This is a genomic window from Bacteroidia bacterium (genome assembly GCA_039924845.1).
GTDB lineage: Bacteria > Bacteroidota > Bacteroidia > DATLTG01 > DATLTG01 > DATLTG01.
Window position 1 is genome coordinate 1 of sequence record JBDTAC010000054.1, and the last position, 57,671, is coordinate 57,671.

The window sequence follows — 57,671 nt, forward strand, 5'->3', positions numbered from 1 at the left end:
CCGAATAAGTACCTGGAGCTAAACCAGTAGCCGTTGCTGTTGTTTGTCCTGTCGGTGTCCACAAATAGGTATAGGCTCCTGTTCCGCCTGCTGCATTCACCGTGATGCTACCATTGCTCATCCCAAAGCAACTTACATTTGTTACTGTTGTGATTGTTGATGACGGACCTCCTGAATTTGGAACAATCGCAGTTGCTGTTTGTGTACAGCCGTTTGCATCAGTTACTGTTACCGTATAGGTTGCATTGATAATGTTTGCATTGTTGGCTGTCGTTATTCCATTCGACCAAGAATAATTATAAGCGCCAATCCCTCCTGTGGCACTTGCACTTGCATCGCCGTCTGCTTGTCCACAATGCGCGGTGGTTGTTGTAGTGGTTAATACAATTGTCGTTGGTTGATTAATTGTAAATGTTTTACTAATGCTACATCCATTGGCATCATTCACCGTTACTGCATAAGTTCCTGCTGCCAATGCTGTGGCAGTTCCTGTACTACTTACGTTTGGTGTCCATATATAAGTGTACGCTCCTGTACCACCTGTTACATTGATAGTTGCAGCCCCATTATTGCCTCCGTTACACAATTCGTTTACATAGTTTGTTGTCGTATCTAATTTAGTAGGCTGAGTGATAACTGTGGTTACTGTTGCTGTACATCCGCTAGCATCTGTTACAGTTACTGTATAGTTTCCTGCTGCTAACCCTGTTGCTGTTGCGGTGGATTGTCCTCCTGTCCATGAGTAGGTATATGGATTTGTTCCGCTGGATGCAGTTACTGTGGCGCTGCCATTATTACCTGCAAAACAGGAAGTATTTGTTGCTGTTCCCATCGTCGCATTTACGCCAGGTGTATTGTTGATAACCACCGTCGTAGGATATTTACATCCATTAGCATCTGTTATCGTTACGCTATAGGTACCAGCCGGCTGCCCTGTTATTGTTGAGGTAGTTTGTCCTCCAGCCCAAGAATACGTATAAGCCGGCGCCCCGCCTGTTACTCCCGTTACTGTCGCTGTTCCATTAGTATTACCGCAAGTTGAATTCGTTGAAGTTAGTGCAGCAGAGGTAATGCCTCCTGAATTTGGAACAAGCGCGGTTGCTGTTTGCGTGCAACCATTGCCATCTGTTACTGTGACTGTGTATGTTCCAGATACTATATTGGCATTGCTGGCTATAGTAACCCCATTCGACCACGAATATGTATAAACTCCTGTTCCTCCTGTAGCACTCACACTTGCACCACCATCCGCTTGCCCACAATGAGCTGTCGTTGTTGTAGTAGTTAAGGTGATTGCTGCTGGTTGAGTAATATTAACAGTAGTAGTGGTCGTACAACCATTTGCATCCTTTACAGTAACAGTATAACTTGTAGTAGCTAATCCAGTAGCGGTTTGCGTTGTTTGCCCAGACGGATTCCAAGAATACGTGTAAAGACCAGTACCGCCAGCTGCAGTCACTTTTGCCGTACCATTGCTGCCTCCACTGCATGAAACAGCAGTATTTGTTGTTGTTGCAGAAAGTACAGTGGGTTGAGTGGGCGTAACAGCAACACTTGCCGTGCACCCATTTGCATCTTTTACTGTAACAGTATAGCTTGCTGCTGATAAACCAGTAGCTGTTTGTGTAGTTTGCCCAGATGAATTCCAAGAATACGTATAAGGACCTGTTCCTCCAGCAGGAGTTGCCGTTGCTGTACCGTTATTACCTCCGTTACAAGATATAGGTGTAAATGTAGCAGTAGCCGTAATACCTCCGCTACTTGCTACAATAACAGTACTTGTAGCCGTGTTACACCCACTGGCATCTTTTACCGTAACAGTATAGCTGCCTGCACTTAATCCAGTTGCAGTAGCTGTTGTTTGCCCTCCAGGAGACCACGAATAAGTATAGGGAGCGGTACCACCCGCAGCAGATACAGTGGCAGTTCCATTTGAATTTCCACAAGATGCAGGAGTGGACGACATTGTTAGCGTCAGAGTAGGAGTAGTACAAACTACACAAGTTGTTTGGTAATATAACCCCACTAAAGCCCAAGCATAGCAATCGCCTGGATCTGCGGTAGAAAAAGGAGAGGTAGTTTGCCCCGAAGTAACCGTTGTTGCAGCGTTATCAAAATTAAAAAAATTATTTCCGTAAGTTGCTGTATTCCCGTTTAGAGTAGAAGTATGAGTTCCTCCATTCACATTATCTTGCATATCTGATGTAACAACGAAGGCTGAAGCTGTGGCAGAGGCAGCACAAGCTGTGAAGCCTCCAAGCGTATAGGCATTGTCCGGTCCACCTGAATTTACTAGACATCCATCAGCAATTACCATTGTTCCTTGATATGGAGCGGCTGTATTTTTATAAATAATTATTAATGCAGCACCGTCAATCTCCGAACTCGCATTTGCAAAGCCAGTTATATTAATGCCATAATTACCATTTCCGCTAATTGCAGCAGTAACATCCGCACGATAAGTAGCAGTACCAGTTTCTCCCCAGCATTTACTGGGTCCTGTACCAATGATTGTGGATGCATAAGTAGCGGTAGCAGGAGCAGGATTGGTAAATTTGATCGTAGAAGCTGGTGCAGCCCCTTCTGTGTACGAAGCAATATACCACAAATAAGCTTTGTCAATTACCGTACAACCAGCAGGAATTCCACTAATTGCAATGGTGGCAGGATTTCCAGAGCCAGCAGGAGTTGCATACCTTTGTGTGATTTTCACACTTCCATAAACATAATTTAATCCGCAAGCAGTATTATCGTAAATGTTTCCAAGAGCATTGTTCCCATCTAAGGGAGTTGGAGGATGTGAAATCATCTTCTGCTGACCATAATTACAATAGGCGCAAGTTCCCAAAAGGGATTTATCATTTGAATTTACTGTTTTAGTGACACTTTTATTTTGAGCATCAGTTGCTTTTGGAAAGATAAAAAGGCAAAACAATAGGAAGAAGAAAATGAAGTAGCGCTGTTTCATCTGTAATGGGTTAAAAATCAAAAGCTAAATAAAGTATAAAAAAACCTATAAACAAGTGTTTGTACGTTTTTTTTCAAAAAAGGTTAGGTGTTTTTATGAACAAAAAAGATACGTTTTAAACAAGATGCAAAAAGGACATCTGAAAAATTATTTTTTTGAAGCATTTTTTTCACTGAAATAAATTTACACTCTCACGCCCATTACCAAAATATCGTCGGTCTGTTCAATCTCTTTGCGGTAATTGGAAATGAATTTATTTAATTCATTTCCTTTGTCTTCCAAATTTTTATTTTGAATGGAAAGTATTAATTCTTTGAAGCGTTTTCTGGTTAATTTTTTTTCGCCTTGTCCACCGAATTGATCCGCAAATCCATCACTGAAAACATAAATGGTATCGCCTTTCTCTAAATTAAATTCGTGATTGGTAAACGGCTTGTGTGTTTCACTATTTCCCACCGATTGTTTATCTGCTTTTGTTTCTTGCAATTCTCCGTTTTTCAAAATCCACAGCGGACTATTAGCTCCCGACCATTGCAATTTTGCACCATTTTCTGTTTGTTCCAAAACACAAAGTGAAATATCCATTCCGTCTTTTATTTCATCTTCACTTTTCGAAAAATTTTCGATAATAAGCTGTGCCGTTTTATCTAAAATAGCAGCGGGTTTTGTCAAACCAAATTCGCGCACTGCTCTGTTTAAAGCATTGTGACAAACTACACTTACCATCGCTCCAGGAACTCCGTGTCCGGTGCAATCGCAGGCTGCGAAAAGAATTTTTTTGTCCACATTTTCCATCCAATAAAAATCGCCTGCAACAATATCTTTTGGTTTGTAAACAATAAAAGAATCGCGCAAATAATTTTTCACAATTCGCTGTGGCGGAAGAATGGCAGTTTGTATTCGCAAAGCATAATTAATGCTACTCGTTATTTCTTTGTTTTTTTCTTCTACAACTATTTTTTGTTTTTCGATTACACTGTTTTTTTCTTCGAGTAAGGTATTTGCTTTTCGTTTGTTCGTATAGGCTCGCAGCGAAATCCCAGCTACAATTAACATCAATACAAAACCAATAATACCGCCATACGTATATGTTTTTTGTTGTTTAATTTGTTGCGTGTGTTTTAATTCTTGCTGCATAATTTGTGCTGTATTTTTGATACTATCAGCTGTTGTTTTAATGTCGAAATCAAATTGCATTTGTGATTGAATTATTTTTTTTGTGTTGGCTTCGTTTATTAAACTATCGCGATAAGCAATAAATAATTTATGATTTTTATATGCCTCTTTCCAATTGGCTGTTGCACTGTCTAAAATAGTTAAACTATTGTAACTGTTCTTAATAAACTCATTGTTCCGTATTTCTGTTGAGATTAAAAATGCTTTCTCTATATATTTTTTTGCTTCGGTGTATTTTTTTGATTGAGTATTCAAATCGCCAATACAAACACAGCAATTTGTCATCCCGAATTTATCTCCAATAGTTGTGGATATTTCCAGTGCCGTTAAGTAATTCTTCAATGCTTCGGGAAAATTATGTTGGAAGAAATAACTATTTCCGATATTCAAATGGCAAGTTGCAACTCCTCTTTTATATCCGATTACTTCGTCTATTTTGAGAGCAGCAAAATAATTTTTTAATGCGTTAGAAATATTTCCTTCGTAATAATAAATAGATCCAATGCTACTATAGCAAGACCCGATTCCATGTTTATCTTGGATGGTTTTTGATATTTCCAAGGCATTAAAATAATTTTCTAATGCTTTCGAATAGTTATTTTGAAGAGAATAAATATTTCCGATGCCGATATAACAATTTTCGATTCTATTTTTATTCCCGATGGTTTTAGCCCTTCCCAGCGCAGCAAAGTAATTTTTTAATGCTTCTGGATAATTGCCTTCTAACCAATAAATATTCCCTATGTTTTCGTAACTCTCTGCAAGTCCCCTTTGATAGTTAATTTTTTCAGCAAGAATCTTTTCCTCGTGAACATAATCCAGCGCAGTATCATATTCCGCCGCTAAATAGAATCGTCTAGCGAGAAGATTTAAAGTATTTACTTTATTCGTATCTGCATTTTCCTTTTTTAAAACTGCTTGAAGTGAATCAACAATTTTATTTTGTGTGAATGTTTGTTGAGTAAGGAATATAAAAAATAGGAAAACGAAAAAATATTTTTTCAGGATTAAATTTTTGTTCAATGTATTTTTCGGTTTGAAAAATTATTTTTTTGAAGTGCTTTTTTTTCTTGAAATAAAATTTACACTTTTATGCCAATCACCATGATATCATCCACTTGTTCATGATTTCCGCGCCACTCTTCAATGGTTTTATTGAGCAAATGTTTTTGTTCTTGAATGGGATGCTGATGAATATTAAAAATCAATTGTCGGAAATTATTCACCATAAATTTTTTTCCGTTTACGCCACCAAATTGATCGGCATAACCGTCTGAAAAAATATAAATACAATCTCCTTTTTCTAATTTTATCGTGTGGTTGGTATAATGTTTTTCCACATCGCTTGCATAATAACCAATCGGAAATTTATCGGCTTTTGTTTGTATCAATTCATTGTTTCGAATAATATACAAGGGATTGTAAGCTCCGGCATATTGCAATTCCATTTTTTTATAATTGATGGCGCACAAAGCCAAGTCCATTCCGTCTTTTGCGCTATCACCTTCTATACCTTGATGCAAAGTTTCACGAACACCTTCGCTTAACTTATCTAAGATTTTTCCAGGCTCAACTTCATCCGTACTATTTACTGCGTGTTTTAAAATATTGTACGCTACAATCGACATAAATGCTCCGGGAACTCCGTGTCCAGTGCAATCTACCGCAGAAAATAAAACCCAATCTCCTTTTTGTTGCATCCAATAAAAATCACCGCTTACAATGTCTTTTGGTTTATAAAGCACAAACGAATTCGGCAACATTTCAGCCATTATTTTATCTGGAGGCAAAATAGATTCTTGTATGCGTTTTGCATAGCGAATACTGTCCGTTACATGTTTGTAAAGGATTTCTAATTTTTGACTTTGTAGTTCAATTTCTTCTTTTTGACGTACTACTTCTTCTGTACGCTCTACTACTTTTGCTTCCAAAACACGTTCGTTTTCTCTCAATTCAACACGCATTTTTAAAAGTGCTTGTCCGAGTGTATCTTCTTCGCTCAAAGGTTTGTAATACGATTCGAAATTTCCCGTTCCTACTTCATTCGCAAATTCCGTCGTGCTTTTTAAACCTTCAATCAACCCATTTAAAGCGGTAGACATTTCTCCGATTTCGTCGTTTCTATCTTTGATACGCTCCTTCGGTAAAACACCAATTCCCATGGAAAGCAACATTTTTTTCAGCTGGGTAACTGGGCGAACAATGGTTCGAATGGTAAAAAATGCAATTAAAATTCCGCCCAATAAAAGTGCTATTCCGAGTCCGCGTACTACAAATTGTAAGAAACTAAATGAATCCAGCATTTGATTGGTAACCATCGTGGCGTTGCTGCGTTGTTCTGTAATTAATTTGGAGAGATTATCTAAAATTAATTTTGTTTGCTGATCCACTTCTCCATTTTCTACTTGCGGACGAATCAAAAATAAAATAGAAGGATCTTCGTAACTCGAAAAAGAATTAAGTTGCTTCATAATATCTTTATCGGTAGAAAACAACTTATCTATCAAACTGAAAATAGATTCAATGTCATTTTTTTCCTCTACATTATTCCATTTTGCTTCGTATTGTTGAATCTGCATTTTCAAATCGGGATACTCTTCATTGACAAGTGTTCGGAGTCTCTTTTTATCTGGCGTATCGTCAGTACTTTGGATAAAAACCCAATTTGTAATCAGCATTTTCGAGCGTACTATCAGTAAATTCAATTCTTCTAATTTACTTACCGATGGCGTATAAATATCTGTTACTTCATCTGTTTTCCTACGACTATCATTGAGTGTAAATTGCGTAAGAATAAAAGCTAAAAGGGTTAAGAAAATAAGCACGCCGAAGCCAGTTCCTATTTTTTTTCCTATCGAAAATTTTATTTTCATCGCGTCAAAAAAATTAATTTGTTTTGTTTAATTTTTCGAGCTTTTCTTTGAATTCATTGGATTTCCTCACATCGTGCAAACTAAAATAAATTCCAGAAAGTCCTTCAATGGTTTCTTTTCTGTCAGGTTTTAACTGATAGGCTTTTTCCATAAACGGCAAAGATTGTTTGAAAAGCGCGACCGATTTATCTTGCATTTGATCCATCGCTACCATGTCCACATTAAAATCCATACTCGACATCATATCTACTGCTTCGTTGAAATATGAAATTCCCATGTTATAATTGGCGCTGTAGTTATTGGAATCAATTGCCAACACCGAAAAATAATTTTTTCGAACGAGATCCAAATAGGAAGTATTTCCTTTTTTATTCGACACATATTTTTGCGAATAAACAGATGCCAAAGCCAAATCAAAATTCACATCTTCTTTGCTCGAATTAAAATTAGGATCAATAAAACGACTCGCTGTTTTATATTGGAGGTAATCCGCTATCGCCGTTTGATAATGAATTGTATCTAAGGAAGTAGCGGCATCGTTAAAAAATTTAGATGCTAAAAAATGAATGTTCGATGAATTATTATCTCTGTTTTCTTTGCTCGTGTCTATGCGTAACGATGTTTCAAACGATTGCAGTGCTATCACGCGCGCAGGCGACTGTTTATTTCCAATTTCTTTTTCTTTATAAATTTCCTTGTATACGAAACCATTTACGTAATTGGCTTGCGCATCTTTCCGATTTGCGGAATCTTTCATGAGTCCGTCAATCACGATTTTTGCGCTGTCTATTTTTCCGGTTTGTAAATAATTCACTACATCCGAAAGCGTTTTTCCTGCTTGCGCAGAAACGCTCATCGCCAAAGCAACAAACAGAAATACCGCGAGTGTATTCTTTCTGTTAAAAGGATATGTGAACATTTTTCTCATTCTACTAATATGGCTAAAGTGGCTAAATTAGAGCTAACCACCAATTTGCTTTTTTGTGCGTTATTTCTATTTAGTTCAAATTTTTGTCGATTGTCTTTTACTACGAAATTAATTGCAGCACCCAATTTTGTAGAACCAGGATCATCTGTAATAATGAGTGTACTCGAAACTTTCAACTTCAATACTGCTTTTTTTATTTCCACGCTTTTATTGGATGGAATGTATAATATATTGCATTTCCCAATTTTATCTACCGATATAATATTGTTGATTTGAAATTTCTGACTTCCGGCAGTTTGACTGGCAGCCATTTTTGCCAATTCACTCAAAATGGTTGGAGAGCCACCTAACACATCGATGACAAAATCACCTTGTCGGTAATTTTCGGGCCATTCGATGTAGCGACTAAAATTATAAATATAGCAAGCTTTAACATGCGCCACAGCCATTTCTGGCTGCACACCTTGAGCGGCAGTAAGTGCAATGAAAAAAAGAAATGCGATTAGTTTTTTCATAAACGATTTATCTGCTCACCAACGAGCCAAATAAAAATTCTTAGCCCAAAAGTAAAAAAATAATTCAGAAAGGAGCTTTTTCAGTTATTCAAAATATTTTTTGTTTAGTGTTCAATTTTAGAAGTCAAAAAAACAGGTTCGAAAAATTAATTTTGCGAGGTGTTCTTTTTAGGATACTTTTGATTCTCTTTTAAAACCGCATCGCCCAAAATAAAAAGAACGATTCTTTAAAAAATTCTCACTTGAAACTGTATTCAAAATTCGCCTTATTCAATGCTGCTTCCAAAGTATTAATTATTGCCGCCTTTATTTTATTTGTACCCACACTTATCCACGAGGCAACATTAATTCATACTGATTATAGACTGAAAAACATGAAGGATCAGGTGTTGAAAATTATTCACAAAGTTGGCTTGAAACATTTTATTGAGGAAGAACCTGACAGTAGTTTTGCCAGTTATAATATTTTGAAAGAAGAATACATTTCCATTGTTCCGACCACTAAATTTTTACCGAATATTAAAATTGAAAATTCGCTGCGAAGCATTGACAATGAAGTAGTGGATTACCGCGTGCTGGATTATACGTTTGCAGATAATAATCAAGTCTTTTTGTTAGAAATTGGTCGTAGTTTATCTACCGTGGAAGATTTTGAATCGACCTTGAAAAAAATTGCATTTTATGTTCTTATTTTGGTATTGTCCGTTACCATTGTTGTGGACATCGGATTTAGTAAATATTTACTTCGTCCTTTTAATCGAATTATTCAAGATAAATTAATTACAGCCAAACATCCGGATACATTCAATTATGCATCTATTCCTACAAGTACAACTGATTTCAGGTATTTGGATGATACCATTACGAATATGATGAAAAAAATAAACGATGCCTTTTTAATTGAAAAAGAATTTATCGCGAATGTTTCTCATGAATTATTAACGCCTATTTCCATTTTGCAAAGTCGGCTCGAAAATATGTTGGCAGATCATGAATTATCTGAAGAAAGTGCTTTGAAGATTATTGAATCGCAAAAAACATTGAATCGTTTAAATAAAATAATAAAAACACTTTTATTGATTTCAAAAATTGAAAATGATCAATATTTAAAAAATCATACTGTAACTGTAAAATCATTGGTGGCAGATGTTATAATGGAAATTGAAGAACGTCTTACTGAAAAAAAGATTGAGCTAAGCGTTGCCATCGAAAATGACTTTACAATTGAGAATTGCAATAAGCCCTTACTTTTTATTTTATTGTTTAATATTATCAACAATGCGATCAAATACAATAAAAAGAGGGGATGGATAAAAATTTCGGAAAAAGAAAACAATGAATTTTACACGATTGAAGTGCAAGACAATGGCGTTGGAATAGAACCTGAAAATATTCCATTTATTTTCGATCGGTTTAAAAAATTCAATAAAACAGAAACCGAAAGTTATGGATTAGGACTTCCGATTGTAAAAACGATTGCAAATTTTCATACTATTGCAGTGGAAGTTTCATCTAAAATAGGCGAAGGAAGTATTTTTAAGATTGTTTTCAAGAAAAAATAACTTCTTCATCAAATCTTCATTTTTCTTTTTATACATTTGCACCCGAAATTAATTTATTAATCACAAACCAAAAAACAAAAAACAACATGAAAAAAGTAAGTTTATTATTCGCATCATTAATGTTAGTATCTGCAGTAACTTTCGCTCAAGAAGCTAAAACTGAGAAAAAAGCTGATAAAAAAGCTAAAACTGAGAAAACAACTGAGAAAAAAGCTGATAAAAAAGCTAAAACTGAGAAAAAAGCTAAAACTGAGAAAAAAGCAGCAGCAAAAACAGCTGACAAAAAATAATTCAGTTTTTTTAGATATAAAAAAGCCGCTCATTGGGCGGCTTTTTTATTGGCTAACCTTCATGTTTTCTTCATTTACTACCATTACTTTCGCTTTGATTATATTTAATTACACGTAGAATTACTATGAAAAAAATAATTTTCGGAACCTGTTTTTTACTCTCCGTATTCTTCCTTAGTGCAAAAACATTACAGACCAATGCAACTAAAACGCCTGTAAAAGCAGCGGTTACTCCTTCTACTAAAAAAGCACCTGCGAAAAAATCAACACAAAAAATAAAGAAAGTTCCTTCTAATAAGCACAACAAACGTAAAAAGATCCCTAAAAAAGTGTAGAAAAATATTTTTTCGAAATCTTATTCTAAGAACCGCATTTATTGCGGTTTTTTTATGCAGAAAAATTTATTCCTCGAGGTAATCCAAATCTTTGTGATAAGTTTCTTTCATGTTTCGGAGCGCAATAAATGCAATTGTAAAAACAATTACGCCAATAATAATGGAAGATTTAACGGCGCCTTGATCTGAAAAAAAGGTTTTGAAATAACGAAAACCCATTGTCATTGGAACCACTGCACCACGCACAAAATTAGGAGATGTTGTAGTTACCGTAGCTCTGATATTTGTCCCAAATTGTTCGGCGGCAGATGTAATAAAAGTTGTCCAATAACCCGTAGCAACGCCCAAACCAACCGCAACGGTGTAAAAAGCGAACAATGATGTTTTTGCCCAAACGTAATATAAAATCACAAAAAGCAACGTCAAAATCATAAAAAGAGTAATTGCTTTAATGCGGCTTTTCCAATACTGACTGATCAATCCGCAGAATGTTCCACCAAAAACAATTCCTGCATAACAATATAAAATTCCTTTTCCGGGATCTGGAATTTGAGACATATTTAATTCTTTCCCGATTTCGGAACAAAACGTAATTAAAATTCCCACGACGTACCAAACCGGAACTGCCACCAACACAACACTTAAATACTTTATCATTTTTTTTCGAGAAGAAAACAAATCGAAAAAATTTCCTTTCGTGATGTGTTTTTCCTTCATGTTTGAAAATAATCCTGATTCATACGCACCAACACGTAAAATCAACAACAGAAAACCCATTCCGCCTCCTACGAAATAAGAAATATGCCAATTATTAAAATAATTTGCGATAAAATATCCGGCAATAGCACCCATAATTCCTACCGAAGAAACAATGGTTGTGCCGTATCCGCGATTTTCTTTCGTCATTGTTTCCGTAACCAATGTAATTCCCGCGCCTAATTCTCCCGCAAGTCCAAGCCCAGCCAGAAAACGCATTGCTGCATACATCGGAATTGTTGTAACAAAACCATTCGCAATATTGGCAAATGAATACAATATAATGGAACCAAAAAGTACTGAAAGCCGTCCTTTTTTATCTCCCAAAATTCCCCAAAGAATGCCACCAATAAGCATTCCGCCCATTTGCCAACTAATCAAACTCGCGCCCACATTTAATAAATCAGCATTCGAAACACCTAAAGCTTTTAAACTCGGAATGCGAATAATACTGAACAACAACAAATCGTAGATATCCACGAAATAGCCCAATGCAGCCACAATCACAATTAAATTGAATGGATTTTTAAGCGATTTTTCAGTCATTAAAAAAATATTTTTTCGAACGAGTATTTTAAGTCCTTATAAAGTAGGTAACACTTTTGCTTTCACTTCGCCAAAACCAATTCGCACATTTTCTTTTTCGGCAAAACCTCGCATAATAACGGAATCTCCATCATTTATAAATTTACGTTCCGATCCATCAATCATTTTAATCGGCTTTGTTCCGCGCCAAGTGAGTTCGAGCATGGAGCCGTACGAACTTGGAATGGGTCCGCTGATAGTTCCTGAAGCCATCATATCACCCACATTTACATTGCAACCATTTACTGTGTGATGCGCCAATTGTTGCTCCATATTCCAATACATATATTTAAAATTAGAATGCGAAATACTCGTCGGCTCTTGATTTTCAGGCTGAATCAATACTTCTAATTGAATGTCGATATTTTTATTTCCTTTAAATTGAAGATATGGCAATACTTCCGGATCTTGCGAAGGACAAGCAACTCGGAAAGGTTCGAGCGCATCTAACGTTACTATCCAAGGCGAAATAGTGGACGCAAAATTTTTCGCTAAAAAGGGCCCGAGCGGAACATATTCCCACGTTTGCATATCGCGCGCCGACCAATCATTAAACAAAACCATTCCGAAAATAAAATCGTCTGCATTTTCGGTAGAAATGGATTCACCCATTTTTGTATTTTTCCCAATAATAAAAGCCATTTCGAGCTCAAAATCTAATAATTTAGTCGCACCGAAAACAGGGTTTTCTGCATCTGCTGGTTTTGTTTGTCCTTTCGGACGATGAAAATTTGTTCCCGAAACCGTGATGGAAGAGGCTCTTCCGTGATACGCCACCGGCAAATGTTTCCAATTCGGAAGCAAGGCATTTTTTGGATCACGAAACATCGAGCCCACATTGGTAGCGTGTTCTATACTCGAATAAAAATCAGTATAATCGCCTATTTTTACAGGCATTAAAAGCTGTACGTTTTTTTGCTCGTGAAAATTTTTTTTTCGAGCTTCTGGATTATCACGTAATTCAGCGTTTTCCAACGTAAGCAATTCAGAAATGCGATTACGTAATTCGCGTGTTTTTTGTTTGCCAAGTGCGATAAAATCATTCAAAAAATCAGTTTCAAAAACAGTGTTTGAAAAATTATTTTTCAAGAAGCCCATTTGCTGAAGCATTGCAATGTCCATCACAAAATTTCCAATGGCAACGCCAACTCTTGGCGAAAGTGATGCTGTTTTAAAAATACCAAATGGTAAATTTTGTATCGGAAAATCGCTGTTTTTTTTAACTTCTATCCACGATTTTAATAGTGGATTATTTGCTTTTATCATGGTCGTTTCTTTTTCGCAAAAATACGATTTGAAATGGATTGCAAAAGGTTGTTCGGAATTTTATTTTTACTTTTGTTTTCATTTTTCTTTTCAAAAAAATATTTTTTCATGCCTCGAGTTTTAAGGATTATCAACCGTTTCAATTTGGGTGGCCCCACCTACAACGTTGCCTATCTGAGTAAATATTTAGCGCCCGAATTTGAAACCTTATTAGTAGGTGGAGAAAAAGACGAAACCGAAGACAGCTCCGAATTTATTTTGGATCAATTGGGTTTAAAACCCATTATTATTCCAGAAATGAAACGCGAAATCAACTGGAAAAACGATCGAGCAGCCTATCAAAAAATAAAAAAAATAATTGAAGAATTTAAACCAGATATCGTACACACACATGCGTCAAAAGCTGGCGCTTTGGGCAGATTAGCTGCATACAATTGTAATGTTCCTGTAATTGTACATACTTTTCACGGACATGTTTTTCATTCGTATTTCGGTAAATTGAAAACTTTTTTTTACAAAAGTGTGGAACGATATCTCGCAAAAAAAAGCACGTGTATCATCGCGATTAGCGAAAAACAACAATACGAATTGGCGACTATTCATAAAATCTGCGAAGTAAACAAAATAAAAATTATTCCGCTGGGATTTGATTTGCAACGATTTCAGGAGAATAAAGAAAAAAAACGAGTTGAATTCCGATCGAAATACAATATTGATGAAGATGAAATTGTGATTTCCATTGTGGGACGTTTGGTTCCGATTAAAAATCATCGTTTATTTTTAGATGCTTTGAAAATAGTTTCTGAAAAAACAGAAAAAAAAATTCGAGCATTTATTATTGGTGATGGTGAAGAGCACGCGAATATTGAGGCGTATGCACGACTTCAAAAAATTAATTTTTCGGACGCTACAAAATCAACTGAAAAAAAGTTGCTCACGTTCACTTCCTGGATAAAAAATATTGATGTTGCGATGGCAGGCAGCGATATTATTGCGCTTACGTCCTTTAACGAAGGCACTCCCGTAAGTTTAATTGAAGCACAAGCTGCAGGAAAACCAATAGTTTCCTGTAAAGTAGGCGGGATTGAAAATATTGTGATGGAGCAAAAAACAGCTTTGTTATCCGAAAACAATAATGTAGTTGAATTAGTTAAAAACATGCTTATTTTAATTGAAAATGAAGCGCTTCGGAAAAAATTTTCGGAGGAAGGATGGAATTTTGTTAACCAGAAATTTAGCTATCAGCGCTTAGCCAATGATACTAAATTAGTATACGAAAATTTGCTACAATCGCAAAAACAAGCGAAAAGAGCCATTTGAAACTGCTTGTCATCCCGATATATTTTATAATTTTGTTTTTTTATAGATAAATATACATTTAAGCCTTATGCGTAAAATTTTATTCTACTTATTTGTAGTGATTTCCATGACGGGATGTTCTATGCTAAATCCGAGTATCATGTTGAAGACACCAAAGGATTATCAATATGCCAAGTTAACAGATTCTTTGAGTCCGAAGGAATACAAAATTTCTCCCAATGACATTGTTGATTTCAGAATGTACACCAACGACGGTTTTAAACTCGTTGATTTAGCATCACTAAATACCACGGGAACTTCTGCTACTGCTTATCAAGCAACAACAAATTATATAGTGGAATACGATGGATTCGTGAAATTGCCGATTATAGGTCGTGTAAAAATATCAGGACTCACCATAAGAGAAGCGGAATTAATGTTAGAACAAAAATACACTCCTTTTTATGTCAAACCATTTGTATTGGTAAAAGTAACAAACGAGCGTGTTATTGTTTTTCCAGGAGATCCGGGATTGGCAAAAGTAATTCCGCTAGAAAACAGTAATACAACACTTTTGGAAGCACTTGCGCTTGCTGGTGGAATTTCTGAAAACGGCAAAGCTTGGAAAGTAAAATTGATTCGCGGAAATGCCGATGACTATAAAGTATATTTAATTGACTTGTCTAAAATTGATGGATTAAAGCAAGGAGAAATGATATTACAAGCCAATGATTTAATTTATGTGGAACCAAGACGTAACACAACATTGAAATTACTGACTGAACTCACACCTTACTTGACTTTGATATCAACACTGTTTGTTACCTACGCTCTAATAAAGAGCCTTAAGTAATGATTCTATAAAGCCAAAATGTATCAAGACGATATTAATTCGACAAAAGAAAATTTTGATCTTTACAGAGAGCGTTTAACCAATTTCGGCAGTGAATTTGAAATTGGTTTGTTTCTTTTTATCGCACGTAAGTGCGTGCCTTGGATTCTTGCTTTTTTTATTCTTGGAATTGGTTCTTCTTATATCTATGTGCGCTACTCCCCTTGGGTGTACGAATCAAGTACTATTTTGCAAATAAGAGCAGACAATACAGCTAACAAAGTATTGGATATGCAAAATTTATCTGATAAAACAAACGATGATTTACCAGAAGCCATCGAATTGATGCGTTCAAAAGTATTTTTAAAGGAAGTGCTCTTTCAATTGCCTTTGCAGACAAGTTATTTTACAGAAGGTACTTTTAAGAATAATGAATTATATACGAGTTCTCCGTTTGAGGTAAAAGCGGATATCAAATCATCGGAAATAATTGGACGAAAAATAAATATTCATTTTTACAATTCTGAAAAAGGGACGCTTCAATTCCAATTAAATAAGCAAGTTTACAACTATTCTTTCCAAGTGAATCAATTGCTCCACTTGCCAGATGTTGATCTTAAAATTACTCTCAACAATTATAAAAATATCACCCAAGAACAAAACGGGCTGAAACAAGATGCTTTCTATTTTATTCTAAATGATTCCGATAACCTCGTCAATCAATATTACAATCGTTTAACAGTTAAGATATTGAACGACGATGCGAAATCTGTTTTGATTTCATTTAGAGATAACAATCCTACAAAAGCGGCAGATATTGTGAGAACAGTAGCTGCCGAGTTCATGCAATTTGATGTGGAGAAAAAGAGCCAAAGTGCGAAAAGCGTATTGACTTTTATAGATGAACAATTGGATAATGTATATGAAAAACTAAAAAATTCGGAAGATTCCATCGAAAGTTTTAAAAAAGAAAACAACATTGATCCCAACCCGGAACTTGCTACTGCAAACGTTGCGCGTCTTAATAGTTTAGAAGATCGAATTACGACTGTAGAATTGGAAGAAAATTTATTGAAACAAATAGAAGTAAATATTAAGGCTCAAAAAAATATAGATGCCTCTGATTTATTAACGATGCTTGCTGGCTCGGATTATGCCATTTCTATTACCGATCAGATGAAAGAATTACACGATTTATTGGTGCAAAAAGAAAAAATGCTGTACAATGTTACTCCCGATAACGAAGAAATAAAATCCGTTAATTACGAAATTGAGGCGCAACAAAAAATATTATTGGCTGCCATCTCTTCCATATACAAACAAGAGGAAGACAAAAAGCAAAACCTGATTGGTAAAGCTGCTGAGTTTGAAAATAAAAATTTTCAAGTGCCAGCAAACGATGTCGAATACAGCCGTTTAGAAAGACTTTATGCCATCAACGAAAAATATTACACCTTGCTGCTGGAGCGAAAAACAGAATATTCCATCTCCAAAGCAGGCTATGTTTCGCAGAATGTTATACTCGAGAAACCAGAAATTAGCCGAAAACCTATTTCTCCTGATAAAAATATAGCGATCACCGTAGGCTTGCTGTTGGCGCTATTGAGTAGTTTGTTACTTATTTTATTACGCTATGTTTTTTACAACGAAATTAATTCTTTGCATGAAATTACCAAGCATACCAGTGCTTCTGTAAGTATTTTGGGAATTGTACCTAAATATCAAAATGAAATTCCCGTATCACAATTACTCATTGATAAAAGCCCGAAATCCATTGTAGCAGAGGCATTCCGATCCATACGAACCAATTTGCAATTTATTTCCAACGACCCTGCTTCAAAAATTATTGCCGTTACCTCTACCATTTCTGGAGAAGGAAAAACATTTGTTGCTATTAATTTAGCAGGGATTATCGCCTTCTCAGGGAAAAAAGTAATTATTCTGGATTTAGATATGCGCAAACCAAAAATACATTTGGGCTTTAACGCAGAAAATACAAAAGGAATGAGCACCGCTTTAATTGGTAAAGATAGTTTGGAAGATTGTATCCAAAAAAGCAATCTTCAAAACCTTGATTTTATTACAGCAGGACCCATTCCGCCAAATCCTTCAGAGTTAATTATCAGCCCTAAAATGGATGTAATTCTTGCGGAATTAAAAACAAAATACGATATGATTATTATCGACAATCCTCCTGTAGGACTTGTTACAGACGGAATTGCGATGATTCAAAAAGCAGATTATCCGATTTATATTTTGCGTGCAGAGTATTCTAAACGCAGTTTTATTCAAAATGTCGATCGGCTTTTTAATGAAAATAATATTAAAAAGATTTCGATTATACTAAATGGTGTGGACGTTAAACGAAAATCATACGGCTACAATTATGGCTACGGATATGGTTATGGATATGGTTCTGGATACGGTTATTACGATGAAGAACACAAAAAGAAGAAATCATTCTTTTCAAAAAAATAATTTTTCGAGATGGAATTTAAGAGCACCCCTATTGCGGATTTATGGATTATCCAACCCAAAGTATTTGAAGACGAGAGAGGTTATTTCTTTGAATCGTACAACAAATCTATTTTTTTGAAACACGGTGTGGATACCGAATTTTTGCAAGACAATCAATCGCTTTCTCAAAAAAATGTTTTGCGCGGATTGCATTTTCAAAATCCACCTTATGCACAGGGTAAATTGGTACGCGTTATTAAAGGTGCCGTTTGGGATATTGCGGTAGATATTCGTAAAAACTCGAAAACATACGGACATTCTTTCGGCATCGAATTGAGTGAAAAAAACAAAACAATGTTTTGGATTCCTACTGGATTTGCACACGGATTTTTGACCTTAGAAGACGATACTATTTTTTCCTATAAATGTACCAACGTTTACAATAAAAATGCCGAAGACAGCATTCTTTGGGACGATTCTGATTTGAAAATTGATTGGAAAATTACCGAGCCTCTTTTGTCTGAAAAAGATAAAAACGCACAGCCTCTTAAAAATTTTGTAAGCCTATTTTAAACAAACATTAATGTCCTCTCGTCAATACATTGTACTTATCTATGGCATATTTTTTATATGTGCTACGATTTTTTCATTATTGGTAAACGGCTTGTTTGTGAAATTTTCAAAAACACTTGGTATTCGCCCAGATAACGAACCAGTTATACGTTGGGGAAGTCTTACCAAACCATCCTTCGGAGGAATTTCTTTTTACATGATTTTTTTATTTTCCGTAGCTTCTTATTCTATTTTTTTCGAGCAAAGCGAAATCTTGTTAAACAAACAATTACTCGGCATTATGCTCGCTTGCACTGTTGGATTTTTAGTGGGATTAGCCGACGATGCTTACAATACAAAACCACTATTAAAATTTTTAGCGCAAGTTCTTTGTGGCATTATATTGATTGCAACAGGAACTTTTATTCACGCTTTCGAGGAAAATAATCTCAATTATCTATTTACTATTTTTTGGATTGTAGCCGTTATGAATTCCATTAATATGCTAGATAATATGGATGCTATCACCACCACCGTTTCTATTTTTATTCTTTTTACTGCCGTACTTGTTACCGTTTTTAACGACGATGTCACCAATATGTTCCTCATCATACTTATTGGTGTAATGGCGGCATTGATAGGCTTTTTATTTTACAATTGGAATCCTTCCAAAATATATATGGGCGATACAGGAAGCCAATTTATGGGTGTTTTCTTGGGTGCAATCGGAATTATTTATTTTTGGAACTTCAAAACAGGCAGTGAAAAAATTATTTTTTCAAGAGATTTTTTTGCCGTATTGATGGCATTTATTGTTCCGATTATTGATACAACCGTTGTAGTTATCAATCGCTTATCAAAAGGCAAATCTCCTTTTATCGGCGGCAAAGATCACACCACACACCATTTATCTTATCTCGGATTTAGTGATCGACAAGTAGCGTATACATTTGCCGGAATTTCGTTATTATCCGCCTTTTTTACTTTGTTAATCGTAAAAATAATTGTAGATTGGGGATATATGTATATGGCTATTTTCGGTCTTTATTTCTTAATTTTATTTTCTTTTTTTCTTTCACTAACGATACGAAGAAATAAAAAATTAAAACACGATGGAGCTACGCGATAGATTGAAAAAAATAATTTCCAGAATCCAAAAACCAATGTTCGCTATTGGCGGGTTTTTCTTGCTGTTATTGATTTTTAAATTATGTAGTTTTTACATTAGTGATGGAGATTATCAAGAAACATTTAATTCGAAATACCAAATATTTGCACTTAATTTACCCAAAGACCTCAATTTTGCCGGAGAAAAAGTACCTGAAAATGATTTTACAGTTCGCGAAAGTGTGGACAAAGAATTAATGATAAATACCTATTGGCAATCGCAAACATTGTTGATGCACAAGCGAGCAAACAGATGGTTTCCGATTATTGAACCCATTTTAAAAAGCTACGGAATTCCGGACGATTTTAAATACCTTTCCCTCACCGAAAGCCGTTTGTCGAATGAATCTTCTGCTGCTGGCGCAGTAGGTTTTTGGCAATTGTTGCCAAGTACCGCAAAATCCTATGGTTTGGAAGTGGACGAGAATGTGGACGAACGCTACAACGTACAAAAATCCACGGTAGTTGCTTGTAAATATTTTAAAGATGCTTACAATGCCTTGAAAAACTGGACGCTCGTTGCCGCTTCTTACAACGAAGGAATTGCTGGTGTGGAAAAACAATTGAGCAAACAACAAGTATGCAGTTATTACGATTTGTTACTAAACAATGAAACGGCGCGCTATGTTTTTCGCGTACTTGCCATCAAGGAAATTATTTCTCATCCTAAATTGTATGGTTTTATTTTGCGTAAAAGTGATTTGTATCCGAGCATTCCTACGTATTCACTTCAAGTGGATTCGTCCATCGGAAATTTAGTTTTATTTGCGCAACAACAAAATGTGAATTATAAAATTCTGAAATATTTTAATCCTTGGTTGCGCCAAAATTCTTTGGATAATCCCGACAAAAAAACATATACTTTCGAATTTCCTAAAAAAGGAATTGCTTTAAATGATCTTCCGGACTATGATGGTTCTCTTCCGCTAACAAAGGAAGACAGCTTATTGTATGTCGATAAAAAAAATAATTCTCCCGTGGTCTGTTCGCCAAAAGGAATTATTTATTCCGTAAAACCAAATGAAAGTCTTTTTTCTGTATCACAAAAATATAGCGTTACGGAAACTTTGATAAAAGTGTGGAATAATTTGGATGATACTATTTTAAAAACGGGTCAAGAGCTTGTTTTATTTCCTGACAAAAACGTTTTGAAAAAATAATTTTTCAAAACGAAAAAAGCACTTCAAAAAAATATGCTTTCCATAGAAACCATAAAAATACCCATTCAGAAAGAGATGCAGGAGTTTGAGCCGCGCTTCGCTTCGTCTATGAAAAGTACAGTTCCGCTACTCAATACCATCACGCATTATATTGTAAAAAGAAAAGGGAAGCAAATTCGTCCGATGTTTGTTTTTTTATCTGCAAAACTTTGCGGAACTATTAACGACAGTACATATAGAGCTGCTGCATTGATAGAATTATTACACACTGCTACCTTGGTGCACGATGATGTGGTGGATGATTCTGACAAAAGACGTGGTTTTTTTTCAATCAATGCGCTTTGGAAAAATAAAATTGCAGTATTAGTGGGCGATTATTTGCTTTCGCGAGGATTGCTTTTATCCGTAGAGAACAATGATTTTCACTTGCTCAAAATTGTGTCGGATGCCGTGCGCGAAATGAGCGAGGGCGAATTGCTCCAAATAGAGAAAGCGCGAAAATTAGACATCGAAGAAATGGTTTATTTCGAAATTATTCGTAAAAAAACAGCTTCTTTAATTGCATCGTGTTGCGCTTGTGGAGCAGCTTCGACAACAAATGATACACTTCTCATAGAAAAAATGAAAGCCTTTGGTGAGCTGGTCGGAATTGCTTTTCAACTGAAAGACGACTTGTTTGATTATGGTTCGGAAAACATCGGAAAACCAACAGGGATAGATATCAAAGAAAAAAAAATGACCTTACCTTTGATTTATTCGCTGAGCAAAGCTTCGTGGAACGAGAAAAGAAAAATAATTTTACTCGTAAAAAATCACAATACAAATCCTCAGAAAGTGGCAGAAGTTATTAAATTTGTCGTGAAAAACGGAGGGATTGAATACGCAACACAAAAAATGAATGAATACAAAAATAAAGCATTGGAAATACTTCATCATTTCGAAAAAAGTGAAGCAAGGGAATCATTGGAACAATTAGTGTATTATACGATTGAGCGTAAAAAATAAATCAAAAAAATAATTTTCTTACCTATGAAAAATAATTTTTTAAAAACAATTTCTGTCATCGCATTGAGCGCGATTTTTTTTGGAACACTTTTGTTTTTCCCTGCTTGCCATTCAGCAACACAATCAAAAACTGCTACAATAGATTCTACTGAAGTAGCTCCTCCTCGTCCCATAAAAATAGATACCACTTTAAAAAATGGAATTGTAACTGATCGTTACGACAATGGAGTGATTTTAAAAAAAGGAGATTATTTGAATGGTAAAAAAGAAGGACAATGGGATTCGTGGTATAAAAGTGGGAAACCTTGGAGCGAAAATTTTTATACCGATGATTTAGCCGATGGAAAAACGACGGTTTGGTATGAAAATGGAAAAACGGAATACACTGGATTTTTCACTAAAGGGAAACAATCAGGACATTGGATTTATTACGATGAAACTGGGAAAATAACGCAAGAGAAAAACTATTCCAATTAATCTAAAAAACCGTTTTTAAAGAAAAATCGTATGTCTTTTTGTTTCACGCGAAAAAAATAAATTTTTGGCATAGTAAATGAAGTGTTAAAAAAAATAATTTTGTAACCTGTTAAAAACAACCGTATGAAAAAAATCAGTTTCTTTTTGCTGGCAATTTGTCTTGGATATTCCAACTTGGATGCACAAATTTATGTAGCCAAAAAATCTGAAATAAGTTTTTTCTCAGTAGGTTCTGTCGCCAATGTACAAGCCAGCAATAAATTAACCATTATGGTGTTGAGTACAGCAACCAATGATATTCAGATGAAAATTTCCATCAAAGATTTTATTTTTCCGAAACCTTTGATGCAAGAGCATTTTAATGAAGATTACATGGAAAGTGATAAATTTCCGAGTGCTGTTTTCAAGGGAAAAATAAATGAAAAAATTGATTATACCCAAGACGGTACTTATACTACCACCACTACCGGAACGCTTGATATGCACGGCGTTCAGAAAACAATTACAATTTCCGGATTGCTTACCATAAAAAGTGGAGAAGTTACGTTGGCGACAAAATTTAAAATTCATTTAGCGGATTATAAAATTAAAGTGCCCAGTTATGTGGGCGTTGAAGCCATCGCTGCGGATATTGATGTGAACTTAAATGCAACACTCGATTCCTTTAAAAAATAAAAAATACACCTTATGAAAAATAGTTTTTACGTACTCGCTTTTACGAGCCTTTCTTTTTTTTCGATACACGCGAAAGCTCAAGATGATTTACTTGCTTTAGTTGATACTACTAAGAATCAGCCGAAAAATGAAAAAGTAGAAAGTCTGTTTAAAACAAGCAGCCTAATTGATTTGCCAACGGTAGCAACAGTTAAAAAAGGCACGATGGATTTCCGAATTGATCATCGTTTCGGAAACGCTGGAGCTGCCAGTGGTGGAGGATTTCACACACTTTATGGATTGGACAATGCAGAAGATATTCGTTTCGCTTTTGATTTCGGTTTAACCGATAAACTGAGTATTGGTATAGGTAGAAGCCGCCAATTTGAAGGCATTGACGGGAATATCAAATACCGTTTATTGGATCAAACTATTAACAATCATATTCCTTTTTCACTTGCTTTTTGTTTCCGAGATACCTATTGTCCGCAGCGCAGTACTACTTTTTACGCAGGTGCTTCCAATGATGTTGTACAAAATTGGCCCGACCGATTTACCTATGTTTCGGAAATGATGTTGGCACGAAAATTTGGTGATAGACTTTCTTTGGAAATCGTACCAACTTACGTACATTTAAATTACGTATTGGCAAATGTCAATACAAATAATGGTGCCACCAACGAAAACGATGTTTACGCTATCGGTGGCGGTGGGCGTTACATGCTTACCAAACATTTCGGAATTATTGCCGATTATTATTACATCATTTCAAAATACAGAGAAAATAATCCGACCTTAAGTTATTACAATCCACTTTCCGTGGGCATCGAAATAGAAACCGGCGGACACGTTTTTCATTTATATTTCGCTAATGCATCTGGAATTATTGAAAGCGCATTTATTCCCAATACCACTGATTCCTGGCTAAATGGCGGATATAAATTCGGATTTAGTATTTCACGCGTGTTTAATTTGTAAATTGAAAACGAGCGTTCAAAAAATTATTTTTTTGGGAGCCTTTTTCGGACTCTTGTTTTGTTCGGGGAATTTGTTTGGGAAAATAAAATCACTTCCGAAAAATAATTTTTCAAGCCTCGAAATAAGCACTTCAAAAATTATTTTTTCAGACACTATTCTCCACAACGACACTATTCAACATTCAAAAAAACGAAAATGGATTGCGGCAGTGCTCGCATTTCCCATTCCTTTCGGGATGTTGGGTTTGCATCGTTGGTATTTAGGAACAACCAGCGGCATGCCATTGTTGTATATCGCTACGTTTGGAGGCGGCTTCGGAACCTTGCCGTTTATAGATTTTATGGTGATTTTAATTGATAACGATTTGACGCGTTACACCAATAATCCAAAATTATTTATGTGGAGAAACAGGAAAAAGAAATCGCTCTAAATTTTTATTCTGATTTTTCGCTTCCAAAAAAATATTTTTTAGAAGGCAAAAAATTCATTCAAAAAAATAATTTTTCAAGCCGCTTCTGCCACCACTTCTTTGACGCTCGGAACCATTTTTTTCAAAAGAGCTTCTATGCCTGCTTTTAGCGTTAATGTGGACGATGGACATCCGCTACACGAACCTTTTAAAACTACTTCTACAACGCCGTCTTTAAAGGATTTAAACGTAATTAATCCGCCGTCGCCTTCTACTGCCGGACGAATATATTGATCCAATATTTCGATGATTTTTGCTTCCGTTTCGTTTTGCGGAACAACGTGTTCCGTGTAAACAGAAGTAGTCTTTTTGAAAGACGAATCTGCCGGCATTTCTTGTTTCGGAAGTTCGTTGATAATCGCTTTTCCGTCTGCAATGTATGCTCTGATAAATTCGCGTAATTCCAAGATAATATCGTCCCACGTTACTGCATCTGTTTTTGTTATCGTAATATAATTGGCGTTGAAAAAAATATTTTTCACGAACGGAAATTCAAACAATTTCGCGGCAAGCGGCGCGCCTTTCGTTTCCATTTTAGTTTGATATTGAGCCGTTGCGCCTTCTGCTATTAACAAAATATTTGCTACAAATTTCATCGCAGAAGGATTTGGCGTGCTTTCGGCGTACAATACAATCGGTTTTTTAAGTATATTTTCCATGTTTATTTTTTATCTATTATTAGGAGGAATAAGTATTTTTGCAGAAATAAATCAGTACAAAAGTAAGAATAATTTTGAGCAAAAAAGTTGATTTTCTGATAATCGGCTCGGGCGTTGCAGGCTTGAGTTACGCACTGAAAGTGGCGGAGCACGGCAAAGTATGCATGATTACGAAAGCCAACGAAGACGAGTCGAACACGAAATATGCACAAGGCGGAATTGCTGCCGTGATGTACGAACCCGATTCGTACGAAAAACACATAAGTGATACACTGATTTGCGGAGACGGTTTGTGCGACGAAAACGTTGTGCGAATGGTGATTACTGAATCTACCGAACGCGTAAAAGAACTGATAGAATGGGGTGCTAAATTTGACAAAACAGCTAAAGGAGAATACGATTTAGCAAGAGAAGGTGGACATTCGGAACATCGAATTTTACATCACAAAGACAATACTGGATTTGAAATAGAACGCGCTTTATTGGCGAAGGCACACACCCATCCAAACATCGAAATTTTTGATCATTATTTTGCTATTGATATTTTAACGCAGCACCATCTCGGCATCGAAGTAAATAGTAGAACGCCTGATATTGCTTGTTATGGCGCGTATATTTTAAATTTAAAAACGAATAAAGTAGAAACCATTCTCGCAAAAACAACGCTGATGGCAACAGGCGGCGCAGGAAATGTGTACGAAACGACTACTAATCCTACCATTGCATCGGGCGACGGAATTGCGATGGTGTATCGCGCCAAAGGCAGCGTGAAAAATATGGAGTTTATTCAGTTTCATCCTACTTCGCTTTACAATCCGGGCGAGCATCCTTCTTTCTTGATTTCTGAGGCTGTACGCGGCTTTGGCGGTATATTAAAGACAATGGACGGAAATTCCTTTATGGAAAAATACGATGTGCGTAAATCCCTTGCTCCGCGCGATATTGTTGCACGTGCTATTGATAATGAAATGAAAATACGAGGCGATGATTTTGTATATTTAGATTGTACACATCTTGATAAAACTGCACTAACAGAGCATTTCCCGAACATCTATAAAAAATGTTTATCCATTGGAATTGATATTACGAAAGATTTTATTCCTGTCGTTCCAGCTTCGCATTACCTTTGCGGAGGTGTAAAAGTAGATGACGAGGGTAGAAGTACCATTAAAAATTTATATGCCGTAGGCGAATGTGCATCCACTGGTTTGCATGGCGCAAACCGGCTCGCATCTAATTCTTTGCTGGAAGCCTTGGTATATGCGCATCGTGCAAGTTTAAGCTCGATAAAACAAGTTCAAAAAAATAATTTTTGTGAAGGACTCCCAGCTTGGAATACGGAAGGAACGGAACATCCAGAAGAGATGATTTTAATCACGCAAAGTTTGAAAGAAGTGCAAGCCATAATGAGTAGTTATGTTGGAATTGTTCGTTCGGATTTACGCCTTCAACGGGCATTTGATAGATTAGAAATTTTATATAAAGAGAACGAAATGTTGTATCAAAAAACAACGCTTTCGCCTAAATTATGCGAATTGAGAAACCTCATTACGGTTGGATATTTAATTATTAAATGTGCCATGAAACGTAAAGAAAGCAAAGGTTTGCACTACACAATTGATTATTTGAAAAAATAATTTTTCAAGACTAAAATCGCACTTCCTCTTTTTTACGTATGTTATTTTAAGATGAAACGACAAATCCTTTTTTTATTTATTATTTCCTTTTTTTCGATACGCGCTGATGCGAAATCGGATACTACAGAAAGTAGAATCAGTACAAACTCCTCAATAAAAATAAATTACGAAAACGATTATTTTACTGGTACGGATTTTTACTATACACAAGGGATAAAAATCGAATTTGTTTTTCCGTGCTGGAGATATGATCCATTGATGGCTCTTTTGCCGAAACTTTCTAACTCAATTGTGGAGTATAAAATAAATATGGATCAAGATGGTTTTACACCCACTTCCATAACGGTTAGCAGTATCCAAAGGGGAGATAGACCTTATGCAGGATACGTATATATTGGTCATGTGAAAATTTCCACAGAAGAAATTAAAAAGCAAAAGCTGACTTCTGAAATGGATATTGGAGTTATCGGACCAAGTGCCGAATGTGGTGAAGAGCAAGCGATGATTCATCGATGGATAAACGATCGGCAACCTGATGGTTGGAAATATCAAATTGGAAATCAAGCAATGATGGATTATAGAATACGTTATGAAAAAGGCTTGCTAAACGACACCTGTATTGATTTTTCAGGGATGGGAGAATTGAATGGAGGCAATGTATATGACAATATAAAATTGGGTGGAAAATTAAGACTCGGAAAAATGCAATCTTATTTTTCGGGAAACAGAACTCGGAAATTTCAATTGTATACTTTTATTAATGGCTGGATGGAGGGCGTAGCTTATAACGGAACAATGCAAGGCGCTTTGTTTTCCGACAACAGTATTTACACTTTGCCTTCCAATGCGATCAATCATATTGTACTTGGCTATACGTGTGGAATCTGTTTCTCGTATCAATCTATTTCCATCGACTATTCCTTTACACACATTAGCCACGAGATTAAAACAGGGCTCTATCACGGTTGGGGGCATATTGGTATTGCAGCACATTTTAAATAAAATGTGCTTTGAAAAATTATTTTTTTGAAGACAATTTTCTTGATTTATCTTTTCCAAAAAAGAATCCTCAGAAAATTAATTTTCTGAGGATTCAAAAACAAAAAACAAAATTTATACTGTTACACCAATTTTCTTTTTCAAACCATCTGTTGTAACTGAACTTGGTCTTTCTAATGGATGACCAAGTGCTCTGTCCCAAATTAAAGAAGCAAGTACGCCTAAAGATCTGGATACACCAAACATTACGGTGTAAAATTCGTATTCCGTCATTCCGTAATGCAATAACAAAGCTCCAGAATGCGCGTCTACATTGGGCCAAGGGTTTTTAATTTTTCCTGTAGCTTCCAAAATAGGCGGCGCAACTTGATACACCAATTGTACAATTTCGCAAACGTCATCGTTTTTGATGTATTTTTTATAAAAATCTTGTTGCGCTGTAAAACGAGGATCTGTTTTACGCAATACTGCGTGTCCATAGCCCGGCACTACTTTCCCGGCTTCCAATGTTTGTTTAATGTACGCTGCAATTTGTTCTTTAGAAGGTAAACCTCCGCCTAATTCTTCGCGCAGTTTCAATATCCACATCAATACTTCTTGATTGGCTAAACCGTGCAAAGGACCAGCTAATCCATTCATTCCAGCAGAAAAAGAAAGATATGGATCACTTAATGCCGAACCTACCAAATGCGTAGCGTGAGCAGAAACATTTCCTCCTTCGTGATCCGCATGAATGGTAAGATACAAACGCAATAAGCGTTGCATGTCCATTTTTTCATAACCCAACATGTGCGCGAAATTTGCTGCCCAATCCAATTTAGGATCTGGTTCGATGTGCACATTATTTTTATATTTTTTGCGATAAATATACGCTGCAACTCTTGGTAAACGCGCAATCAAATTCATGGAATCTTCATACGTATAATCCCAATAATCTTTTTTGTTGATGCCTTTGCGATACGCTGCTGCAAAAAGAGATTCGGTTTGCATCGCCATAACAGCAATACTGAACATTGTCATCGGATGCGTAGCAGCAGGCAATTCGTCCAATAAATCAAACACATGTTTCGGAACAATACTTCTGCGCGCCCAGTTATTTCCGATGTTCAACACATCTTCTTGCGTAGGAAGTTCACCTAAAAGCATCAGATAAAAAACGCCTTCAGGCAATGGCTCAAAGCCTCCCGGAGCTTTTGGTAGTTTTTCGCGCAATTCAGGAATAGTAAAACCTCTGAAACGAATTCCTTCTTCTGGATCCAATTTAGATGTTTCGGTAACCATTCCAATCATGCCCTTCATCCCCTGATATACTTGCGCAACAGTATATTCTCCCAGTTTTTTATCTCCGTGTTCTTTAATTAATGCTTTTACTTCTGCCGCCATTGGCATTGCCTTAGCTGCAAATTTTTCTTTTAAAGTATCCATATTATCTTTTGTTTCCAAGAATTGTTTTTTTATAAAAATGAATTGTATAAAATTAGCGTGTTAAATATCAATATCAAAATTATTTCAAATAAACTTAAAATCTTTGCCTAAAAAATTGGCTGTTTCTCCCAAGGCTTCTTCGATGCGAAGCAATTGATTGTATTTTGCAATCCTGTCGGAGCGCGACGCAGAGCCGGTTTTTATCATTCCTGTATTTAAAGCAACTGCTAAATCCGCAATTGTACTGTCTTCTGTTTCGCCCGAACGATGGCTCATCACGGCAGTGTACGAATGGGTGTACGCCATATTTACCGCATTAATTGTTTCGGTAAGTGTTCCGATTTGATTGACTTTTACGAGAATCGAATTCGCAACTCCTTTGTCAATTCCTTGTTTCAGGCGATTTACATTGGTAACAAATAAATCATCTCCCACCAATTGAATTTTCTTCCCGAGCTTATCGGTCATTAATTTCCAACCGTCCCAATCGTCTTCTGCCAAGCCATCTTCAATAGAAATAATAGGATATTTTTTCACCCAATCAGCCCAAAAATCAATCATTTCAGAAGCGGATAATTTATCGCCTGTTGATTTTTTTAAATGGTATTTTTTTTCTTTTTCGTCATAAAACTCAGAAGCCGCGGGATCTAAAGCAATGTAAATATCTTCTCCTGGTTTGTAACCTGCTCCTTCAATCGCTTTCAAAACCATTTTGATAGCTTCTTCATTCGATTTTAAATTGGGTGCAAAACCGCCTTCATCGCCTACATTGGTAGAATAATTTTCATCCTTTAATACTTTTTTAAGATGATGAAAAACTTCTACGCCCATACGAATTGCTTCGCTGAAAGAGCTGGCACCAGCGGGCATAATCATAAATTCCTGAAAATCGATGCTATTGTCTGCATGCGAACCTCCATTGATAATATTCATCATCGGAATCGGAAGTGTATTGGCATTTACGCCGCCCACGTAGCGATACAGCGGCTGGCGCGCTTCTTCCGCAGCAGCTTTTGCAACCGCTAACGAAACTCCCAAAATGGCATTGGCACCCAAATTTCCTTTGTTATCCGTGCCATCCAGCGCAATCATTTTTCTATCAATTTGATTTTGATCAAAAATATATTGTCCTTTTAATTCTTCTTGAATAACGGTATTTACGTTGTTTACGGCTTTTAAAACGCCTTTACCAAGATAAATTCCTTTGTCACCATCACGCAATTCAACGGCTTCGTGTACGCCTGTTGATGCACCAGACGGAACGGCAGCGCGACCGAGCGTTCCGCTATCTGTTATCACATCTACTTCAATCGTTGGATTTCCTCTGGAATCAAGGATTTGTCTGGCTTGTATGCTAGCTATAAAACTCATTTGAAAAATTATTTTTTCGATTAATTAAACTGAATTTGGATTCAAAAGTAGAAATAAAAGTGCTTAGAAAATTATTTTTTTGAAGATAAAATTTAACTATAAAAAGTACTTCCAAAAAATTATTTTTTCAGCGAATAAATTTAGTTTGTAGATTTGCGAAAGTTGAATGACAATACGTGTTTGCCACTATAGTTCTTTGGTAGTATAACACATTCGTAATACGTAAGTCGAAGGTTCAAGTCCCTAGGGTGGCTTTTTTTTGGCTAATTTATTGATATCTTTATCTTGAATTCTTAAAAAAATTCCATAATTAAAATGACGCTTTATACTGCTTTTTCCATATTAATTTGTTTAACCGCGTTTTTTGCATACATCAACAATAGATTTGTGAAACTGCCTGCTACCATCGGTCTGATGGTGTTGGCGCTAATCAGTTCCTTCGTACTTATCGGAATTGGAATTGTAAATCCTGCCATTTTAGAAAAAGCAACAACGTATCTGCGCCATTTTAATTTTTCGGAATTGTTGATGGGAAGTATGTTAAGTTTCATGCTTTTTGCGGGCGCTATCCACATCAAATTAGAACAGTTAAAGCAAGAAAAAATTCCGGTTATCGTATTTTCCACATTCAGTGTTTTGCTTTCTACATTTATTATCGGAATAGTTACTTATTATTTACTTGGATTATTTAATATTCAAACTAATCTTATTTATTGCCTTTTGTTCGGATCACTTATTTCTCCGACAGATCCGATTGCTGTTTTGGCAATTTTAAAAGAAGCAAAAATTTCACCTTCACTCGAAATGACAATTGCGGGAGAATCATTGTTCAATGATGGTGTTGCGGTTGTTATCTTTCTCACCATTTTACAAGTTGCCGAACAAAGCAATAGCATCCATTTTACAGGTATTATTTTGTTATTCGCGCAAGAAGCGATTGGCGGAATTCTTTTCGGAATTATAATTGGCTATTTGGGCTTAATGTTGATGCGGGAAATAGACGATTACAAAGTGGAAGTTTTAATAACATTGGCATTAGTAATGGGCGGATATTCATTGGCAAATTTCCTGCATACTTCTGGTCCTTTAGCAATGGTGGCAGCCGGAATTATTATCGGAAATCAAGGAAAGGAACACGCCAAAAGTAAAAAATCGAGCGAATACATTTACACCTTTTGGGAATTACTGGATGAAATTTTAAACGCAATTTTATTTGTATTAATGGGCTTAGAATTACTCATCATTCACTTTGTTCCTGTTTACATTGTGATTGGTTTGCTAATGATTGTTTTGGTTTTAGCAACCAGATATATTTCTGTTTTTTTACCATCACAATTTATTAAATTTAAAGAAAAAATTACGCAACGCACGCTCGTAATACTTACTTGGGGCGGTTTGCGTGGCGGAATTTCAATTGCACTCGCACTTTCGCTGCAGCCCGAAATGCAAAAAGATCTTTGGGTGATACTTACTTATTGCGTGGTTACCTTCTCTATTCTTGTTCAAGGTTTAACAATTGGGAAATTGGCTCGGAAGAAATCCATTTGAAAAATTATTTTTTTGAAGATCTTTTTTTTGAAAAAATTTATGCCTCGAAAAATTATTTTTTCAAACCGTTTTTATTTAACTCCGTAGAAGTTTAATCGTAATAGTTAAATTTTGAAATAAAGGTTAGCTCCGTTGGAGCGAAATAACATTCTATTCGAAAAAATAATTTTTCAATTCTATTTTCTTTAATTTCTTTTTCTTTAAAGGAACAAAGATCCAAGGCTGAGATTTCGAAAAAAATATTTTCTGAAAAAGGTGTTTGAAAAAATATTTTTTTGAAGGCAAAAAAAATTGCAAATTTGATTTTGAAATAATTGACAAAAAATTGCAAATGAAAAATCGCAACGTATTATTTTTATTGATTGTACTTGGGCTTTCTGCATGTACAAAAACAAAAAAGATATATTATCCGAATGGAACGTTGTTTCAAGAAGCAATTTTTAAAGATGCGCTTTTAAATGGGCACTTTAAGCAATATTATCCAAATGGCTCAATGAAGTGCGAATCAGATTATTCAGATGGTAAACTTGTGGGAATTACAAAATGGTATTATGAAACAGGGCAATTACAAACGGAAATGTATTACATTATGGGTAAAGAGGAAGGTCTTCAAAAAGAATATAATATAGAAGGAGATTTAACTATGGAAGCCTACATGAAAGATGGTAAACAGAACGGCATAGGAAAGACATTTTTTAAGGATGGCAAATTAAAAACAATACAAAATTATATTAATAATTTAAATGATGGTGGATATAAACAATATTATCATAATGTCAGATTAGATATGTATGCCATATATAAAAAAGGGGAGGTCTTATATTGTGAGAAATACGATTCTCTTGGAAAATTTCTTAAAAAAGTTCGAATTATAACGATAGAACCTGAAAAAGAAATGAAAGCGGGAGAAGAATCAACATTAAAAGTAACCTTATGTGGTCCTGATGCACAAATAGTGGATGCGGGTGTTACTATAAAGCAAGCGGACAAGGATACTGTTGTTTATGCTAAACTATTTAACCACTATATAGGTAGTAGTATAGAATGTAAATTTACACCAAAAGAACAAGGTGTTTATACTGTAAATGTCTCAATTTACTCAAAAGATACTGGGATTTATGATGGTTGGAAGCAAGAAATTACGGTTTCAAATTAAAACGTAAAAACAGGTTTGAAAAAATATTTTTTTGAAGCTGTTTTTTTATGCCGAAAAAGGTGTTTGAAAAATTATTTTTTCGAACGATAAAAAAATAAAAATTACAATCCCAATACTTCTTTTAATTTAGCATAACTGCCGCGGCTAATAGGAATGCGTTTTCCATTTTTAAGAATAGCCACGTAACTATTTTTTTCCAGCGATTCTATTTTTGTTAATTGCTTGAGATTGATAATAAAAGAACGGTGCGCCCGAAAAAAGACAGTATTATCAAGCGTTTCCTCGTAATACGCCATTGTTTTCTTTTTGAGAAAATAATTTTCTTGCGTAAATATTTTCACATAATCATCGTACGCTTCAATGTAAAAAACGGTTTCTACGGGTATAATACGAATGTCGTTTCCATTTTTTACCACAATCCGATTGCGCTCTTCTGGCTGTTTGGCAGCGGTTTCTATAAATTGTTGCAACTGTTTATCGGGCGCAGTTTCCGAATTTTTTTTCGATTTCCATTTTTCTACCGCAGCATCAAAACGCTCTTTATTAAAGGGTTTCAACAAATAATCAATGGCATTTGTTTCGAATGCTTTAATCGCATATTCATCAAAAGCAGTGGTAAAAATGACAGCCGGCGTGTGTTGCAGCAATTCCAACATTTCAAAACCATTTATTTTTGGCATTTGAATATCTAAAAAAATTAAATCTGGCCGATGTTGCGCAATGCTTTTAACGCCTTCAAAACCATCGTTGCATTCCGCCACAATTTCTATGTCTTTATGCGCTTGCAAATACTCCACAACAATGCTTCTCGCCAAAGGTTCATCGTCTATAATAATTATTTTTCTCATCGTATTTCCGGTATTTTTAAGGTGGTGATAAAAATAGATTCTTTTTTTTCTGTCATCAACAAATCCTTGCGCGCGTACAATAAATACAATCTGCGTTGAATAGAATTTAAGCCGAAACCCGCGCCTTCCACGTTTTTATTGGTTTCTGCATCAAAGGGATTTTGTACTTCAATCCATAAATTATTTTCTTTTATAGCGGTAGCAATGCTGATGGTAACATCTCCCGTAATATCGTACAAACCAAACTTAATGGCATTTTCCACAATCGGTTGCAAAAGCAAGGAAGGCAATAAACGTTTTCCGCTCTCTTCATCCGTTGAAAACACAACATTTAAACGATGTCCGAAACGTACTTTTTCAATATCCAAATACAATTTAAGATGTTCTAATTCTTCTGTGAGCTGAACTAATTTATCTTCTTTTTTTAACGTGCCTCTTAGAAAATCAGATAGTTGCTGAATCATTTTGCGCGCTTCTAAAGGTTTTACAACAATTAAAGCGCTGATTGAATTTAAACTGTTGAATAAAAAATGTGGTTGCAATTGCTGACGAAGTTTTGCCAATTCAGCTTCTTTCAATAGTTTTTCAGTGTCTAATTTTCGTTGCTCGTTTTCTTGTTGATCGGATAAAACGCTCCAAAACCAATTCACGAGTAATGTTACTGAAACGAGTAAAAGGCAAAATACAAATCGTACAGGAATTGATTTATTTAAGAAATCTAAATACGTCGCATTATCTGTAAAAATGGCATTTAACAACCAACGCAGCACAATGCAAAATAAAATAGAAAGCACGGTGGCGAAACCCAAACGATGTAATTTACTGTCTTTATTTGGATCGTAATATTGATGAATAATGGTAGTTACAAAAATCGCAAAAACCATTAATGCGCTTGATACTGCTGCGTCTATCACAGAAATTTGCCACGATAATTGCAAACGATGCAACACCAATGCTTGCACAATTGTTAAAATCGCGCAAGCAGCAAGACTTCCAGCAATAAGCTGAAATACGGAATATGGAAAGCGTTTGCTCAAAATTTTAAGTCAATGTTACGAATTTCGCTTGAGTGAGCATTGATTTATGATGTGTAAATCGAATAAAAGAATCTGTATCTTCCGTTTCATGCGTAAGCGTATAGAGTTGCTCGCCATCTTGTAAATCCTGCAAAGGATACAAATCAATGACATCTATAAATTCCCATTTTACCACTTCATTATTTTTATTGACAAACACATCTTCTTCTTGTCTACCCAGCATTTTCGCTTTAAAAAAGGCATCTTTTGTATCGTTCGCTTTAATCAAACGGATTTGTTCATCAAATTGCGACGTCTTTTTTTTGTCTTCAATGGAAATATTAAAAACCAATTTTACCAAATATGTATTCATATTTTATTTTTTTAGATTGTCAATTAATAACATGAAATTTCTATTCCACCCATAAAAACAGATCCTTTCAGGATTAATGTTTTTCGGACTTCCATTCCTGTAGCAGTTTTGATTGGACGTTTATCGTGCACGCCGCCCATTACGGAAGTCAATCTCGATTCGATTTCCCAATGTGCCGGAATAATTAATTGTACACCGCCCAAAACGGCAGTTACTTCCAGCGAAATCGTTCCCGTAAAATCGGCTTGAGAAAGATCTATTTGCGCTCCGGATAAAACAACGGTTATTTCCCCTCCTTTAAAATTTTTACTGACAGTTGTTTTTTTAGTACCGCTCATCACCGAAGTTACATTCAGCGCATCTTCGGAAGAATCATCGTCTTGATAATTACAATAATCCTGATGTTTATCAAAATGATTGTGGTTGCGATATCTTCCTTTCCAATAGTGTTTGTTCCATTTTCTTCTTGGTTTAAAAATGATAAATAAACCAACTAAAATAAGTGCTGAGGGCCAAATTAAATGATTGATCATTAATTGTGGATACGAATCTGAAATAATAAATGCCGAACCAATTAAGATTAATATCAGCCACATGGTATTTCTAAATCCGCTTTTAACGCCCGATAATAAACCTAATCCGATTAATAAAGCTTTCCACGTAAAAACCCAAGCCGGAATTTCCGCGCCCATTTCTCTCGCAAAAAAGAGGGAGCCTGCTAGCACAAATAATATTCCGCCAAAAACTTTTCCTCTTCTATGACTTTTTTCCCAATGTTGCCACATTTCTGTGTGTTCGTTTTTATTTTCTGTATTTTCCATGATTTTATAGTGTTTTAGATTTATTTTTAATTTTTGTCAAAAGTAGATGTCGTTGCAACGCAACGCAAGCAGTATTAGGTTAACAAACAATTAAAATAGGTGAACGGTAGTAGGGGAAAGGTGAATGGAAATTATTTTTTCAAACTGCTTTTTACAGATAGATTTCCAGATTGGCAATAAAACTAAAAGAATTATCGGTGGTTTTATCTCTTTCAATTTGATTGGAAGCAATATTAATCGTTGTCGTTGTCGTTTGAGTTGTTAAATAATTGTAAGAATAACTAAGAATTCCTGACAAAGCAACGTGTTTGCAAATTAAAAAAGTGCAGGCTAAACGAGTGTTCGTTCCCAAATCTAAATAATTTGAATTCGTCCAAGGATTTGAATTAAAATTATTATAGTTATTATTAAAGTTATAAGAATTGTTGTAATAATTAGAATTATATACTTCCTTTTCAGACCCATAGCCAGCAACTAACATTTCTTCCATATAAAAAGCCACTTTATTTTGATTCGTATAGCTAAAAGGGTGTTTTTTTTGTCCAAAATAATAGCGGGTGAAAATTCCCAGATAAGGATTTAAGCTGGGCGGATTGTAATCGAAAGTTTGCGGATACGGAAAAATACGCAATCCAATACACCAACTATTTGCAACAAAATAAGCAGCCTGTAAATTAAAATTAAACGCAGTACCAGTATGGCTTGTGGAGCCACTTGTTAGCAACGCATTATTTTCATATTCTTTATACGTGGCATTTCCATACGGAGTACCGCTTGCCAAGTCAGTTCCTAAAATAAAATTTCCTTTAGAAGTATAAGCCGTATTACTTACTGAAGGTGCTGTGGTTGAAAACTGTGCGCTCACAAAGTTGAATCCGAAACAAAAGAGCAACAATCCCATTGTAATGTTTTTTTTCATCTTTTTTCTTTTATTGATTTTATTAAAACGCCTCTTTTAGCTCTTTAAAAAATTAATTTTTCGAACGTCTTTTTTACAAAAAGAAAATCTATAATTTATTATTTACAATTGTTAAAATTTCGGCTTCTAATAGATGTGTTTTTTCTTCTATTGCTTTTCCTTTCGCGAGAATTTCGACTGCAAATTTTTTGTCTGACAATCCTTTCGCATTTATTTTTACGTTCAGATACGCGCCCATTACCGCGCTGCGTGCGCAAAGTGCGCCAACACCAGCATCACTCACCGAATTCGGATTTCCATTTTCAGCCATCGCTTTTATAATTTCCATAGAAGCAAAACTGAGTTCCATTACTTTAAAAGGAATTTCCGTAGCATATTTTGTAGCTTCCTGAATGGCTTGTGTGCGCGCTGTTTTTTCTTCTTCGCTGGCTTTCGGTAAACCAAAAGCAGTCATTATTTTGTTGAAGGCATTCGTATCTTCATCCACCAATTTTACCAATTCATTTTTATAAAATTGTCCGCGATTCGCCCAATCCGAAAACTCTTTCCAACGTTCGTCCCAACCTGGTTTATGTGACGAAAGATTTGCCACCATCGTTCCCAAGGAAATTCCTAAAGAGCCGATGTACGCTGCAATAGAACCACCTCCTGGCGCAGGACTTTCACTTGCTGTTTCATCTGCAAAATCAATCAACGACATATTAATTAATGCTTTTTTCGAATCGTTTTTCAATACATATTCAATAATACGCTCTTGCGGATGAAAAGGAGAAAGTTCATCCAAACCCATTGACTTTACAGCAATCCGAATCAATTCTTTTTCCGAAACTCCTGTTGAACGTTGTTGTTTTTCCAAAAAGTATTTTCCTGCATCCAACATCGCTTTCAAAGGAACAAGTCCAACTAATTCAGAACCTGTAACACGAATTCCGCGCTCTTGCGCTTTTTTACAAACCTCGTCAAACGCAATGTGAACGGGCGTAATATTGATATTCGTCAAGTTCATCGAAATTTGTGCAATGCCATATTCTTCGATAAACCAACCAATCGCTTTTACCGATTTTAAACTTCCCGGAACGTGTACTGGATTTCCTTTTTCATCCGTAACAATTTTTCCCGTAACCGGATTTCCTTCGCGTTTCACACGACCCGCTTCTCGCACATCAAACGCAATCGAATTAGCTCTGCGCGTTGAAGTAGTATTCAAATTGATATTATAAGCAACTAAAAAATCGCGCGCACCAATTACCGTAGAGCCTGATTTTACAGGATGTTCCGCAGGTCCGAAATCCGGTTTCCATTCCGGCAATTTAATTTTCTTAAAAAATCCTTCGTACTCTCCAGCACGAATTACAGAAAGATTATTTCTTTTTTTATCCACTTGTGCAACTTCATATAAATAAACAGGAATGGATAATTCTTTACCCACTTTTTCGCCTAATTTTTTAGCGTACTTAGCCGTTTCTTCCATTGTAATTCCTGCAATCGGAATCAGCGGACACACATCTGTTGCGCCCATTCGCGGATGTTCGCCTTTATGTTTGCTCATATCAATTAATTCAGACGCTTTTTTAATCGCTTGAAAAGCGGCTTCCACAACGGCATTCGGATTACCGACAAAAGTTACAACTGTTCTGTTAGTCGCTTTTCCTGGATCTACATTTAATAATTTTACACCTTCAATCTTTTCGATTTCGTCAGTGATTTGTTTAATAATGTTCGTATCACGCCCTTCGCTGAAGTTCGGAACACACTCTATTAATTGATGATTCATAATTCTATTAATTGATAATTGTTTATTTATTTTGAAATATTTTTTTCCTTCAAAAAAGAAGAAAAATTCAGATTGTTTAACCTTTTAAATTTGCATATTGATACATCTTCAAAATTTCAAATCAATTTGCTTTCCATTGAGAATAACCGTTTCCACCAAATTACTTCCAAATGAATACGGAATAAAAGAATAATTCGGAATTGGTTTTGTGATAAAAATATTAGCTTTTTTACCGATGCCAATACTGCCGTGCGTAGCACTCAAATCCATCGCGTAAGCAGAATTAATAGTGGCTGCATTAATGGCTTCTTCGGGAGTTAATTTATATTGAATACAAAGCAATGCAATCATCAAATTCATATTTCCACTCGGACTACTTCCCGGATTAAAATCACTCGCAACAGCAAGCGGAAGTCCGGCATCAATCATTTTACGCGCAGGCGGAAAAGGCAATCCCAGAAAAAAAGCAGCTCCTGGTAAAACAGTTGGCATCGTTTCCGAGTTTATTAACGCGTTTATTTCTTCATCGTCCACATATTCCAAATGATCAACACTAATAGCGTTACATTCCACGCCAGCTTGCACTCCGCCTGAATTACTTAATTGATTGGCGTGAACTTTTGGTCTTAATCCGTGTTTTATTCCTGCTTTTAAAATGAGAATTGTTTCCTCTTTCGAGAAATAATTTCGCTCACAAAAAACATCGCAATAATCCGCTAATTTTTCTTCGGCAATCTGCGGAAGCATTTCATTAATAAGTAAATCAATATACGATTGACGATTGTTTTCAAATATTTTCGGAATAGCGTGTGCGCCCAAAAACGTTGATTTTATAGTAAGTGGCGAAAGTGTTTTTAGTTTTTTTATAACACGCAACATTTTTAATTCCGAAGCAAGTGTTAATCCGTAACCACTTTTTATTTCCACTGCTCCTGTACCTTGACGCATGATTTCGTTTAAACGAATAAGTGCACTTTCTATTAATTCTTCTTCGCTCGCATCTTGCAAACGTTTGGCAGAATTGAGAATTCCACCACCACGTTTCGCAATTTCTTCGTACGACAAACCATTGATGCGATCCACAAATTCTGTTTCACGACTTCCGGCAAACACAATGTGCGTGTGGCTATCGCACCAAGTTGGAAAAATTATTTTTCCGGAAGCATCAATCACCGTTAAATCCGACCAATCGGAAATGCCCGGAAAATCTTTCATCGAACCGAAATCTGCAATTTTATCATCTTCGATGGCAAGCCACGCATCGTTGATAGAAAAAAGCTTTTTCATTTCCTCGCCTGCCACTTTTAAACGCGACTTTTCCCCTACTTGCACCAAGGATTTTATATTTTTTATTAAGATTTTCATACGTAAATTAAAAAGCTCCGCAAGTTAATAATTTTGAAAATCATTTTCTGACATTCGTCAAAAACAAAAAAGCGAAAGTTTTTACACTTTGAAAAATTATTTTTTTGAAGTCGAGGTTTCGTTATTACAATTCCGCAATACAAAGCATTATGCGCTCCATTTTTTTCTTCATATCTGAGGCAGAACATTCGTAATTATTAGCGATAATCGAGAAACAAATCAAATGACCGTCTTTATCTTTTACATAACCGGCATAACTTCTGTCGCGCGAAACATAACCACTTTTGGCGTGCATATTTCCGTCGGCATACGTGTGTTTGAGCATGTTGTGTAACGATCCTGTTTCTCCGGCAACGGGCAAAGAGGCGTAAAAGGCTGGAAAAATAAGAGAATCGTTGGCAATAATTTTTAGAGCAAACGTTTCCTGAAAAGTGGTAATCACATCTGCACGCGCCAAACCGCAACCATCCATCATGTACAATCCTTTTAAATCCATGCCTTTCGATTTCCAAAAATTTTCCACTGCGTTTATTCCGCTGCGTTCATTTCCGTAATGGTATTTTTCAACACCTAAAGTTTTCAGCAAATGTTCTGCAAATAAATTAATGCTAAACATATTGGTATAATATACAATGTTATCAAGTGTTGGCGACTGATATGTGTAAATTGTATGACGTTCCGGTTTTTTATTTTTTTCTTTTTCGGAAGATTTTTCTTTTTGTTCTTGTAGATATAAATCGACGCTGTTTATTGGAATTTCAGCTACCGAAATATTTTTTTTCAGTAAAGCTTCGTACAAAGAATAAACACAAAAAAAAGCAGGATCAGGAATAGTTCCTTTTACTTGAAAGCCTTTTTTATGGGCAGGAATTGTTCCGCAGATATTTGCAAAATTTCTATAAGGCGCGGTGTAAATCATGCTATTATCTCGAGCCTCACCTGTTCTCAGGTTATTCATAATTTTTAAATTCGGGATGTAAGGAATGATTGTATCTAATTTTGTGGAATCGTCTTTTTCATTTCCAGAATCAAAAAAAGCAGTGTATAAATTATCACGGTAAGAAAGTCCACAGGCGCCAGAACCATAATAATTTCCCATATCTCCCCAAACCCATTCGTCGGAAGTGGTATTAAAATCAAAAATACTGGCGTCGGAAATAATGCTTCCTGTAATTTTTTTAATACCTTTTTTCTGAATAATTTTTGCGAAATCGTCCATCAAATCGGTGCTGTCATTTTTCTTTTTAAAATATTCAGAACCTAAAGAAGGATCTCCTCCGCCTTTGATATAAAGGTTTCCGTACAAAACGCCAGCTTTTATAAAACCATCGTATTCTATTTTTGTTTTAAAACGATAATCCGTTCCGAGTATTGATAAAGCTGCGCCAGTGGTCATAATTTTCATCGTGCTTGCTGGAATCAGAGACATGTTATCGTTGTAAGATGCCATCACATTTCCCGTATTTACATCCATCACGCACACGCTCCAAGTACCGTGAATAAGGGAAGAATCGGTATTTAGTTTTCGAATTTCACTGTTTAAGTGAAGTAAAGAAGAATCCAAATTTTGTTGCGCCATCAATAAAAAAAAATGTCCGAAAAAGCAGACGCAAAAAAATATTTTTTTGATCATTTAGAATAGCTGTTTAAAATTAAATCAATTTCAGCCGCCATTTTTCTATCTTTTTCTGTTACGCAAATCCCTGCGTCGTGCGTACATAACTGGATATATACGTTATTGTATATATTGCTCCATTCGGGATGATGATTCATTTTTTCCGCGAGCAAAGCCACTTGCGTGATGAATGCAAAAGCTTGCGAAAAATCCGCAAACGAAAATTTTTTTTTCAAACGATTGTTTTCTTCTATCCACATTTTTTTAGGTTTTGCATAAAATTACAATTTTTTTGAGATTGATTTTTTAATGCTTCAAAAAAATATTTTTTTAAACGTATTTTTTAGAATTATTTTATTCGTTATTTTCTGCTTTACTGTATTCGTAAAACGTCAAAACCGTTTCAATGGCTTGTTGCATGGCTTTGTTAATCGGATAAAAATCTTTCGCCAAGTTCATATCAATTGATAAAAGTTTCATATAATACTGATTCATAATCGGAATAGAAGTTCCTGTTTTCAAGTCTTCCACAATTTTATCGTATTCTTTTTTCTGATTTTCTTTAATGATTTTACACGTTGCCAATTGGGGATTCCCATTTTTATCCGTGCTGGCGCTGAAACCGAACAAACGACAAATCAAACCTCGGTAATTGTAATTGGAACAACCACTTCCGAAACTCCCAATTTTAGTGGTGGTAAAGAGTGCACAAATTGTATCGTCCGGATTTTTTTGCAAACGTTCCAAACTTTCGTAAGCCAAATTATTTTCGTACAAATGATAGGCGAGGGGCAGAAATTCTAAAATCGTTGCTTCGATATCTGGTTTTTTGCAACATTGCGAACAGCCCGTCAAACAAGACAATCCGCTGATTTTTTGAAATTTTTCAATTTCTGATGAAAGCTCTTGAAAAATAAATTCTACTGCTTTTACTTTTTCAGGAATACTTAAATTCATGGGTTCAAAAAAATATTTTTTCAATTATTTATTTACTGTCGCGCAGATTCTGTATCAAAAACAAGTAGCGTTTTTTTATTTTTCAACCAAAATTTCCAAATCAATAATCATATTTTTTACCCCATTTTTTTTTCAAATTTTCGCGAATTTCTTTTTCTTTCGGATTATTCCCAGGTTCGTAAAAAATGCTTCCTGCAATGGATTCAGGCAAATATTCTTGTTCCGAAAAATTATTTTCGTATTGATGCGAATAGGCATAATTTTTTCCGTATCCCAAATCTTTCATCAATTTTGTAGGTGCATTTCGGATGTGTAAAGGAACACTCAAGTTGCCAGTATTTCTAACTGTTTCTTGCGCTTTTGCAATGGCTACGTACGCGGCATTGCTTTTCGCGGAAGCGGCTAAATAAGTGGCTGTTTGCGATAAAATAATACGCGATTCTGGAAAACCAACCGCGTTTACTGCCTGAAAACAATTGTTGGCAATTACCAAAGCAGTCGGGTTGGCATTTCCAATATCTTCGGAAGCCAATATTAACAATCTCCTCGCAATAAAAAGCGGATCTTCTCCACCTTCAATCATCCGCGCCAGCCAATATACAGCAGCATTCGGATCGCTTCCTCGAATGGATTTTATAAATGCAGAAATAATATCGTAATGTTGCTCTCCGGCTTTGTCGTACAATGCCATATTTTGCTGCACATTCGCAATAACCAAGTCGTTCGTAATTTCTATTTTTTCAGTGTTGATGGTATTTACAACCAATTCGAAAATGTTCAATAATTTGCGTGCATCACCGCCCGAAAGTTGCAGTAGCGCTTCGCTCTCTTTCAAAAAAATATTTTTTTGACGAAGAATTTCATCGTTCTTCATCGCGATTTGCAGTAATTCTAAAAGCTCTTCTTTCTCCAATGATTTCAATACATATACTTGACAGCGCGAAAGCAAAGCGCTGATAACTTCAAAGGAAGGATTTTCGGTTGTAGCGCCAATTAAAGTAACAATGCCTTTTTCAACAGCTCCCAGTAAAGAATCTTGTTGCGATTTGCTGAAACGATGAATTTCATCAATAAATAAAATGGGATGATTGGTGTTGAAAAAGCTTTTTTCTTTCGCTTTTTCAATAATATCACGAATGTCTTTTACGCCTGAATTAATCGCGCTAAGGGCATAAAATGGACGTTTTAATTGCTGAGAAATAATTCCGGCAAGTGTTGTTTTTCCCACTCCGGGCGGTCCCCACAAAATAATGGAAGGTAACAATCCTGATTCTATTGATTTTCGGAGAATAGCACCTTCGCCCACTAAATGTTTCTGCCCGATGTAATTATCTAAATCGGAAGGACGAAGTCGTTCGGCAAGCGGCGCAAGTGTTGTCATTTTTAATGTTGATAAGCACCAATGTCGGGCGGGCTGATGCGCGGTTTATTGTTCAAATCCATAGGATACCAATTTCCAATAATTGAATTTCCTTTGCCAATAACGGCAGAAGAGCCGCCAATTGTATAATCTTCTTTTGTTACATTATTAAATTGAGGGTCTTGGTTGACAATATTATTGCTGTAATGATAGCCGTTTGAAACAGGTAAAGTTGTTCTCATCAAACAATTTTGAAAAAACACATTAAAATTTCCGTTCCCACCGTAGGTAGAATCATACCCAATTTCATTGTTTAGATTTCCGTAAAAAATACAATTTCCGAAATAGGCACTGTCAATGGCACGTTGCTGAATATTCCCATTTACATCTTGATACCAATTATTTATCAGCAATAGCGGAGTTTGTCTGCCGGTAGCAGTATAGCTGGAAGACCAATAATCGGCAAACGTACATTGCTTAAAACTATATTTTCCGCCATATTGAAAAGCTGCAGAATAACTTTGGCAATCGGCGAAAACACAATTAAAGCCAGTAATGTAGGAGCCTAATCCCGCAATAGCAAGGTTCGACATGTTTTTAATAATCGTATTACTTATTTTAAGCGTAGGTCCTGAGGACATCGGCTGACCAAGTGTATCTGCCTCAACACCAACGGTTCCATTTTTAATTATTGCCCAATCAATCGTATTGTTTAAACTTCCGGGCGAAAGCCAAATCTTACCCCATTGTCCGGCAACTGTGCTATAAGCTGGATCCAAACGATCACCCTGAAAAGTAACTGGATTGGAATACGTTCCTTGAACTTTTAATGTTCCTCCAGAGTTTACATACAACACGCCATTGTTATGCACGTACACCTGCGTCCCGGCATTGATGGTGAGTGTACAACTACTATTCACAACAGCATATCCAAGTATCACATGTGGTTTATCATTGTTCCAAACATCGTTACAATTTAACACAATGTAAGGCGGGCTGCCATCTGTCGGAAATACGTTGGGCTTATAAAAATAAGCATCTTGTCCGTAAGCCATTAAATCCACAGTTTGCGTATTGCCATTAGTAAGAAACATAACGGAATCTTGAATCAAGATAGGATTATTGTGGTTGGTCGGATTGATGGTAGCTGCCACAAACACAAAAAGACTGTCTTTGGATCGAATCAATACATTCGTAATGCCGGATGCTGGAACGGGTACGCCATCTACATTTATCCGAAAATTGGACGTATTCCCAAGCGCCAGTTTAATGGATGAAATTGTTATATCTTGGCTGTTGCGGTTATAAACAGTGAAGGATTGAGTAACTGTTCCAACCGTAGTGAGAACAGTATCAAAGTAAACAGTAGATTGAGAGAAATTTAATTTTACGTTGGTGTTTGGACTGAAAATATCTTTTTTACAAGAAAAAAGCAAACAAATAATGGTTAAACTAAGGATAAAATTTCGAAAATAATTCATGTGGAAAAGAGTTCTTTGTACGACAAATATAGGTTAAATCAGAGTAAACGAGAAAAAAAGAAAAATATTATATTAAATCTCATTTGCAGAACTCGGAAGAAATACTTACTTTTGCCGTCCTAAAATTAATTCATAACAGTATGAAAAAAGAAATTCATCCAGAAGGATATCGTTTTGTGATATTTAAAGATATGTCGAACGATTACACTTTCATGACCAAATCGTGCGTGGAAGCAAAAGATACCATTAAATGGGAAGACGGCAAAGAATATCCTTTGTATAAAATGGAGATTTCAAATATGTCGCATCCTTTTTACACCGGAAAAATAAAATTGGTAGATACTGCAGGTCGTGTCGATAAATTCAGAACACGCTATCAGAAAAAAGAAGCCAAATAATAGTTGGATTTAAAATTCATTAAAAAAACGCTTCGGAAAATTAATTTTCCGAAGCGTTTTTTTTAGAGCAAAAGATGGGTTCAAAAAAATAATTTTTCAGGATGAGGTTCAGCGCCTCGTCCTAAAAAAATCATTTTACAATGATCAATTTACCATTTCCAGCCATTCCAAAATCGTTCATCAATCGATAGAAATAAATGCCACTTTGCAATGTTCCTTTACTGATGATAGTTTGCGTATTCTTGATTGTGATTGCTTGCACTTGCTGACCAAGTATGTCGTAAAAATACAACACAGGATGATTTTTTATAGAACCTACAACAATATTTACGTCATTGCCTGAAGGATTTGGATACAATGAAATACCAGATGAGATTCCGTTAAGCACAGCTATTCCAGTAGAAACATTTACTGTATCCGTTTCAACTATCGAACATCCATTCGCATCAATAATAGTGCAAGTATAAATTCCACCAGCTAATCCGGTAGCAGTTTCTGTAGTTTCTCCACTTGGCGACCATGAATAGGTATAAGGAGAAGTTCCGCCAGAAGGGTTTGTAGAAGCCGTTCCGTCGTTTATTCCTGAACCGCTTGAATTAGTGCTTGATGTAGTAGCTGTTAATGCTAATGGTTGCGTAATTACAACACTTTCCGTGGAAGTACATCCTTTTGAATCGGTGATTGTACACGTGTATGTATTGGCAGCAAGTCCACTTGCTGAAGCTGTATTACCGCCACCAGATGACCAAGAATACGTATATCCAGCAGTACCTCCAGAAACGGCAACCGAGGCAACACCATTGTTATCGCCATTACAAGAAACATTGGTTTGAGTTGTAGTAGCTGTTATTGCAGAAGGTTGAGTAATAATGACACTTTTTGTTGCTGTACATCCTTTTGAATCGGTGATTGTACACGTGTATGTATTGGCAGCAAGTCCACTTGCTGTTGCAGAAGTTCCGCCACTTGGCGACCAAGAATATGTATAACCTGGTGTTCCACCTGTTGCAAAAATATTCGCACTACCATTGCTGCTTCCGTTACAAGAAACATTGGTTTGAGTTGTTGTAGTTGTTATTGCAGATGGTTGGCTAATAATGACACTTTTTGTTGCTGTACATCCTTTTGAATCCGTGATTGTACACGTGTATGTATTGGCAGCAAGTCCACTTGCTGTTGCAGAAGTTCCACCACTTGGTGACCAAGAATAGGTAAAACTTGGTGTTCCACCTGTTGCAGATATATTCGCACTACCATTGTTGCTTCCGTTACAAGAAACATTGGTTTGAGTTGTTGTAGTTGAGATGGCTAATGGTTGCGTAATTGTAACTGATGCAGTTTGTGTACTTGAAGCAGCATCTTTTACTGTTACAGTATAGGTTCCAGCAGCAAGTCCTGTTGCAGTGGCAGCTGTTCCGCCACTTGGAGACCATGAATAGGTATAAGCTGGAGTTCCACCGGATGGTGTAACTGTTGCAGATCCATTGTTTCCTCCATTACAAGATATATTCGTTTGTGTTGTGGTAGCAGACAATGTTGTTGCTGAATTACTTGTAGCCAACCAAATAGTAGTATTGACAATAATAGTTTCCTCTTCGGTACTTGGCGCGCTTGTGGGATCTCCCGTATAGCCGTTGTAAACACCAGTACTGGCAACACCATATCGATCACCTGTTCCATCGTCAGCTGGAGAACTATCGCCTTCAAAGGCAAATTTTCCAGAACCATATCTTCCATGACCGGCCATAACACCTGTATTTCCAACTGCACCCATAAATACATCTCCCGTTATGGACGAATTTTCAGCAGGATAAAGTGTAAACGTAGTTCCATTATGCCACTGCATGCCTGGACAATTACCTTCTGGACCATGAATAATAGAATCTGTTAAAGAAGGATTTACATTAGCCGATGTTGGTGAAATATTCACCGAATCAAGTTTAAAACCGAACGCTGTATTGCTTACCGGATTATGGGTAATAAAGTCTTCCCAAACTCCACGTGCATCCCATCCATTATTGGTACGAGAAGCATTTATATGATCTGAAATTATAAATAATCCGCCTCCATTATGAATAAAATTCATGAGTGCCAATTTTGTATGTGCCGAAAATGGAAATTGCGGCTCATCCACAATAAAAACTTTGTAATTACTTAAATCTTGAGGATTACTGAAATTGCCATAAGTAATAGAATCAAATGTTGGCAATGTTTCTACAGCATACCCTTTTTTTACCATGTCAATTCCCCAATTAGACAAAGCGCCTGTCCAATATGTTTCTGGCGTTGAAGCTGTAATGCCTGATTGAGCTGGAGTTGGAATTCGTTGAGCATTATCTTGTTGCACGGTAGAAGTTACTTGTACGGGCAATCCACCAGTACCGGTGTATTGCACGTTATGTGCATCCGCATCTATCACCCAATCAGCATTTCCTGCAGTTTGACCTTCCGTGGCATCAAATAAAATTTTTACTTGTGCAAAAGTGCTGTGCGCCATCAATAGAAAGCAACTGGCTGTTAGTAGTATTTTTTTCATAATAATAGATTGGATCTTATAGTGGTATTTGAAAAAATATTTTTCTGTTTGGATAAATAAATATTTGTGTTAAAACTGCAATGTTCGGATATTTTTTTTAAAAAACCTAATCCAGTTATTCGTTTTTTTTAACAGTTATTCCATTTTTAGAACGGTTATTAATATAAATAAGACATTCTGTTTTTTTGAGGAATATGGCATTTACTTATTTCATAATCACAAAAAATAATTTTCAGAAGGCAAAAAGATCTCGAGAAATAAAAACAACGCATTTATTATTTTTTTAACTTAGCAGCCTTAATTTCAGCAGTAATTTTTTTACGGTGTCCGATAAATATTCAAAAAGAAAACTCCAATCCTCCTCGTTTACAACGATTATAAGCATTTCGTTGGTGCTTTTTATGCTCGGGTTAATTGCGATTTTATTACTCAATACACGCAATTTGACAAATGAAGTAAAAGAAAATTTAGGTTTCCAACTGATTCTCAATGATAATGCAAAAGATGCCGACATTCAAAAATTACAAAAAACATTGGATGCTTCGGACTACGTAAAATCCACAGAATACACGACTAAAGAAGAAGCTGCTCAAAAATTACAACAAGATATGGGCGAGGATTTCTTGAAATTTTTGGGGTATAACCCTTTACTGGCTTCCATTAATGTCCGCTTGAAAGCTGATTATGCGAATAACGACAGCATTAATTGGATTGAAAAAGACATGACGTCCAACCAAATTGTGAAAGAATTTGTGTACCATAAATCACTGATTAATTTGGTGAATGAAAACGTGAATAAACTTAGTTTAGTGATTTTAATTTTCAGCGGATTACTGCTATTTATCTCGCTTGCGCTGATTCACAATACGATTCGTTTATCCATTTATTCCAAACGATTTCTCATTAAAACCATGCAATTGGTGGGTGCTACGCAATATTTTATCCGAAAGCCTTTTGTTTTAACCGGCATTCGACATGGCGTATATGCCGCAGGAATAGCACTTGCGATGCTCGCCGGAGTCATGTATTTGGCAGGAAAACAATTTCCTGATTTTATAAAAATGATGGACCTAAAAATACTTGGAACACTTTTTATTGCTGTTATTTTAATGGGAATAATTATTTCTTGGATAAGCACTTCTCTTGCTGTACGCAAGTATTTAAGATTAAAATCAGATGAATTATATTACTAAAAAATAAAAACAATGAGCAATTTAAAAGAAACAAAAAAGCCAAATGAATTCTTATTCAGTGCTACCAATTACAAAATTTTAATTGCAGGTGTGGTTATTTCTGCCATCGGATTTATGTTTATGAGCGGCGGCGGATCAGCCGATCCAAACAAATTTAACGCTGATGAATTGTTTAGTTTCCGCAGAATTACATTGGCGCCAATTACTGTTTTAGCAGGATACGCAACGGTTTTATACGCTATTTTGAAACGCAAAAAAGCGTAACGAAAAAATTATTTTTTCAAGCCAATAATTTTCATGCTCGACATTTCGAACGCAGCACACGTTATTTTGCTTGATAAACCGTATCGTTGGACGTCCTTCCAAGCGGTTAATAAATTAAAATATTTATTCCGACAAAAATACGGCACGAAAATAAAAATCGGTCATGCCGGAACCTTGGATCCTTTGGCAACAGGACTTCTCATCATTTGCACGGGGAAATTTACGAAAGAAATTTCCACTTATCAATCACAAGAAAAAGAATACATCGGAACTTTTTTTTTAGGCGCCACAACGCCTTGTTTCGATAAAGAAAAAGAAATTGATTTTCATTTTCCCACCGAACACATCACTGAAAAAAAAATTCTGGAAGCCACAAAAAAATTCATCGGAGAAATCCAGCAAATTCCACCTATTTTTTCAGCCGTAAAAGTAAACGGAGAAAGAGCTTACGATAAAGCTCGCAGAGGCGATGAAGTGGAAATAAAACCCAGAATAGTTACGCTCAGCGAATTTGAAATTACGCGCATTCAATTACCGGAAGTGGATTTCCGAATTGTGTGCAGTAAAGGAACATATATCCGTTCCATCGCACGCGACTTTGGATTAGAACTAAATAGTGGTGCACACCTCACCGCACTTTGCAGAACACGTATCGGCGATTTTAAGCTCGAAAATACTTTGTCCGTCGAGGAATTTGAAAAAAAAATTTCCGAAGAAACACTCCCTAAAATCTTCTCGAAATAATCTTTTTTCAAAGGACTTAAAAAAAAATATTTTTTTGCAGATATTTGCTTAGCTTTGCAGGCTTAAAAAATACGTATTTCAAAAAAATTCAACTCCGCCTCATGAAACTATCCCAGTTTAAATTTAATCTTCCGAAAGAATTATTAGCAGAAAATCCTACGCAAAATCGTGATGAATCGCGCTTGATGGTGATTGACCGAAAAACAGGAAAAATCGAGCATAAAATATTTAAAGACATTCTTAAATATTTTAACGATGGAGATGTGATGATTTTGAACGACACGAAAGTTTTTCCAGCTCGTTTATATGGAAATAAAGAAAAAACAGGCGCGAAAATAGAAGTGTTTTTGTTACGCGAATTGAATCGAGAAAGTCGTTTGTGGGACGTATTAGTTGATCCTGCCAGAAAAATAAGAATTGGAAATAAATTGTATTTCGGTGACGATGATACGTTGGTGGCGGAAGTAATCGACAACACGACTTCTCGTGGAAGAACACTCCGTTTTTTATTTGACGGACCTTACGAAGAATTTAAACAAGCGGTTGAAAATTTAGGAGAAACACCGCTTCCAAAATACATTAAAAGAGAAGTAAAACCAGAAGATAAAGAACGTTATCAAACTGTTTACGCAAGTAAAGAAGGCGCAGTTGCCGCGCCAACAGCAGGTTTGCATTTCAGTAGAGAATTACTAAAACGCCTCGAATTAAAAGGTGTCAACTTTGCAAATGTTACCTTACACGTTGGTTTAGGAACTTTCCGTTCGGTAGAAGTAGAAGATTTGACGAAACATAAAATGGATTCGGAGCAAGCGGAGATCACCGAAAAAGCCGCACTTATTGTAAACAAAGCAAAAGACGCGAACAAACGGATTTGTGCGGTTGGTACCACTTCGATGCGCACCATAGAAACTTCCGTTTCTACAGATGGACATTTGAATCCGTTTAATGGTTGGACCAATAAATTTATTTTTCCGCCGTATGATTTCAGCGTTGCCAATTGCATGGTAACAAATTTCCATACACCTGAATCTACTTTATTGATGATGGTTTGCGCATTTGGCGGATACGATTTAATCATGAAAGCTTACAAAGAAGCTATCAAAGAAAAATATCGTTTTTACAGTTATGGCGATGCCATGCTAATTCTCTAATACAGAAATGACAGCGGTTCTTCCTACCAAAAGATACAGTATCATTGTTGCCGGAGGTAGTGGAATACGTATGAACAATGCCATTCCGAAACAATTTTTAAAATTAGACGGAAAGCCGGTGCTGATGCACACTATCAACAAATTTGTAGAAGCTGATCCCAATACAGAAATTATTTTGGTTTTGCCGAAATCTCAAATGGAGTATTGGGAAAAACTTTGCATTGAACATTCCTTTACTATTCCTTTGCAAATTGCCGAAAATGGAGAAACGCGTTTTCATTCCGTAAAAAATGGATTGGCATTAATTCAGGAGCAAGGTTATGTGGCAGTGCACGATGCGGTGCGTCCTTTGGTGAGCATCAAAACAATTATCACCACTTTTAAAGCTGCCGAAATGTACGGAAATGCCGTTCCTGCGGTACCTCTAAACGATTCCATCCGACAAATTGAATCTACGCGCAGTATTGCCGTGGATCGATCGCGTTATTGCATTATTCAAACGCCGCAATGTTTCCAAACCGATATTATCAAAAAAGCCTACGAACAAGAATATAAATACACCTTTACGGATGATGCTACTGTGGTGGAATCTGTGGGAGAAAAAATACATTTGATTGACGGAAATCCAGAAAATATTAAAATTACTCGCCCCAAGGATTTGCTGATTGCCGAAGTACTTCTTAAAAATAAAACTGTTTAATTGTTTTGAAATTTTATTGAGAGAACCTTTTTTAAAGATATTTTAATAGGGTAGAGCGATAAGAAAAACGTATTGGTATATATTAATAGTTATTTATGTAAACTATTGTATATAATAACTATTTTTGCGCCTGAAAAATTAATTTTTCGATGGATAAAAATAATATCATGTGTTTAAAAATGCCGATAGGTAAGCAGTTGAACGTCTTATCCAAGTTGTATTTCGGCGCGCTTACCCACAAACTCGAACATTTAGAAATAGAACGCTATTTTTCGATTCTGATACTTATTGAAAATTCAGGTAATAAATGCACGCAGCAATATATTGCAGATTGTATGGAAGTAGATAAAACTGCTATGGTACGTATTATCGACTATTTGGTTAAAAAGGATTTTATTAAACGCGTGATGAATCCCGATGACAGAAGAGAATATTGGGTACAACTTACCCAAAAAGCGCTAAAAAAAATGAAAGAAATTAATCGTGCGGTACAAACCATGAATACCGCGACTACTAAAAATTTCAGTAAAACAGAATTAACTATTTTTTACAAAATACTTGAAAAAATGCAGGCAAACCTTATTGAGATGCCTGCTAATAAAGTATTTGTAAAGGCGTACGTGCATGAAAAATTTAAAAAGCAGGTGAAAAAATGAAAAGTAAGAACCGTATTGCGATTCTCATTGCAGTTGTTATAATTGCGCTTTTAATTTGGATAAAGCCAAAAAATCCGAATGAAAATTCAACACAAAAAGAGATAGTGAAACACGAAGCAGTTTTGGTGTCCACGTTTATTGTGAAACCATTGTCGTTAGACGAAAATATTCAAACGGCAGGAAGCGTATTGGCGAATGAAGAAGTGGATTTAAGAAGCGATGCTTCGGGAAAAATTACCAATCTTTTTTTTACAGAAGACAGCAGAGTTACCAAAGGGCAAGTGCTGTTAAAAATTGATGACTCCGAATTACAAGCACAGTTATTAAAAGATGAATCGGCTGAAAAGCTTGCTGTGATTACGGAATCCAGACAGAAAAAATTATTGACGATAAACGGTATCAGTCAGCAGGATTACGACATCGCGCTAAACGCACTGAACAGTGTGAAAGCAGACATTGATTTATTGAATGCGCAAATTGTAAAAACAGAAGTAAAAGCTCCTTTTAACGGTATTGTTGGTTTGAGAAATGTAAGCGTAGGCAGCTATGTTTCACCTGCTGTTTCCATCGCAACTATTCAGGAAATAGAGCCTGTAAAAATTGATTTTTCAATTCCTGAAAAATACATGGACGCCGTACATAAAGGCGATTCGATTCTGTTTAAAATACAAGGTATTCCGAAAACATTGTATGCTATCATTTACGCCATTGAACCGAAAGTGGATATGAATACGCGTACCGTTCATGTGCGTGCCTTGGCGCCAAACAAAGATGACAAAATTTTTCCGGGTGCTTATGCGGAAGTCCATCTAATTTTAAATCATACAAACAATGCATTGATGGTGCCAACACAAGCCATTGTTCCAGTTTTAAAAGGACAACAAGTTTTTTTATTCAAATCAGGTAAAGCATTTGCTAAGGACGTAAATATTGGAATTCGGAATGATTCGGAAGTTCAGGTTACCAGTGGATTACAACCCGGTGATTCAATTATTACCACTGGTATTATGTCTATTCGAGACGGCGCGTCTGTAAAAATCGATTCGAAAAAATAATTTTTCAAAGCTAAAAAACAATATGAGTCTTGCCTCCATAAGTTTAAAACGTCCAGTATTAGCATTTGTAATGTCTATTACAATTGTACTTTTTGGTGCTATTGGTTTTAAATCGCTTGGTATCCGAGATTATCCAGCCATTGATCCGCCTATCATCACCGTCCGTACCAGCTATACAGGTGCTAATGCCGATGTCATTGAATCCCAAATTACAGAACCCTTGGAGGAATCCATCAATGGAATTGAGGGGATTCGTACTATTTCATCCTCCAGCAATCAGGGTTCCAGTTCCATTACGGTAGAATTTAATTTGGATGCAGATTTAGAAACTGCCGCCAATGATGTGCGAGATAAAGTATCGCAAGCGCTCAAACAATTACCGACTAACATTGATGCGCCACCGGTGGTTACCAAATCAGATGCCAATTCGCAAGCCATTTTAGCCCTGACAGTACAGAGCAGCACAAAAAATCAATTACAGGTATGCGATTTCTCAGAAAATGTAATTGAACAACAATTACAAACAATACCTGGCGTAAGTACGATACAGGTTTGGGGAGAGCAAAAATATGCCATGCGTTTGCGTTTGAATCCATCTAAAATGGCATCATGTGGCGTCACTGCATTAAATGTACAAAATGCTCTTACCGCTCAAAATGTACAACTCCCTGCAGGACAGATTGAAGGCAATACAACAGAATTGACGGTACAAACAAAGGGTTTGTTAGTAACGGAAGAAGATTTTAACAACTTAATTATCAAAACGGATTCGACAAATGTAATACGACTAAAAGACATTGGTTATGCACAATTGGGTGCTGAGAATGAAGAAACTATATTAAGGGCATCCGGTACTCCGATGATTGGATTGGGCGTAGTTCCGCAACCGGGAGCCAATTATGTGGACATTGCCAATGCGTTTTATAAACGTTTAGCACAAATAAAAAAAGACATGCCGAAGGATTATACCTTCAATGTGGCACTGGATGAAACAAAATTTATAAAACAGTCTATTAGCGAAGTAGAAGAAACACTATTAATCTCTTTCGGATTAGTAATCCTGATTATTTTATTGTTTTTTAGAGATTGGATCATTGCGCTTCGCCCTCTAATTGATATTCCTGTATCCTTGATAGGCGTTTTTTTTGTGATGGATGTTGCAGGCTTTTCAATCAATATTCTTACCTTACTGGCAGTGGTGCTGGCAACTGGTTTAGTGGTAGATGATGGAATTGTAGTTACCGAAAATATTTACAAAAAAATTGAAGAAGGAATGCCTGCGATGGAAGCGGCACAAAAAGGATCAGAAGAAATTTATTTTGCCGTTATCTCTACTTCACTCACGCTTGCCGTAGTATTTTTACCGATTGTTTTTCTTCCTGGGTTTACAGGAAGATTATTTCGTGAATTTGGAATTGTAGTAGCAGGAGCTGTATTAATCTCTGCCTTTGTATCGCTTTCATTAACGCCTGTTCTCAACGTACTTCTCACTCGGAAAGTTAAAAGAAGAAATAATTTTTACGAAAAAACAGAGCCGTTTTTTGTTTGGATGAATACTTTTTATCACCAAACATTGACAAAATTTATGAAAAAACGTTGGCTTGCCTTTGTGATTATTGCTTTCTGTTTTGGTGCTATTTATTTTATCGGAAAAAAATTGCCAACAGAACTTGCTCCCTTAGATGACAAAAGTGTACTGCGTATTATTTCCACCGCTCCAGAAGGGTCTTCGTATGAATACATGGATCATTACATGAAACAGCTAACGGAACTTGTGATGGATTCTATTCCTGAAAAGAAATTTTTTCTAACCGTTACAGCACCTGGTTTTACAGGCTCAGGATCTGTTAATACGGGCTATGCTCGATTAATGTTAGTTGCCCCAGAAGATCGTACGCGGACGCAAGATCAAATTGCTAATTATCTTTCCAAACAGCTTAAAAACATGCCCGATGCGAGGTCGGTTGTGATTCAAGAGCAAACTATTGCTGTGGGCAGTGCAAAATTCGGAATGCCTGTACAATATGTTTTACAAGCTCCTAATTTTGAAAAACTAAGAGAACAATTGCCTCCATTTCTAAAAGCGGTACAATCGGATCCTGTGTTTCGAATGGTGGATGTGGATTTAAAATTCAATAAACCAGAATTAGATATTTCTGTTAATCGAGATAAAGCTCGCAGTTTGGGCGTTTCTATTATGGATATTTCGCAAACTATACAAGCCGCTTTGAGTGGGCAGCAGTTCGGCTATTTTATTATTAATGGAAAACAATATAAAATTATCGGTCAATTGGATCGCGCATACCGCGATAAACCACTCGATTTAAAATCGCTTTACGTCAATAATTCACAAGGCGTAAGCATTCAATTAGATAATTTAGTAACCGTTAAAGAAGAAAGTGCACCTCCTCAATTATATCATTACAATCGGTATGAATCAGCTACTGTTTCCGCAGGATTAGCTCCCGGAAAAACTATTGGAGATGGCATTGCAGAAATGGACAAAATTGCTAAAAAAGTATTGAGCCCGGATATTACAACGGCTTTAAATGGCGCTTCACGCGATTATGCGGAAAGTTCTTCCAGTATTTCATTTGCTTTCGCATTGGCTCTTGTGTTAATTTATTTGCTTTTGTCGGCACAATTTGAAAGCTTTATTGACCCTTTAATCATTATGGTTACCGTTCCACTTGCTATTGCTGGCGCATTAATCGCACTTTGGTATTTTAATCAAACACTCAATATTTTTAGTGAAATCGGAATTATTGTCCTCGTGGGATTGGTAACTAAAAACGGAATTTTAATTGTGGAATTTGCCAATCAACGTAAGGAACATGGTTTGTCTGTAATGGAAGCTGTAATTGAAGCAGCTACCGGACGATTACGACCTATCTTAATGACTACCTTAGCAATGGCGTTGGGTGCATTGCCGATTGCCTTAGCATTAGGCGCAGGATCTAAAAGTAGAGTTTCGATGGGAATTGTAATTATTGGCGGATTGTTATTTGCGCTCCTACTTACCTTGTTGGTGATTCCTGCCATCTATTCTTTTTTCTCGAAAGAACACAAAAAAGAAATAATCCCACTATCTGAAAATAAGTTAAAAGCATGAAAAAAAGAGGGCTTGAAAAAATATTTTTCCAAATCACTTTTTTGATGATTGGAATTTCTGCACAACTAAAAGCGCAACAAATACTCAGCATTGACAGCGCGATTGCGACGGGTTTGAAGAATAATTTTTCGATTCTCATTGCAAAAGGTGATGTGGAAATTTCAAAAAATAATAACAGCTATGCAAATGCTGGGTTCTTGCCACAAGTGAGTTTAAATGCTTCTAAAAACCTTA

The 57,671-nt window shown here is 36.0% G+C and carries 51 protein-coding genes (1 of these 51 running past the window's edge); 28 read left to right on the top strand and 23 right to left on the bottom strand.

The features are described 5' to 3' along the window. The 5 genes from ABIZ51_05585 to ABIZ51_05605 all read right to left on the bottom strand — a co-directional run. A partial coding sequence (locus ABIZ51_05585; protein MEO7088246.1) for a SprB repeat-containing protein occupies positions 1–2,809 on the bottom strand: 2,809 nt, incomplete at its 3' end. Between the two features lie 342 nt (positions 2,810–3,151). Continuing rightward, positions 3,152–5,167: a tetratricopeptide repeat protein gene (locus ABIZ51_05590; GenBank protein MEO7088247.1), complete on the bottom strand. Its 2,016-nt coding sequence runs from the start codon at positions 5,165–5,167 to the stop codon at positions 3,152–3,154. Positions 5,168–5,226: 59 nt separating this feature from the next. Further along, complete coding sequence (locus ABIZ51_05595; GenBank protein MEO7088248.1) at positions 5,227–7,017, bottom strand: SpoIIE family protein phosphatase; 1,791 nt, start codon at positions 7,015–7,017, stop codon at positions 5,227–5,229. Between the two features lie 13 nt (positions 7,018–7,030). Further along, complete coding sequence (locus ABIZ51_05600) at positions 7,031–7,945, bottom strand: hypothetical protein (GenBank protein ID MEO7088249.1); 915 nt, start codon at positions 7,943–7,945, stop codon at positions 7,031–7,033. Further along, the gene (locus ABIZ51_05605; GenBank protein ID MEO7088250.1) at positions 7,942–8,460 is read right to left on the bottom strand and encodes a YfiR family protein; all 519 of its coding nucleotides are present in this window, start codon (positions 8,458–8,460) and stop codon (positions 7,942–7,944) included. Before ABIZ51_05605 ends, ABIZ51_05600 begins: the two co-directional genes overlap by 4 nt. A 242-nt stretch (positions 8,461–8,702) precedes the next feature. Between ABIZ51_05605 and ABIZ51_05610 the strand changes: the two genes are divergently transcribed. The 3 genes from ABIZ51_05610 to ABIZ51_05620 all read left to right on the top strand — a co-directional run bounded on the left by ABIZ51_05610 (position 8,703) and on the right by ABIZ51_05620 (position 10,647). Continuing rightward, positions 8,703–10,022: a HAMP domain-containing sensor histidine kinase gene (locus tag ABIZ51_05610; protein MEO7088251.1), complete on the top strand. Its 1,320-nt coding sequence runs from the start codon at positions 8,703–8,705 to the stop codon at positions 10,020–10,022. An 86-nt stretch (positions 10,023–10,108) separates the two neighbouring features. Then, positions 10,109–10,312 (top strand): hypothetical protein, encoded by a 204-nt coding sequence (locus tag ABIZ51_05615; GenBank protein MEO7088252.1) that lies wholly within the window; start codon positions 10,109–10,111, stop codon positions 10,310–10,312. Positions 10,313–10,437: 125 nt separating this feature from the next. Continuing rightward, the gene (locus tag ABIZ51_05620; protein ID MEO7088253.1) at positions 10,438–10,647 is read left to right on the top strand and encodes a hypothetical protein; all 210 of its coding nucleotides are present in this window, start codon (positions 10,438–10,440) and stop codon (positions 10,645–10,647) included. A 66-nt stretch (positions 10,648–10,713) separates the two neighbouring features. On the opposite strand, the gene ABIZ51_05625 is transcribed toward ABIZ51_05620, so the two are convergent. Next, positions 10,714–11,949 (bottom strand): MFS transporter, encoded by a 1,236-nt coding sequence (locus ABIZ51_05625; protein MEO7088254.1) that lies wholly within the window; start codon positions 11,947–11,949, stop codon positions 10,714–10,716. Positions 11,950–11,985: 36 nt separating this feature from the next. Further along, positions 11,986–13,254, bottom strand: coding sequence for a fumarylacetoacetase (gene fahA, locus ABIZ51_05630; GenBank protein ID MEO7088255.1), 1,269 nt, complete (start codon positions 13,252–13,254; stop codon positions 11,986–11,988). Positions 13,255–13,362: 108 nt separating this feature from the next. Here fahA and ABIZ51_05635 point away from each other — a divergent pair, with 108 nt between their 5' ends. From ABIZ51_05635 to ABIZ51_05685, 11 genes are all read left to right on the top strand, one after another. Next, the gene (locus ABIZ51_05635; protein ID MEO7088256.1) at positions 13,363–14,574 is read left to right on the top strand and encodes a glycosyltransferase; all 1,212 of its coding nucleotides are present in this window, start codon (positions 13,363–13,365) and stop codon (positions 14,572–14,574) included. A gap of 67 nt (positions 14,575–14,641) precedes the next feature. Then, on the top strand, positions 14,642–15,406 hold the full coding sequence (locus ABIZ51_05640) for a polysaccharide biosynthesis/export family protein (GenBank protein MEO7088257.1): 765 nt from the start codon (positions 14,642–14,644) through the stop codon (positions 15,404–15,406). A gap of 18 nt (positions 15,407–15,424) precedes the next feature. Beyond that, complete coding sequence (locus tag ABIZ51_05645) at positions 15,425–17,863, top strand: polysaccharide biosynthesis tyrosine autokinase (protein MEO7088258.1); 2,439 nt, start codon at positions 15,425–15,427, stop codon at positions 17,861–17,863. 9 nt (positions 17,864–17,872) lie between these two features. Further along, positions 17,873–18,415, top strand: a complete 543-nt coding sequence (rfbC, locus tag ABIZ51_05650) for a dTDP-4-dehydrorhamnose 3,5-epimerase (protein ID MEO7088259.1) — start codon at positions 17,873–17,875, stop codon at positions 18,413–18,415. A gap of 10 nt (positions 18,416–18,425) precedes the next feature. After that, positions 18,426–19,523 carry an MraY family glycosyltransferase gene (locus ABIZ51_05655; GenBank protein MEO7088260.1) on the top strand — a complete coding sequence of 366 codons (1,098 nt, stop codon included), beginning with the start codon at positions 18,426–18,428 and terminating at the stop codon, positions 19,521–19,523. Continuing rightward, complete coding sequence (locus tag ABIZ51_05660) at positions 19,507–20,721, top strand: transglycosylase SLT domain-containing protein (GenBank protein ID MEO7088261.1); 1,215 nt, start codon at positions 19,507–19,509, stop codon at positions 20,719–20,721. The genes ABIZ51_05655 and ABIZ51_05660 overlap by 17 nt, the downstream gene beginning before the upstream one ends. A 33-nt stretch (positions 20,722–20,754) precedes the next feature. Continuing rightward, complete coding sequence (locus ABIZ51_05665; protein MEO7088262.1) at positions 20,755–21,726, top strand: polyprenyl synthetase family protein; 972 nt, start codon at positions 20,755–20,757, stop codon at positions 21,724–21,726. Positions 21,727–21,750: 24 nt separating this feature from the next. Beyond that, the gene (locus ABIZ51_05670; protein ID MEO7088263.1) at positions 21,751–22,203 is read left to right on the top strand and encodes a hypothetical protein; all 453 of its coding nucleotides are present in this window, start codon (positions 21,751–21,753) and stop codon (positions 22,201–22,203) included. 123 nt (positions 22,204–22,326) lie between these two features. Further along, the gene (locus ABIZ51_05675; protein MEO7088264.1) at positions 22,327–22,878 is read left to right on the top strand and encodes a YceI family protein; all 552 of its coding nucleotides are present in this window, start codon (positions 22,327–22,329) and stop codon (positions 22,876–22,878) included. Between the two features lie 12 nt (positions 22,879–22,890). Next, positions 22,891–23,835 (top strand): DUF5777 family beta-barrel protein, encoded by a 945-nt coding sequence (locus ABIZ51_05680; GenBank protein MEO7088265.1) that lies wholly within the window; start codon positions 22,891–22,893, stop codon positions 23,833–23,835. Position 23,836: 1 nt separating this feature from the next. Next, positions 23,837–24,265 carry a TM2 domain-containing protein gene (locus ABIZ51_05685; GenBank protein ID MEO7088266.1) on the top strand — a complete coding sequence of 143 codons (429 nt, stop codon included), beginning with the start codon at positions 23,837–23,839 and terminating at the stop codon, positions 24,263–24,265. 74 nt (positions 24,266–24,339) lie between these two features. Here the strand turns inward: ABIZ51_05685 and ABIZ51_05690 are convergent, their stop codons facing one another. Beyond that, entirely contained in the window at positions 24,340–24,963 is a 624-nt protein-coding gene (locus tag ABIZ51_05690) for a NifU family protein (GenBank protein ID MEO7088267.1), read from the bottom strand. Positions 24,964–25,037: 74 nt separating this feature from the next. Between ABIZ51_05690 and nadB the strand changes: the two genes are divergently transcribed. Together nadB and ABIZ51_05700 are read left to right on the top strand one after the other, a co-directional pair. Then, positions 25,038–26,600, top strand: a complete 1,563-nt coding sequence (gene nadB / locus ABIZ51_05695) for an L-aspartate oxidase (protein MEO7088268.1) — start codon at positions 25,038–25,040, stop codon at positions 26,598–26,600. Between the two features lie 51 nt (positions 26,601–26,651). After that, positions 26,652–27,602 carry a lipid A deacylase LpxR family protein gene (locus tag ABIZ51_05700; protein MEO7088269.1) on the top strand — a complete coding sequence of 317 codons (951 nt, stop codon included), beginning with the start codon at positions 26,652–26,654 and terminating at the stop codon, positions 27,600–27,602. Positions 27,603–27,713: 111 nt separating this feature from the next. Here ABIZ51_05700 and ABIZ51_05705 read toward each other — a convergent pair whose 3' ends face one another. Next, positions 27,714–29,024, bottom strand: a complete 1,311-nt coding sequence (locus ABIZ51_05705) for a citrate (Si)-synthase, eukaryotic (protein ID MEO7088270.1) — start codon at positions 29,022–29,024, stop codon at positions 27,714–27,716. An 84-nt stretch (positions 29,025–29,108) separates the two neighbouring features. Continuing rightward, entirely contained in the window at positions 29,109–30,395 is a 1,287-nt protein-coding gene (eno, locus tag ABIZ51_05710; protein MEO7088271.1) for a phosphopyruvate hydratase, read from the bottom strand. A 315-nt stretch (positions 30,396–30,710) separates the two neighbouring features. Here eno and ABIZ51_05715 point away from each other — a divergent pair, with 315 nt between their 5' ends. Both ABIZ51_05715 and ABIZ51_05720 read left to right on the top strand, forming a co-directional pair. Further along, entirely contained in the window at positions 30,711–31,943 is a 1,233-nt protein-coding gene (locus ABIZ51_05715; GenBank protein ID MEO7088272.1) for a sodium:proton antiporter, read from the top strand. Positions 31,944–32,202: 259 nt separating this feature from the next. Further along, positions 32,203–33,099, top strand: a complete 897-nt coding sequence (locus ABIZ51_05720) for a toxin-antitoxin system YwqK family antitoxin (GenBank protein MEO7088273.1) — start codon at positions 32,203–32,205, stop codon at positions 33,097–33,099. 101 nt (positions 33,100–33,200) lie between these two features. On the opposite strand, the gene ABIZ51_05725 is transcribed toward ABIZ51_05720, so the two are convergent. The 12 genes from ABIZ51_05725 to ABIZ51_05780 form a co-directional block, all read right to left on the bottom strand. Further along, positions 33,201–33,947 (bottom strand): response regulator, encoded by a 747-nt coding sequence (locus ABIZ51_05725; protein ID MEO7088274.1) that lies wholly within the window; start codon positions 33,945–33,947, stop codon positions 33,201–33,203. After that, the gene (locus tag ABIZ51_05730) at positions 33,944–34,984 is read right to left on the bottom strand and encodes a histidine kinase (protein ID MEO7088275.1); all 1,041 of its coding nucleotides are present in this window, start codon (positions 34,982–34,984) and stop codon (positions 33,944–33,946) included. The genes ABIZ51_05725 and ABIZ51_05730 overlap by 4 nt, the downstream gene beginning before the upstream one ends. 4 nt (positions 34,985–34,988) lie before the next feature. Next, positions 34,989–35,336, bottom strand: coding sequence for a DUF4288 domain-containing protein (locus tag ABIZ51_05735; protein ID MEO7088276.1), 348 nt, complete (start codon positions 35,334–35,336; stop codon positions 34,989–34,991). 23 nt (positions 35,337–35,359) lie between these two features. Continuing rightward, positions 35,360–36,157 (bottom strand): hypothetical protein, encoded by a 798-nt coding sequence (locus tag ABIZ51_05740; GenBank protein MEO7088277.1) that lies wholly within the window; start codon positions 36,155–36,157, stop codon positions 35,360–35,362. A gap of 151 nt (positions 36,158–36,308) precedes the next feature. Further along, positions 36,309–37,076: a hypothetical protein gene (locus tag ABIZ51_05745; protein ID MEO7088278.1), complete on the bottom strand. Its 768-nt coding sequence runs from the start codon at positions 37,074–37,076 to the stop codon at positions 36,309–36,311. Positions 37,077–37,164: 88 nt separating this feature from the next. Further along, positions 37,165–38,850 carry a glutamate formimidoyltransferase gene (ftcD, locus tag ABIZ51_05750; protein ID MEO7088279.1) on the bottom strand — a complete coding sequence of 562 codons (1,686 nt, stop codon included), beginning with the start codon at positions 38,848–38,850 and terminating at the stop codon, positions 37,165–37,167. A gap of 108 nt (positions 38,851–38,958) precedes the next feature. Beyond that, entirely contained in the window at positions 38,959–40,215 is a 1,257-nt protein-coding gene (gene hutI / locus ABIZ51_05755) for an imidazolonepropionase (protein ID MEO7088280.1), read from the bottom strand. A gap of 124 nt (positions 40,216–40,339) precedes the next feature. Next, positions 40,340–41,794 carry a D-alanyl-D-alanine carboxypeptidase/D-alanyl-D-alanine-endopeptidase gene (gene dacB / locus ABIZ51_05760; GenBank protein MEO7088281.1) on the bottom strand — a complete coding sequence of 485 codons (1,455 nt, stop codon included), beginning with the start codon at positions 41,792–41,794 and terminating at the stop codon, positions 40,340–40,342. A 50-nt stretch (positions 41,795–41,844) separates the two neighbouring features. Further along, positions 41,845–42,090, bottom strand: a complete 246-nt coding sequence (locus ABIZ51_05765) for a 4a-hydroxytetrahydrobiopterin dehydratase (GenBank protein ID MEO7088282.1) — start codon at positions 42,088–42,090, stop codon at positions 41,845–41,847. A 94-nt stretch (positions 42,091–42,184) separates the two neighbouring features. Next, the gene (locus tag ABIZ51_05770) at positions 42,185–42,811 is read right to left on the bottom strand and encodes a YkgJ family cysteine cluster protein (GenBank protein ID MEO7088283.1); all 627 of its coding nucleotides are present in this window, start codon (positions 42,809–42,811) and stop codon (positions 42,185–42,187) included. A gap of 76 nt (positions 42,812–42,887) precedes the next feature. Next, a complete protein-coding gene (locus tag ABIZ51_05775; GenBank protein MEO7088284.1) occupies positions 42,888–44,168 on the bottom strand; it encodes a replication-associated recombination protein A in 1,281 nt (426 codons plus the stop codon). 2 nt (positions 44,169–44,170) lie between these two features. Next, positions 44,171–45,628, bottom strand: coding sequence for a hypothetical protein (locus ABIZ51_05780; protein MEO7088285.1), 1,458 nt, complete (start codon positions 45,626–45,628; stop codon positions 44,171–44,173). Between the two features lie 140 nt (positions 45,629–45,768). On the opposite strand from ABIZ51_05780, the gene ABIZ51_05785 reads away from it, so the two are divergent. Then, positions 45,769–46,026 carry a type B 50S ribosomal protein L31 gene (locus tag ABIZ51_05785; protein MEO7088286.1) on the top strand — a complete coding sequence of 86 codons (258 nt, stop codon included), beginning with the start codon at positions 45,769–45,771 and terminating at the stop codon, positions 46,024–46,026. Between the two features lie 130 nt (positions 46,027–46,156). Here ABIZ51_05785 and ABIZ51_05790 read toward each other — a convergent pair whose 3' ends face one another. Further along, a complete protein-coding gene (locus ABIZ51_05790) occupies positions 46,157–48,562 on the bottom strand; it encodes a T9SS type A sorting domain-containing protein (protein ID MEO7088287.1) in 2,406 nt (801 codons plus the stop codon). 401 nt (positions 48,563–48,963) lie between these two features. Between ABIZ51_05790 and ABIZ51_05795 the strand changes: the two genes are divergently transcribed. From ABIZ51_05795 to ABIZ51_05835, 9 genes are all read left to right on the top strand, one after another. Continuing rightward, positions 48,964–49,755 (top strand): permease-like cell division protein FtsX, encoded by a 792-nt coding sequence (locus ABIZ51_05795; protein ID MEO7088288.1) that lies wholly within the window; start codon positions 48,964–48,966, stop codon positions 49,753–49,755. Between the two features lie 12 nt (positions 49,756–49,767). Continuing rightward, positions 49,768–50,019, top strand: a complete 252-nt coding sequence (locus ABIZ51_05800; GenBank protein ID MEO7088289.1) for a DUF3098 domain-containing protein — start codon at positions 49,768–49,770, stop codon at positions 50,017–50,019. 33 nt (positions 50,020–50,052) lie between these two features. After that, positions 50,053–50,763 carry a tRNA pseudouridine(55) synthase TruB gene (gene truB, locus ABIZ51_05805; GenBank protein MEO7088290.1) on the top strand — a complete coding sequence of 237 codons (711 nt, stop codon included), beginning with the start codon at positions 50,053–50,055 and terminating at the stop codon, positions 50,761–50,763. 101 nt (positions 50,764–50,864) lie between these two features. Beyond that, on the top strand, positions 50,865–51,914 hold the full coding sequence (gene queA / locus ABIZ51_05810; protein MEO7088291.1) for a tRNA preQ1(34) S-adenosylmethionine ribosyltransferase-isomerase QueA: 1,050 nt from the start codon (positions 50,865–50,867) through the stop codon (positions 51,912–51,914). Positions 51,915–51,921: 7 nt separating this feature from the next. Next, on the top strand, positions 51,922–52,614 hold the full coding sequence (locus ABIZ51_05815) for a 2-C-methyl-D-erythritol 4-phosphate cytidylyltransferase (GenBank protein ID MEO7088292.1): 693 nt from the start codon (positions 51,922–51,924) through the stop codon (positions 52,612–52,614). Positions 52,615–52,763: 149 nt separating this feature from the next. Further along, positions 52,764–53,270: a MarR family transcriptional regulator gene (locus ABIZ51_05820; GenBank protein ID MEO7088293.1), complete on the top strand. Its 507-nt coding sequence runs from the start codon at positions 52,764–52,766 to the stop codon at positions 53,268–53,270. After that, the gene (locus tag ABIZ51_05825; GenBank protein MEO7088294.1) at positions 53,267–54,325 is read left to right on the top strand and encodes an efflux RND transporter periplasmic adaptor subunit; all 1,059 of its coding nucleotides are present in this window, start codon (positions 53,267–53,269) and stop codon (positions 54,323–54,325) included. The genes ABIZ51_05820 and ABIZ51_05825 overlap by 4 nt, the downstream gene beginning before the upstream one ends. 22 nt (positions 54,326–54,347) lie before the next feature. Further along, complete coding sequence (locus ABIZ51_05830; GenBank protein ID MEO7088295.1) at positions 54,348–57,437, top strand: efflux RND transporter permease subunit; 3,090 nt, start codon at positions 54,348–54,350, stop codon at positions 57,435–57,437. A 44-nt stretch (positions 57,438–57,481) separates the two neighbouring features. Then, a protein-coding gene (locus ABIZ51_05835; protein MEO7088296.1) for a TolC family protein crosses the window boundary here: on the top strand, positions 57,482–57,671 show its beginning. 1,085 nt of this gene lie beyond the right edge of the window; the window shows 190 of its 1,275 coding nt (coding positions 1–190); it begins with the start codon at positions 57,482–57,484; its stop codon lies beyond the right edge, outside the window.

Coding starts and splice junctions, on each gene's coding strand:
- ABIZ51_05820 (MEO7088293.1), top strand. CDS start 52,764: ATGGATAAAAATAATATCATGTGTTTAAAAATGCCGATAGGTAAGCAG.
- fahA (MEO7088255.1), bottom strand. CDS start 13,254: ATGATAAAAGCAAATAATCCACTATTAAAATCGTGGATAGAAGTTAAA.
- ABIZ51_05735 (MEO7088276.1), bottom strand. CDS start 35,336: ATGAATACATATTTGGTAAAATTGGTTTTTAATATTTCCATTGAAGAC.
- ABIZ51_05690 (MEO7088267.1), bottom strand. CDS start 24,963: ATGGAAAATATACTTAAAAAACCGATTGTATTGTACGCCGAAAGCACG.
- ABIZ51_05645 (MEO7088258.1), top strand. CDS start 15,425: ATGTATCAAGACGATATTAATTCGACAAAAGAAAATTTTGATCTTTAC.
- hutI (MEO7088280.1), bottom strand. CDS start 40,215: ATGAAAATCTTAATAAAAAATATAAAATCCTTGGTGCAAGTAGGGGAA.
- ABIZ51_05815 (MEO7088292.1), top strand. CDS start 51,922: ATGACAGCGGTTCTTCCTACCAAAAGATACAGTATCATTGTTGCCGGA.
- ABIZ51_05795 (MEO7088288.1), top strand. CDS start 48,964: ATGCTCGGGTTAATTGCGATTTTATTACTCAATACACGCAATTTGACA.
- ABIZ51_05775 (MEO7088284.1), bottom strand. CDS start 44,168: ATGACAACACTTGCGCCGCTTGCCGAACGACTTCGTCCTTCCGATTTA.
- ABIZ51_05700 (MEO7088269.1), top strand. CDS start 26,652: ATGAAACGACAAATCCTTTTTTTATTTATTATTTCCTTTTTTTCGATA.
- ABIZ51_05660 (MEO7088261.1), top strand. CDS start 19,507: ATGGAGCTACGCGATAGATTGAAAAAAATAATTTCCAGAATCCAAAAA.
- ABIZ51_05675 (MEO7088264.1), top strand. CDS start 22,327: ATGAAAAAAATCAGTTTCTTTTTGCTGGCAATTTGTCTTGGATATTCC.
- ABIZ51_05745 (MEO7088278.1), bottom strand. CDS start 37,076: ATGAAAAAAAACATTACAATGGGATTGTTGCTCTTTTGTTTCGGATTC.
- ABIZ51_05825 (MEO7088294.1), top strand. CDS start 53,267: ATGAAAAGTAAGAACCGTATTGCGATTCTCATTGCAGTTGTTATAATT.
- ABIZ51_05705 (MEO7088270.1), bottom strand. CDS start 29,024: ATGGATACTTTAAAAGAAAAATTTGCAGCTAAGGCAATGCCAATGGCG.
- ABIZ51_05600 (MEO7088249.1), bottom strand. CDS start 7,945: ATGAGAAAAATGTTCACATATCCTTTTAACAGAAAGAATACACTCGCG.
- ABIZ51_05635 (MEO7088256.1), top strand. CDS start 13,363: ATGCCTCGAGTTTTAAGGATTATCAACCGTTTCAATTTGGGTGGCCCC.
- ABIZ51_05740 (MEO7088277.1), bottom strand. CDS start 36,157: ATGGAAAATACAGAAAATAAAAACGAACACACAGAAATGTGGCAACAT.
- ABIZ51_05785 (MEO7088286.1), top strand. CDS start 45,769: ATGAAAAAAGAAATTCATCCAGAAGGATATCGTTTTGTGATATTTAAA.
- ABIZ51_05790 (MEO7088287.1), bottom strand. CDS start 48,562: ATGAAAAAAATACTACTAACAGCCAGTTGCTTTCTATTGATGGCGCAC.
- ABIZ51_05715 (MEO7088272.1), top strand. CDS start 30,711: ATGACGCTTTATACTGCTTTTTCCATATTAATTTGTTTAACCGCGTTT.
- rfbC (MEO7088259.1), top strand. CDS start 17,873: ATGGAATTTAAGAGCACCCCTATTGCGGATTTATGGATTATCCAACCC.
- ABIZ51_05830 (MEO7088295.1), top strand. CDS start 54,348: ATGAGTCTTGCCTCCATAAGTTTAAAACGTCCAGTATTAGCATTTGTA.
- ABIZ51_05640 (MEO7088257.1), top strand. CDS start 14,642: ATGCGTAAAATTTTATTCTACTTATTTGTAGTGATTTCCATGACGGGA.
- ABIZ51_05680 (MEO7088265.1), top strand. CDS start 22,891: ATGAAAAATAGTTTTTACGTACTCGCTTTTACGAGCCTTTCTTTTTTT.
- ABIZ51_05670 (MEO7088263.1), top strand. CDS start 21,751: ATGAAAAATAATTTTTTAAAAACAATTTCTGTCATCGCATTGAGCGCG.
- eno (MEO7088271.1), bottom strand. CDS start 30,395: ATGAGTTTTATAGCTAGCATACAAGCCAGACAAATCCTTGATTCCAGA.
- dacB (MEO7088281.1), bottom strand. CDS start 41,794: ATGGCGCAACAAAATTTGGATTCTTCTTTACTTCACTTAAACAGTGAA.
- ABIZ51_05595 (MEO7088248.1), bottom strand. CDS start 7,017: ATGAAAATAAAATTTTCGATAGGAAAAAAAATAGGAACTGGCTTCGGC.
- ABIZ51_05615 (MEO7088252.1), top strand. CDS start 10,109: ATGAAAAAAGTAAGTTTATTATTCGCATCATTAATGTTAGTATCTGCA.
- ABIZ51_05800 (MEO7088289.1), top strand. CDS start 49,768: ATGAGCAATTTAAAAGAAACAAAAAAGCCAAATGAATTCTTATTCAGT.
- ABIZ51_05625 (MEO7088254.1), bottom strand. CDS start 11,949: ATGACTGAAAAATCGCTTAAAAATCCATTCAATTTAATTGTGATTGTG.
- ABIZ51_05620 (MEO7088253.1), top strand. CDS start 10,438: ATGAAAAAAATAATTTTCGGAACCTGTTTTTTACTCTCCGTATTCTTC.
- truB (MEO7088290.1), top strand. CDS start 50,053: ATGCTCGACATTTCGAACGCAGCACACGTTATTTTGCTTGATAAACCG.
- ABIZ51_05655 (MEO7088260.1), top strand. CDS start 18,426: ATGTCCTCTCGTCAATACATTGTACTTATCTATGGCATATTTTTTATA.
- ABIZ51_05780 (MEO7088285.1), bottom strand. CDS start 45,628: ATGAATTATTTTCGAAATTTTATCCTTAGTTTAACCATTATTTGTTTG.
- ABIZ51_05605 (MEO7088250.1), bottom strand. CDS start 8,460: ATGAAAAAACTAATCGCATTTCTTTTTTTCATTGCACTTACTGCCGCT.
- ftcD (MEO7088279.1), bottom strand. CDS start 38,850: ATGAATCATCAATTAATAGAGTGTGTTCCGAACTTCAGCGAAGGGCGT.
- queA (MEO7088291.1), top strand. CDS start 50,865: ATGAAACTATCCCAGTTTAAATTTAATCTTCCGAAAGAATTATTAGCA.
- ABIZ51_05765 (MEO7088282.1), bottom strand. CDS start 42,090: ATGTGGATAGAAGAAAACAATCGTTTGAAAAAAAAATTTTCGTTTGCG.
- ABIZ51_05665 (MEO7088262.1), top strand. CDS start 20,755: ATGCTTTCCATAGAAACCATAAAAATACCCATTCAGAAAGAGATGCAG.
- ABIZ51_05725 (MEO7088274.1), bottom strand. CDS start 33,947: ATGAGAAAAATAATTATTATAGACGATGAACCTTTGGCGAGAAGCATT.